The following is a 57,671-nucleotide window of genomic DNA, read 5'->3' on the forward strand; positions in this document are numbered from 1 at the left end:
GGGCCCCCCCGCGCCGGGGTGTGGGTGGGCGGGGGGGGGGGGGAGGGGGCGGGGGTTCAGGCCCGGTCGGCGAGGGGCTGCGGCTCTTCGGGTTGGGCGGGGTGTTCGCGGGCTTGGGACGCGTTGCGGACCAAGGCGATGGCCTCGGTCAGGCGGTGGGTTCCGGCGCCGAGTCCGGATTCGGTCAGGGCCTTGCGGGCGCTGTCGCGGGTGAGCGTGTCCGGGTCGCGGTGGGCTGCGGCGATGACCTCGGCCAGGCGTTGCAAGGAGGCCATCGGCGGGCGTCCGCCCTGGGCCTGGGTGCGCGGTACGGAACCCCCGTCCTGCCCCTGGCCTGCGCTGTCGGAGTCGTCCTGATGTTCGTCCTGATGGGAATCGGTCGGTGTGACGGCAGCCGTTGCGGTGTCCGGAAGGGGGGCTGCGGGTTCTTCGCCTCCGAAGGATTCGGTCGCAGCGGCGGGGGTGCTTTCGGTCGCCGAGGGCTGCTGTGTGCCGCGCTGGCTTGGCGCTTCGGTGCCGACGGGCTCCTCGTACGGAACTCCTGCGGCGGTTCGGTGCGGCGGGGTTTGGCTGGGGCCATTGCTGCCGTGGCGGGTGATCAGGATGTGCAGGTGGGTGGCGCCGGCCAGGGCGAGGGGGGCGATGGCGGACAGGATGGTGACTGTGGTGTCGTCGAGGTGGAGCTCGACTGTGCCGGGCTGGTTGAGGTCGAGGGCGTGCAGGCCGTTGGCCCAGATGCTGGCGGCGGTGGCGGCGATGAACAGGGTCCAGGCGTACAGCCGTGCGGGCAGTGGGGCATCGCGCAGGACCAGCAGGGCGCGTACGCCGTAGGCGATGAAGCCGTCGATCACGACCGGGAACAGGTAGGTGAGCTGGTGGCGGACGTGGACGGCGGTGGCCATCTGGCGCAGCGCGTCGAAGGACAGGGCGCAACCGGCGAGGCCGAGCAGGATGATGGCGGCCTGGTCCCACCAGGTGGCGCGGTGGCGACTGGTCGGCTCTGCGGGGCCGGCTGCGGGTATGGCGGTGTCGGGCATGCTGAAGGCTTCCTTGCTCTGGGTGTGTGCGAGGTGCCGTCTTTGCCGTCTTGCCGTTGCAACCGCAGGTCAGGGGCGGTACGGCAGGGCGCGCCTGTGGCGTCCGGGACGGCAGGGGCACGCGGCGGCGTGCACTGTCGGGCGCGGTTCGTCCGCTGGTGGTCCAAGCGGCGGGGACGGATCGTGATCCGTCTTGGGACGGCTTGCCGTCCCACTTTCAGGGCCGTTGACCTGCTGTTTTCCGTCTGGGACGGCAAGGACGGCAGAAGACGGGTGTGTGGCTCGGGCTGATCCCTGCCGATAGCGCGATGGTTGCGCGGTGGCAGGGACCAGCGGCCCGATCAGCCCGCGTCGGCCTGTGGGTTGCCGAGGGGGTGGACACCGGGGCAGTAGCGCTTCCAGGCGTCGGTGAACTTGGCGCGGGTGTAGCCCTTGCGCTGGATGTCGCCTGCACGCACGTTGCCGGAGTGGATGCCGTACTCGCGCAGCATCGCGCAGAGGCCGCGCGGGGTCAGGCCACCGCGCCCGTGTTCGGCCCAGGGGGCTTCGGGGTCGCCGTTGAGTGCGTAGAGGATCTCATCCGTGCAGAGTTGTGCCTGCTCGCCTTTGGCGTGGAAGATCCGCCGGATGTCGGCGAGGATGCGGGCGTTGCTGGGGCTGTCCTGCTCTGCCTCGGCTTCGGCGGTGACCATGGTCGTGCAGGCGTGCCGGGCGCGGTCGGGCCAGGGGCCGCCTGCGAGGTCGGCGATGATCACCAGGGGTTCCCAGGTGTCGGCGGCGCGGTCCTCGACCGGCATGGAGGGCTCCAGCAGCAGGGCCTGCTCGGCCAGGGGTGCTGTCCACTGGGCGAGGAGGGCGCGCAGTTCGTGTAGGTCGGGGCTGTCGCGCTTGGTGCGGTAGGGGCTGACGTGCTCGCCTGTGGCACGGCGGCGCATGCGGACCACGATGGAGCGGTCCATGATCGTGTCGGGGAGGTCGCCGATGCCTGCCAGCGCCGCCATGGCGAAGGTGTGGAAGCGGTGGGGGGTGTGGTCGTTGCCGACCACGCGAAGGACGTAGCGGTCGCGCTGGTGCCCGGCGTTGAGCAGGCCGCGCATCTCCTCGTTCTTCTCGGCCTGCTTGGGAGTGCCGAAGATGGTGTCGGCCTCGTCGACGAGCAGGGTGGGGGGTTCCTCGGTGATGGAGCGGAAGACGGCGGCCGCAGTCGAGTTGACCGTCATGACGGGGTGGTGGACGGTCTCGGTCAGGATGTCGAGGAGCCGGGACTTTCCGCAGCGTTTCGCTGGGCCGACCACGGCCAGCCGAGGGGCGTGCTGCCAGGAGGGCTGCAGGTGGGTGGCGGCGACCCAGAGCACGGTGGCGTCCAGCGCTTCCTCGCTCGGCAGGATCACGAAGCGGGCCACCGCCGCCTTGAGCCGGTCCAGGAGGGCCGCGCCGTGGCTGGCGGTGGCGTCGGGATCCGGTTGTGCTGCGTGGATGGGGTCGGGGCGGGTATCGTCACTCATGGAGATTCCTCACTCGACGGCTCCGGGGGGCAACCCGGTCCGTCGTTGGTTAGCTGTCCAGGGATGGGCGGTGTCGAGGTTTCCGTTCAACCCCCGGTGTTCGTAGCGCCGGGGGTTTTGTCGTTCTCTGGCGACGCGAGCGCCGTTCCTAACCTCCTCCAGGTTGGGATTTCCATGCCATGCCATCATTTGTACCCTGCTTGGCGTACGAAGTCAAACCGATGAGCGGTTTGAGTATCCATGCGATGGAAGAATAGCCCCAGGCGGGGCGCGCATGTGATCTGCGCCACTTTAGGGTTCATGCTCCTATGGGTTGGGAATCCAATGCTGGTATGGTTTAACGAAGGTCCGGTGCAATGTCGCATCGCCCAACAGGGAGGAGGTGAACATGGACGAGCCCAAGGAGCGCCATCTCGTCCCCAGCGAAGGGGAGGCCCTGGTGGCGCACAACCTGAAGATCATGAGGAAGACCGCTCGGCTGTCGCAGGATGATGTCGCCGAGCGCATGAGGCGCCTTGGCTTCAAGTTCCATCAGACCCAGATCGCCAAGATCGAGAACGGCACCCGTGCCATCCAGTTCGACGAGGTCATCGGCCTGGCGAAGGCGCTGAATCTGCCCGCCGAGTACTTCATGACCCAGGCAGTGGCCGACCCGCACGATTTCCACTTCGAGCTCCAGGAAGCGGGCTTCCGCCTCCAAGATCGGGAGAAGGAGTGGAGAACCGCCCAGGATCTCGCCGACGCGGCGAGGGGGCGCCTCGAAGAAGCCGAGCGCGAATACGACGAGATCGCAGAACGCCTCGGCGTGGATACCGCTCCCAGCGGTGACGGGCTGACGTTCTACCCGGCTCCCAACTCGCCCGAGGACCCACTCCGTAAGGACGAGGGCACGCCCGCCGCCGAGTAGTCGCACGGCCCTGCCCCGCGCGTCCCCCGGTGCTACGAACGCCGAGGGCCGCCTTGCGGACCCTTTTTTCACACCGCCCATCCCGCACAGCGATCACGTCGGCGCGTTGCCCTCGCGCCGCCGAGAGGTATCCCCATGTCTGAAACGACCATGCCCATCTCCCTGGTGGCGGACGCACTTGGCGTCAGCGCACAGGCCCTCCTGGACCTCGTACAGGCCAGCGCACCCACCGCGCCCGACCCCACCTTGGTCGCGCTGACCGTCGAGGAAGCCGCTCGCCGGCTCAGCGTCGGCCGGACAACGATGTACGCGCTCCTGGCCTCCGGTGAGATTCCGTCCGTGGCCGTAGGCCGCCTGCGCCGTATCCCGGCTGAGGCGCTGAACGACTACGTTGCCGCCCGCACCCGGTTCACCCGTTCGACCGTCGCTCTCGCGGCCTGAGGGGGACTGTCATGGCAAAGTCCCGGCAGCCCAACGGCGCCTCTACGATCTACCTCGGCAAGGACGGAAAGTGGCACGGCTACGTCACCGTCGGCGTCAAGGACGACGGTAAGACCGACCGCCGCCACATCAAGCGCAAGACCCGTGCCGAGACCACCAAGGCCGTTCGCGCGCTGGAGAAGGAGCGCGACGCGGGCCAAGTCCGGAAGGCCGGCCAGACCTGGACGGTCGAGTCCTGGCTGCTGCACTGGGTCGAGAACATCGCGGCCCTGCACGTCTCCGAGAACACCATCGACGGCTATCGCGTCGCCGTCTACCACCACCTCGTACCCGGCCTCGGCGCTCACCGCCTGGCGAAGCTGGAGCCCGAGCACCTGGAGCGCTTCTACAAGAAGATGCAGGACGAAGGCAGCTCGGCCGGTACGGCGCACCAGGTCCACCGCACCGTGCGCGCCGCCCTCAACGAGGCCAGGCGGCGGCGCCACCTCACCGAGAACCCCGCCAGCATCGCCAAGGCACCGCGCTTGGTGGAGGAAGAGGTGGTGCCGTACACGGTCGAGGAGGTCCAGCTCCTTCTGGAAGTGGCCAACCGTGAACGGAACGCCGCACGTTGGGTCATCGCTCTGGCGCTGGGCCTTCGTCAGGGCGAGGTTCTCGGACTCAAGTGGACGGACGTCGACTTCGACCTCGGGGTGCTGGTCGTCCACCGAGGGCGACTTCGGCCCCGGTACCAGCACGGCTGCGGCGACAGTTGCGGGCGCAAGCCCGGGTACTGCCCGCAGAAGGTCAACATCCGGCGCGAGGCCAAGGAGACCAAATCCCGTGCCGGACGGCGGCCCATCGGTGTCCCCGACGAGCTGATGAAGCTCCTCGCTCAGCATCGGGACGAGCAGGAACGTGAACGTTGCATTGCCCGTGACCTGTGGGTGGAGAAGGGATATGTCTTCACTTCGCCGACCGGCGAGCCGCTCAACCCGAACACGGACCACCACAAGTGGAAGGAGCTGCTGCGGTCGGCAGGACTACGGGACGGTCGACTGCATGATGCCCGTCACACCGCGGGCACCATCCTGCTGATCCTCGGCGTCTCCGACACGGTCGTGGACGCGATCATGGGCTGGGAGCCCGGCCAGTCGGCCCGCATGCGCCGGCGTTACCAGCACCTGACCGATCGGGTCCTCAAGGACACGGCCGCCAAGATCGGCGGACTCCTCTGGACCCGCCCGGACCAGCGGCCTCCCGCCGCCTGATCTGGGCAACTGCAACCCAAACTGCAACCCTCGAACGACGTAGGGCCCGACCGCGATGCGGTCGGGCCCTACGTCTGCCCTGGTGGGCGGGTGCGGAGGATACGAGATTCGAACTCGTGAGGGGTTGCCCCCAACACGCTTTCCAAGCGTGCGCCCTAGGCCACTAGGCGAATCCTCCGCGACGAACACTACAAGACGGGGAGGGGTGCTAGCGAACTCGTAAGCCGGTGATCCGATCGGGTACGCTGTGCGCAGCCCCTCACGTGGCGCTATCTCGCTGAACTCCCCCAGGGCCGGAAGGCAGCAAGGGTAGGTGGGCTCTGGCGGGTGCGTGGGGGGTCTTTGCTTGCCCTCGGGGGCGTCGGTTGTCAGTGGGCCCCGATATCGTCGTAGGCGTGTCCCTCGCTCTGTACCGCCGCTACCGTCCCGAGTCCTTCGCCGAGGTCATCGGGCAGGAGCACGTAACCGACCCGTTGCAGCAGGCGCTGCGCAACAACCGGGTCAATCACGCGTACCTGTTCAGTGGACCGCGAGGCTGCGGGAAGACGACGAGTGCGCGCATCCTGGCGCGGTGTCTGAACTGCGTTCAGGGGCCGACGCCGACGCCGTGCGGGGAGTGCCAGTCGTGCCAGGACCTGGCGCGGAACGGGCCGGGGTCGATCGATGTGATCGAGATCGACGCGGCGTCGCACGGTGGTGTGGACGATGCGCGTGACCTGCGGGAGAAGGCGTTCTTCGGGCCGGCGGGCAGCCGGTACAAGATCTACATCATCGACGAGGCGCACATGGTCACCCCGCAGGGCTTCAACGCCCTGCTGAAGGTGGTCGAGGAGCCCCCGGAGCATCTGAAGTTCATCTTCGCGACCACGGAGCCCGAGAAGGTCATCGGCACGATCCGGTCGCGTACCCACCACTACCCGTTCCGGCTGGTGCCGCCCGGCACGCTGCGGGACTACCTCGCGGAGGTCTGTGCCCGGGAGGACATTCCGGTCGCGGACGGGGTGTATCCGCTGGTGGTGCGGTCGGGCGCGGGGTCGGTGCGTGACTCGATGTCGGTGATGGACCAGCTGCTGGCGGGCGCGGGCGCCGAGGGTGTGACGTATGCCATGGCGACGGCGCTGCTCGGATATACGGACGCGGCGCTGCTCGACGAGGTGGTGGACGCGTTCGCGTCGGGCGACGGGGCCGCGGTCTTCGAGATCGTCGACCGGGTCATCGAGGGCGGGCACGATCCGCGGCGCTTCGTGGCGGACCTACTGGAGCGGCTGCGCGATCTGGTGATCATCGCGGCGGTTCCGGACGCGGTGGACAAGGGGCTCATCGATGCCCCGAGCGATGTCATCGAGCGGATGCGGGCCCAGACGTCCGTGTTCGGCGCCGCCGAGCTGAGCCGGGCGGCCGACCTGGTCAACACCGGTCTGACCGAGATGCGGGGAGCCACGTCCCCGCGGCTCCAGCTGGAGCTGATCTGCGCCCGGGTGCTGCTGCCCGCGGCGTACGATGACGAGCGGTCCGTCCAGGCCCGGCTGGACAAGCTGGAGCGGCGGGGCTTCGCCCCCGGTGCCGCCCCGGTCCCGGACTTCGCCTATCAGCCTGCCCGCGCCGATCACTCCGACCCCTCCGTCCACATTTCGGGCCCCGGGCCCGGCGGGTCCGATCCGGGTTCTGGCGGGTCCGGTCCTGGTGGGCCCGGCGGCCCGGCCTCGGTCCGTGCGGCCGTGGGCGGTGGGCGCCCGGGTCCGGCCGTGCAGCCGCCGGCCGCCGCGACGCCCGAACCGCGCGACGAGCCCGCGCCTGCCCCTGCCCCTGCCCCTAGTTCCGGCCCTGCGGACGGTGGCTCCCGGCAGCGGCCCGGCGCCTGGCCGACCACGGCCACTCCGGGCATTCCAGGTACACCGGCGGCCGCGTCCGCTCCGACGGCCCCATCCGCTGCCCCGGCCGAGGCCCCCCGCCCCGGCGCCTGGCCGACGGCGGCTCCGGGCCCGGCCGCCCCGCCGGCGCAATCCGCTCCCGCTCCCGCCGTCAGCCCCGCACCGGCCCCCGCCGCCCCGGCGTCGTCCGGGTTCGTGGGGGATCCCGCGCGGGTGCGGCAGATGTGGCCGGACATTCTGGAGGCGGTGAAGAACCGCCGCAGGCTCACGTGGATGCTCCTGCTGAACAACGCGCAGGTGGCCGGCTTCGATGGGCAGACGTTGCAGCTCGGATTCGACAATCCCGGCGCCCGCAACAGCTTCGCCAACAGCGGCAGCGAAGACGTACTGAAGCAGGCGATCAGCGACGCCCTCGGGGTGGAGTGGCGGATCGAGGCGATCGTCGACCCGTCGGGCGGGGGCGGAGGCGGAGGTGGCGCAGGAGGCGGCGGTGCCGGCTTCGGCGGCGGAAGCGGCGGCGGTGGCGGCGGTGGCGGGTCCAGGCCGCCCGGACCCTCCGCACCGTCCGCACCGGGCTCTCCCGTCTCCCTTGCCGCCCAGCAGGGCGGGCCCGTGCAGTCGGCCCCGTCCGCGCCGCAGGCGGCCGCCGCACGCCCGAGCGGTCCGCCTCCGCCGCGGATGACGGACGAGACGCCGCCGCCCCTGGAGGACGATATTCCGGAGGACGACGATGCGGACCTGGTTGAATCCCCCCTGTCCGGATACGAGCTCTTCGTGCGCGAAATGGGCGCTACGGTGATCGAGGAGATCCCGAACGACTGATGTCGCATGATGTTCCGCGTCGCGTCGTCCGTTCCTCCGTACGGCGTAGGGCGCAGGGCCGTCCGAGCACGTAGGCTCGCCCTACCGCGCAACGTCGTCGTAGGCAGGAGCGAATACGTGATCCCCGGTGGTCAGCCGAACATGCAGCAGCTGCTCCAGCAGGCCCAGAAAATGCAGCAGGACCTGGCCACGGCCCAGCAGGAGCTGGCCGAGACCGAGGTCGAGGGTTCCGCGGGCGGCGGTCTGGTGACGGCCACGGTGACCGGAGCAGGTGAGCTCCGCGGTCTGGTCATCGACCCGAAGGCGGTCGATCCTGAAGACACGGAGACGCTGGCCGATCTGGTCGTCGCCGCCGTGCACAACGCGAACGCGACCGCGGTGGAGCTCCAGCAGCAGAAGCTCGGTCCCCTCGCCCAAGGGCTGGGCGGCATGCCCGGTCTGCCGTTCTAGCAGCCATCCGGTCACCCGGGTAACGCCGGAAACGACCCCCGAGCCCAGCCCACACCGACCCCGGACCCTGACCCCGATCCCGAGCCGACTCCGAGCCGACTCCGACCTAAGGAAGGCACCCGTGTACGAAGGCGTGGTTCAGGACCTCATCGACGAACTGGGCAGGCTGCCCGGCGTGGGTCCCAAGAGCGCGCAGCGGATCGCCTTCCACATCCTGCAGGCGGACCCGGCCGATGTGCGGCGCCTCGCGCACGTCCTGGCGGAGGTCAAGGCCAAGGTGCGGTTCTGCAATATCTGCGGGAATGTCGCCCAGGACGACCTGTGCAGGGTCTGCCGTGACCCGCGCCGCGACCTCGCAGTGATCTGCGTGGTCGAGGAGCCCAAGGATGTGGTCGCGGTCGAGCGCACCCGTGAGTTCCGTGGCAGGTATCACGTACTGGGCGGGGCGATCAGCCCGATCGAGGGCGTCGGTCCCGACGATCTGCGGATCCGGGAGCTGCTGACGCGGCTCGCGGACGGCACCGTCACCGAGCTGATTCTGGCGACGGATCCCAATCTTGAAGGTGAAGCGACCGCTACGTACCTGGCCCGCATGGTGAAACCCATGGGGCTGAAGGTGACGCGACTGGCCAGTGGTCTGCCCGTGGGGGGAGACCTGGAGTATGCCGACGAGGTCACGCTGGGTCGTGCCTTCGAAGGGAGACGACTGCTCGATGTCTGACACCGCGGTAACCACACAGGACGCGCAGGGCGCGCCGCCGGAACGGGTACCGGAAGTCCAGGAGCCCGACGACTTCGCCGTCCAGATCTGCGACCAGATCGAGAGCTTCATCCTCTCGGTCCGCGAGGTCGCCAAGGGCGACGACCCGGACAGCGCGGTTCCGTACCTGCTGCTGGAGGTCTCCCAGCTGCTGCTGGCCGGCGGCCGGCTCGGCGCGCACGAGGACATCGTCCCGGACGAGCGCTACGAGCCCGATATCGGCCCCGAGCCGGACGCCGACGAGCTGCGCCAGCGCCTCGCCGCGCTGCTGGAGCCCATCGACGTGTACTCGGAGGTCTTCGACCCGTACGTGCCCCGCAGCACGCCCGTCGCCTGCCGGATTTCGGACGATATGGCCGACGTGGTGATGGATCTCACCCATGGCCTCGCGCACTTCCGCGCGGGCCGGATCAGCGAGGCGCTGTGGTGGTGGCAGTTCTCGTACCTGTCGAACTGGGGTCCGACGGCCAGCGCCTCGCTGCGCGCGCTGCAGTCCCTGGTCGCGCACGTCCGCCTGGACAGCCCGCTGGACGAGCTGGACGGCCTGGACACGGACGATTCGGCGGACGACGAGGAGGCGCTGGCCGAGGAGGCCGGCAAGGTCATGGCGGCCGAGCTCGGCACCCCCCTGGGCCTCCGCGCCCAGCCCGCCACCGGCTGACCACCCGGCCCTCCAGGACCGACGGCAAAGCTCTCCGTCGGCCCGCCACTGGCCGGCCCCCTGGCCGCCGCCGGCGGACCACCCACCCCCTGATCTGGGGTTATTTCGTTGAGTCCTGGGCAGGTGGCCCACCGAGTGGGCCACCTGTCTCAATATCCGGTACTGCGGAGGCCGCCCCGGCCCGCTCGTTAGACTGAGCCGACCGCAGTACCAAACCTCCCCGAGGAGCGCACGTGGGCCTTGTCGTGCAGAAGTACGGAGGCTCCTCCGTTGCGGATGCTGAAGGCATCAAGCGCGTCGCCCGGCGAATCGTCGACACCAAGAAGTCCGGCCATCAGGTCGTCGTCGTGGTGTCAGCGATGGGCGATACGACGGACGAGCTGATCGATCTCGCCGAGCAGGTGTCTCCGATTCCCGCCGGCCGGGAGTTCGACATGCTGCTGACCGCCGGAGAGCGGATCTCCATGGCGCTGCTGGCGATGGCGATCAAAAATCTCGGCCATGAGGCGCAGTCGTTCACCGGCAGCCAGGCGGGGGTCATCACCGACTCCGTCCACAACAAGGCGCGGATCATCGACGTGACGCCGGGCCGGATCCGGACCGCGCTCGACGAGGGCAACATCGCGATCGTGGCCGGCTTCCAGGGGGTGTCCCAGGACAAGAAGGACATCACCACGCTCGGCCGCGGCGGCTCCGACACGACCGCGGTGGCGCTGGCCGCCGCGCTCGCCGCCGAGGTGTGCGAGATCTACACGGATGTCGACGGTGTCTTCACCGCCGACCCGCGGGTCGTGAAAAGGGCCCAGAAGATGGACTGGATCTCGTTCGAGGACATGCTCGAGCTGGCCAGCTCCGGTTCGAAGGTGCTGCTGCACCGCTGTGTCGAGTACGCCCGCCGTTACAACATCCCGATCCACGTCCGCTCGTCGTTCTCCGGTCTGCCGGGCACCTGGGTCAGCAACGAACCACCACGAGGAGACAAGCCGATGGAGCAGGCGATCATCTCCGGGGTCTCGCACGACACGTCCGAGGCCAAGATCACGGTCGTCGGAGTGCCGGACAAGCCGGGCGAGGCCGCGATGATCTTCCGGGCCATCGCGGACGCCGAGGTCAACATCGACATGGTCGTGCAGAACGTGTCGGCCGCGGCCACCGGCCTGACCGACATCTCCTTCACCCTCCCCAAGACCGAGGGCCGCAAGGCGATGGACGCGCTCACCAGGGCGCAGGACCGGATCGCGTTCGACTCGCTGCGCTACGACGACCAGATCGGCAAGATCTCGCTGGTCGGCGCGGGAATGAAGACCAACCCGGGCGTCACGGCGACGTTCTTCGAAGCGCTGTCGAACTCGGGAGTCAACATCGAGCTGATCTCCACCTCGGAGATCCGGATCTCGGTCGTCACCCGCGCCGATGACGTGAAGCCGGCCGTTCAGGCGGTGCATACCGCGTTCGGGCTCGACAGTGACAGCGACGAAGCGGTCGTCTACGGCGGTACGGGCCGATGAGCCGCAAGCCGACTCTGGCCGTCGTCGGTGCGACGGGCGCGGTCGGCACGGTGATGCTGGAGCTGCTCTCCACCCGGCAGGACGTATGGGGGGAGATCCGGCTGATCGCCTCCGCGCGGTCGGCCGGGCGCAAGCTCGTGGTGCGCGGCACGGAGACCGAGGTCATCGCGCTGACCGAGGAGGCGTTCGAGGGCGTCGACGTCGCGATGTTCGACGTTCCGGACGAGGTGTCCGCGCAGTGGGCCCCGATCGCCGCCTCCAAGGGCGCGGTCGTGGTGGACAATTCCGGCGCCTTCCGGATGGATCCCGATGTCCCGCTGGTGGTGCCCGAGGTGAACGCCCACGCGGTGCGGATGCGCCCACGCGGCATCATTTCCAACCCCAACTGCACGACGCTGTCGATGATCGTGGCGATCGGCGCGCTGCACGCCGAGTTCGGGCTGAGCGAGCTGATCGTCTCCTCGTACCAGGCGGCGTCCGGCGCGGGGCAGTCCGGCGTGGACACCCTGCGCGACCAGCTGTCCAAGATCGCAGGCACGCAGCTGGGCACCCAGCCGGGCGACGTACGGCGCACGGTCGGCGACTTCGGACCCTTTCCGGCGCCGCTCGCGCTCAACGTGGTGCCGTGGGCGGGTTCGCTGCGGGAGGACGGCTGGTCCTCGGAGGAGCTCAAGGTCCGGGACGAGTCGCGGAAGATCCTGGCGCTCCCGGAACTGCGCGTCACCGCCACCTGCGTACGGGTGCCGGTCATCACCACCCACTCGCTGTCCGTGCACGCGCGGTTCGAGAACGAGGTGACGGTGGAGAAGGCGCACGAGATCCTGCGCAGCGCTCCCGGCGTCGTCGTGACGGACAATCCGGCGGAAGGCGAATTCCCGACCCCCGCCGACGTGGTGGGCACCGATCCGACCTGGGTCGGGCGGGTTCGCCGTTCGATGGACGACCCGAACGCGCTCGAACTCTTCGTCTGCGGGGACAATCTTCGCAAGGGCGCCGCGCTCAACACCGCACAGATCGCCGAGGTCGTGGCGGCCGAGTTCGTGGATTCGCACACATGATGTGATCAACTTTGTGGTCTGGACCACTTGAAGTGGCTCTCGGCCCGTTGGACAATTTCGCTCCCTGGCCTCTGCAACCGGCAGATGATGGGGAGCGTCTTTGTGTCAGCGCACTGCCCTACCGTGCTGCGTGCCGGGCGTGTTGGGCGGTCGCATCTCGTGCCTGATCAAAAGGGCGCATTGGGGAAGAGTTGGTACGCATGGGGATATCCGACGCCACATCAAAGGCGATGCCTTGCGCGTACAACCCTGACGGGGGGACGCGTGTCCAACAGTCGTGGCAGAGGCACTGGGTATCGAGACGGCTCTTGGTCGGAGCAGCGCTCCGGCGCGCGTGCCGCGCTCCCGTACGCCCGGTCGCACGCCAGGCCGGCCACGTACATCCGGCGGGATGCCGGTGATCGCGCCCTGGCCCATCGTGCGCGTGCCGTCCGAGCTGGGTGCTGACGCCACGATGGCCGTCGGCACCACGGTCGACCACCTCACCGAGACCTACCGTGCCCACTACCGGTCGCTGCTCGGCCTCGCCGCACTGCTGCTGGACGACACCGCCTCCTGTGAGGATGTCGTCCAGGAGGCGTTCATCCGCGTCCACTCCGCGCGCAGCCGGGTGCGTGACCCCGAGAAGACCCTCGCCTACCTCCGGCAGACGGTGGTCAATCTCTCCAGGTCAGCGCTCCGGCGGCGCATCCTGGGTCTCAAGCTCCTCTCCAAGCCCATGCCCCTGGTCGACATGCCGAGCGCGGAAGAGGGCGCCTACGAGATCCTGGAGCGTGACCAGCTCAAGACCGCCATGCGCTCCCTCCAGCGCCGTCAGCGCGAGGTTCTCGTGCTGCGCTATTTCGCGGACATGACCGAGGCGCAGGTCGCCGAGACGCTCGGAATTTCCCTGGGCTCGGTGAAGGCGTACGGTTCCCGTGGCCTCGCGGCGCTTCGCATCGCGATGGAGGCGACCGTATGACCACCCCCTACGACTCCCGTGGCATGGATCCAGATAACCGCGAATTCACCGAAGAGACCGAAGAATCCGCCCGCACACGCTCCACCCCCGAGGCAGGGAAGAGCCTCTGGCCAGGGAAGAGCATCGGGTCAGGGAAGAGCCTCGATGAGCTGGCCCTGCGCCGGCTGATGAAGGACGCGGTCCAGGGCATCGAGCCCGCGCCCGACGCGCTCGACCACCTGCGGCACGCGGTTCCGGCCCGCAGGACCCGCCGCCGCCAGGCCGCGGCCGGCGTGGCCGCCGCGGTCCTGCTCGTGTGCACCGCCGTACCGGCCCTGCTGCATGCCGCGAACACCGCGAACCAGGAGGACACCACCTCGGCCGCGGCCAGCTCCCATCAGCCGCAGCAGAGCTCCGGCCAGGGGCAGAGCGGCCAGGACGGCACGGGCTGGTCCACCGGCCCCGAGGGCGGGGAGAGCGCCGAGCCCACCCCGTCGACGGCAGTCCCGCCCTCGCCCACCACCAGGAACGAGCACGGCACCACGGTCGCCCCGACGGCCAGCGGCACCAGCGGCCGCGCCGCGCCGGCCTGTGTCCGCGCCCAGCTCGGCGACGGCGCGAGCAAGACCGGTGCTCCGGACGGCAAGGGCAACATCTACGGCTGGTTCCGGGTCGCCAACGTCTCGACGAAGATCTGCGTCGTCAAGAGCGGCGGCGCCGTCACCGCTACCGCCCAGGGCAGCGCCGACTCGACGAAGATCCAGGTCGTGGAGCACAGCACGGGCGACCCGGCCACCGGCCTGCCCGTCGTCGCGGCCGCCCCATTGCTCCTGCAGCCGGGCCAGACGTACGAGGTCCGGTTCGCCTGGGTGCCGGACGCCGCCGGTCCCAACGGCTGCCCGGTCCCGCCGACGCCGACACCCACCCAGACCACCGTCGGCGGCGCCACCGCCGGCTCGGCGGGCAGCGCCACCGCCGGCAGCACGGCGAACACCCCGGCCGCGGCCGATGTGCCGCCCACCCCGGCCCCGGCGAGCGTCGAGATCAGCCACACCCCGGAGGCGGGAGCACCGGCCGTCGCCGACACGACGATTCCCGGCGCGTGCGCCGGGACGATCTACAAGACGACGGCACTCACGGCGCCGTAGGGGGCCGGCGGGTGCCTGCGGGGGAGGAGCGACGTCCCGGCGAGGTCCCGCGGTGGCCCTCACGAAGTCCCGGCGAGGTCCCGGCGGCGGAGGAGCGCGGGGTGTGGGGCGCGGGTCCCGGTGGAGTCCACCGGCCGCGCTCCCCGTACCGTTGAGGCGTGTACCGGTTTCTGCTGACCCCGCGCTGGCTGGGAGTCCATCTCTTCGTCGTGCTCGCCGTGCCGTTCTGCATCTTCATGGGCAGCTGGCAACTGAGCCGCTTCGAGGCACGGATGAACAGCCACCACGCCGCCGAGCAGGCACCCAGGGCCGCCGCGTCCGCCGCCCCGGTCCCGCTCGCCGCCGTCCTCCCGGACACCAAGGCGCAGGTCACCCAGGACACCTCCGGCCGTACGGTCACCGCGACCGGCCGCTACGACACCGGCCACCAGTTCCTGGTCCCCGGCCGTGACCTCGGCGACCGCACCGGCTACTACGTCCTCACCCCGCTGCGCACGACCGGCGGCGCGGCCCTGCCTGTCGTCCGCGGCTGGCTGCCCGGTGCCGCCCCCTCCGCCGCCCCCTCCGCCGCCTCGTCCGCCACCGTCGTCGGCATTCCGGCGGCGCCCGGTGGTGACGTCACCGTCTCCGGCGCGCTGCAGTCCCCCGAGAACACCGGCACCCAAGGCGTCCAGTCCGGCGGCGGGCTTCCGCAGGGCCAGCTCGGCATGATCAGCGCTGCTTCCCTGGTCAACGTCCTGCCGTATGACGTCTACAGCGGCTGGATCACGCTCACCGAGACCACCGCGCCGCTCACACCGGTACCGCCGGCGGCCCCCGGGAACACCGGGCTCGACCTGAAGGCCTTCCAGAACCTCGGGTACACCGGCGAGTGGTTCGTCTTCGCCGGCTTCGTCGTCTTCATGTGGTTCCGGCTGGTCCGCCGCGAGGCCGAACTGCGCGCGGACACCGCGCTGGGCCTCATCCCGGACGAGGACGTGTCTCCGGTGGTGTCCCCGGGCAGGTTGGAGGATTCCAGCCTGCCCGGGGACTGAGGGCGAGGGACGGACCGGCTCGGACAGCCGACTAGCGCGCGTGCTTCATCGCGAAGGCCAGCTCCAGGCGCACCTGCTTGATCCGCTCCTCGACGACGAGCGAGCCGTGCCCCGCGTCGTACCGGTACACCTCGTGCACCTTGCCCAGACCCGCCAGCCGCTCGACGTAGTTGTCGATCTGGCGTATCGGGCAGCGCGGGTCGTTCATGCCCGCCGAGATGTACACCGGCGCCGTCACCTGCTCGACGTACGTGATCGGTGACGATGCCTCGTACCGGTCCGGGACCTCCTGGGGCGAACCGCCGAAGAGCGTGCGGTCCAGCGACTTGAGGGCCTCCATCTCGTCGGCGTACGAGGTGATGTAGTCGGCGACCGGTACGGCCGCGAGACCCGCCGTCCAGGCGGCGGGCTGCGTGCCGAGCCCCAGCAGCGTCAGATAGCCGCCCCACGAACCGCCGGAGAGCACCAGCCTCTCCGGATCGGCCAGCCCCGAGCCGACGGCCCAGTCGCGGACCGCCGCCACGTCCTCCAGCTCGATCAGCCCGACGCGGTGTTTCAGCGCGTCCGTCCACTCGCGCCCGTAGCCGGTGGAACCGCGGTAGTTGAGCCGTACGACGGCGAAGCCGTGGTCGACCCAGGCCGCGGGGCCGGCCGCGAAGGCGTCGGAGTCGTGCCAGGCGGGACCGCCGTGGACCTCGAAGATCGCCGGGAAGGGTCCCTCCCCCTCCGGCTTCTGGATGAGAGCGTGCACCGGTCCGCCGGGGCCGTCCACCCACACGTCCTCGACGGGTACGGAGGCCGGGGCCTTGAGACCCGGCGCCTCCAGCACCACCTCACCCGTCGTGGACCGCACCACGGGCGGCCGCTGCGCGGACGACCACAGGTACTCCACCGACCCGTCCGGGCGCGCCGTGGCGCTGCTCACCGTCCCCGGCGGGGTCTCCATACGGATGAGCGCGCCCTGGGCGGGATCGGCGCGCAGGTCGTAGCGGTACATCTCGCTCCGGGCCTGGAACGAGTGCACGACGAGCAGCGCGGAACCGTCGGGGAACCACTCGGCGGAGACATCGCCCGGCAGATCGATCGCCAGCGCGGTCTCCTCGCCGGTCGCCACGTCCCACACCATCGGCAGCCAGCGTCCGGCCCGCTGGTGCCCGACCAGCAGCCGGGTGTCCCCGGCCACCGGCGCGAAGCCCAGGCAGTCGAGACCGAGTTCCTCGGTGCCGCCCCGGGAGTCGTCCAGCTCGGCGACGGTCGAGCCGTCCAGGCGCACCACGCGCAGCGCACCGTGCATCGCGTCGCCGAACTCCGTGTGCTCGATGGCGATCAGCGTGCCGTCCTCCGACAGATCGCCGACCCCGGCGGACTCCGCGTGCCGGTAGATCTCGGCCGGCGCGGAACCGGGCCGCACCACGTGGATGGACGTGCCCTCCTCGTCCGTCGACCGGCCGATCGCCACGGTCCCGTCAGCGCCGAGTACCAGGCCGGCCGGGTACGAGGCGTCGAGGCCGGGCGTGGCCGGCTCGTCCTCACCGCCGCCGAACGGCTGGCGCATCCACACCCCGAACTCATCGCCGTCGGTGTCCGAGAACCACCACACCCACTCCCCGTCGCGGGACAGCGTGCCGTCCGTCGTGCCGTTCGGCCGGTCCGTCGCCTGGCGCTGCTCACCGGTGGTCCGGTCCCAGGCGTACAGCTCGTACGTGCCAGTCGCGTTCGATACGAAGAGGCAGCGCTCCGGCGCGTCCTCCGCCCATTCCGGCAACCCCACCCGAGGCGCACGGAACCGCTTTTCCCACTCCGGCATGGCAGCCGTGACATCGCTCATGGCTCCATCAAACCCGATGGCCGGGCGTCGTAACCCCGGCTAGGGTCACTCCCCATGTACACGAGGACCCCGGAGGACTGGCGCGAAGCGAATCGCGCCAGGTGGGACGAGCGCGTGCCGATCCATACCGCGAGCGAGTACTACGACCTCGACAGCTTCCGGGCCGGCCAGGACGTGATCCGCCCCTTCGAGGCGGCGGAAGTGGGCTCCGTCACCGGAAAGTCCCTGCTGCACCTGCAGTGCCACATCGGTCTGGACACCCTCTCCTGGTCCCGCTGCGGCGCCTCCCGGGTCGTCGGCCTGGACTTCTCAGAACCGGCCATCGAGGCCGCCCGCGATCTGGCCGCCGACCTGGGCCTCACGCCCGACCAGGCGTCCTTCGTCGCCGCCGATGTGTACGACGCGGCCGAGGCCGTCCCCGACTCCTCCTACGACATCGTCTACACCGGCACCGGCGCCCTGTGCTGGCTCCCCGACATGGGCCGCTGGGCCGAGACCGCCGCCTCGCTCGTCGCGCCCGGCGGCTTCCTCTACCTCGCCGAGTTCCATCCGCTCACCGACGCCCTCGACGACGCGACGGGCTCACGGATCGCCCACGACTACTTCGGCCGCGACGCGTGGGTCGACGAGGCCCCGGGCACGTACGCGGACTACGACGCCCCCACGGTCAACAACCGCAGCATCGAGTGGCAGCACACTCTCGGCGAGGTCGTCACCGCCATCGCCGCCACCGGCCTGCGCCTGGAATTCCTCCACGAGCACGACGCGACGCTCTTCCGCCGCTTCGAGACCCTCGAGCGGGGTGCGGGTGGCGAGGACCGCGGTGATGGCTTCTACCGGCTGCCGCCCGGCAGCCCGCGCGTGCCCCTGATGTACTCGCTGCGGGCGTCCCGCCCGGCCGACGGCTGATCGCGGGGGATCCGGCGGGGGAACCGGAGGACGGCCGTCCCGCCGTCCGGACCGATCCGCGACCCGGGAGGCGCGCCTCCCCAACCCGCCCTTGCCCAAGGCCTGTTCACGCTCTCACGCGCCGCAGGCACACAGAAAAGGCTGGAGGCCCTGATCCATAAGGATCTGGGCCTCCAGCCTTGTGTCACATGGTCGGGGTGGCGGGATTTGAACCCACGGCCTCTTCGTCCCGAATCACGGGCAAGGCGGTCGGTGGGGTTATCTACGCATGTCAGAGGTGGCGCAAGGGTCGTTCGTGATCACTGTTGGTCGGGCTGGTTGCTGTACTTCGCTGCTGTGCTTCTGCACTCACGCGGGCAGCCGGGGTGTGATGGCGGCCGGCGGGATGCCGTTTGTCGATCTTTCAGGTTACTTCTCGTCGCCTGCCATGCCTCACCCGCCGCAGAACCTTCCCGTCGGCACGCTGCCCGTCGGTGGCCGGCCGGTCGCGGACGTTGTTCGGGTGCTTGCCGAACCGCAGGACCTCACGTACAGTTTCTTGTACGTCGAAAGAAGGTTGACCATGAAGACCATGACGTATTCCGAGTCTCGCGCGCGTTACGCCGAGGTGCTCAACTCCGTAACCGACGACCGTGAAGAGGTCGTCATCACCCGGGCCGGACATGACCCGGTCGTCATCGTCTCCCTTGAGGACTACGAGTCCCTGAAGGAGACGGCGTACCTGTTGCGAAGCCCGGCGAATGCCCGGCGTCTGCTCGCGTCCATCGACGAGCTGGAAAACGGCGGCGGCACCGTACGCGAGCTGACGACCGACTGACGAGGGCCGCGAATGAAGATCACCTTCTCCTCCCGCGCCTGGGAGGACTATCTGTGGTGGCAGCTCCAGGACCGGAAGATCCTGAAGCGCATCAACACACTCATCGCGGACATCGCCCGGAACGGCAACGAGGGGATCGGCAAGCCCGAACCCCTCAAGCACGGATTCCAGGGTTACTGGTCTCGTCGCATCAACGACGAGCATCGGCTGATCTACAAGGCCACCGAGGCTGGTGTCCTGATCGCACAGTGCCGCTACCACTACGAGAACTGACGCGACCCGAGCGGGATCGAGCGCGGCCACGCGCGGTAGCGGTGGTCCATGGGAGGCGGCCGTGACGTCTTCCCGTACTGCGCCGGGTCTGCGAGGCCCGTTCCCGGCACATCCTGTCCGCCTGCGTGGATAGCCTGGGTCCGTCGGTGGCGTGCGGGGGACCCGCGCCGTCCCGAAGAGCTGTGGGAGTGGGTGCCAGGAGTGGGTACGGTAGCGAAGGCTGCCCCGTCGGCAGAGCCCGAGTCGGCGGTTCCGGACCGGGAGCGGCTGTTTGCGCGGGTGCCTGAACTCGCCGCAGGCGAGGCGGTGTTCCTTCCCGCTGATCCGCCTCGGATGGGGCGGGTGGCGTTCTGGAGTCCCGGTGGTGAGCCGCCGGACCTCGGGGTGGAACCCGAGGAGCTCACCGTTGTCCGCCCGCACGGCTCATCCGTGCGCCGTGCCCGTGTGATCGCCGTACCGCTTCCGGTGGAGCAGGCGCTGCCGTTGCTGACCCGCTGCCGGGCGCTCGGTGCGGACGGCAGTGAGCAGGCGTCGGCCGCCAACACTTCGGCCAACGCCTCGGGCAGCACGGCGTTCTGGGGTGCGGCTGCCCTGCTGGGCTTGCGTCTGATCGCCCGGGGCCGGTTGCTGCCCGGGGTTTCGCCGGAGGGTTTCGACGCGTGGCGGGTCGGCCCGCTGGACGCCGAGGACCACGAGCGGCTGGGTTCCCTGGCCGCAGCCATGCCTCCCGAGGCCCGCGCGGTCGCGGTCCCCGGAACCTCCCCGCTTACGCTTCCGGCGGGCGAGCCGCTGCTGCGGGCCTTCCTGGACGCCGTGGCCGACTCCCTCGCCCGCCCTCCCGCCGCCCGCCTGGTGACTGGCGGACCGGCATTCGCGGTCCGTGCACCGCAGCCCGTGCCCGAGCAGCGGGGCTGGGCGGCGGAGGTCGCCGCCGGCCGCGACGCCGGCCTGGCGGTGTCGCTGCGGCTGGAACTGGGCCGCGCGGAGTCCTTCCGGGCCGTGGTCCAGCTGCGCAGCCTGGCCGACCCCACGGTGCTCGCCGACGCCGCGGACCTGTGGTCGGGGCGGGCCACCGCTCCCGAACACTTCGGTCCACGGGCTCAGGTGGACACGCTGCTGACGTTGCGGCGGGCCGCCCGCGTCTGGCCCCCGGCCGGACGGCTGCTGGACGCGGCTGCCCCGACCGGCCTGGAACTGTCCGACGAGGAGGCCCAGGAACTGCTGGGCGACGCGGCGGAAAGCCTCGCTGCCGCCGGGGTCGCCGTGCACTGGCCCAAGGAGCTGGTACGCGAGCTGACGGCCTCCGGAGTCCTGGAACCCGTACGGCGAAAGGGGACTCAGTCCTCGGCCGAGTCCTTCCTGTCCTCCGGCGGGCTGCTGGACTTCCGCTGGCGGGTCGCACTCGGAGACCAGGAACTTGACCAGGAGGAGCTGGAACGGCTGGTCCAGGCGCACCGGCCGATCGTGCGGCTGCGCGACCAGTGGGTGGTCGTGGACCCGGAACTGGTCCGCCGACTGCGCCGGGCCGCGCAGTCCAGGAGGACGTCGCTGACCGCGATCGACGCCCTGGGAGCCGCGCTGACCGGCAGCGTCGAGGTGGACGGCGAACAGGTGGCGGTCACCGCGGGCGGCGTACTGGAGGAGCTGCGCTCCCGGATCGCCGACGACCCCGAGGCCCGTGCCGAGCGCGAGCCCCAGGGGCCGCCTCAAGCACTGGCCGCGACCCTGCGCGACTACCAGCTGCGCGGCCTGAACTGGCTGCACCGGATGACCTCGCTCGGCTTGGGGGGCTGCCTCGCCGACGACATGGGCCTGGGCAAGACCGTCACCCTGATCGCACTCCACCTGCGCCGCCAGGAAGGGAAAACCACCGCCGGCCCGACCCTGGTGGTCTGCCCCGCCTCACTGCTCGGCAACTGGGAGCGCGAGATCCAGCGCTTCGCACCCGCCACCCCCGTACGCCGCTTCCACGGCCCCGGCCGCGACCTGGCCGGTCTCGACGCCGGAGCGGACGGCGGCTTCGTCCTGACCACCTACGGGACCATGCGCCGCGACGCCGAACGTCTCGCGGAGCAGCCCTGGGGACTGCTCGTCGCCGACGAGGCCCAGCACGTCAAGAACCCGCACGCGCACACCGCCCAGGCACTGCGCAGGATCCCCTCGCGGGGTCGGGTCGCGCTCACAGGCACCCCGGTCGAGAACAACCTGTCCGAACTGTGGTCACTGCTCGACTGGACCACCCCCGGCCTCCTCGGCACGCTCACCTCCTTCCGCGACCGCTACGCCACTGCCGTCGAAGGCGACCGCGACGAACAGGCTGCTCGTCGGCTGGCCGCGCTGGTCCGCCCCTTCCTGCTGCGCCGGCGCAAGTCCGACCCCGGCATCGCACCCGAACTGCCGCCCAAGACCGAGACCGACCAGCCGGTGTCGCTGACGAAGGAACAGGTCTCGCTGTACGAGGCGCTGGTACGCGAACTCATGGCCGAGATCGAGGAGAAACAGGGCATCGCCCGGCGCGGCCTGGTGATGAAGCTCCTCACCGGCCTCAAGCAGGTCTGCAACCACCCCGCGCAGTTCCTGAAGGAAGCCGCGGGCGCCAAGCTTCCGGGCCGCTCGGGGAAGCTGGAACTCCTGGACGAACTCCTGGACACCGTCCTGGCCGAGGACGGGTCGGCCCTGGTCTTCACCCAGTACGTGGCCATGGGCGCGCTGATCGAACGTCACTTGGCCGACCGGGGCGTGGACACCCTGTTCCTGCACGGAGGCACCACGGTCAAACGCCGCGAGGAGATGGTCGACGCCTTCCAGCGCGGTGAGAAGAAGGTGTTCCTGCTCTCCCTCAAAGCCGCCGGGACCGGCCTGAACCTGACCCGGGCGGGACACGTCATCCACTACGACCGCTGGTGGAACCCGGCCGTGGAGGACCAGGCCACCGACCGGGCCTACCGGATCGGACAGACCCAGCCGGTCCAAGTGCACAAGCTGATCGCAGAGGGGACCGTGGAGGACCGGATCGCCGAGATGCTCCGCCAGAAGCGGGAACTGGCCGACTCGGTGCTCGGTTCGGGCGAGGCGGCGTTCAGCGAACTGAGCGACAGCGAACTGGCCGAACTGGTCACGCTGCGAAGGACAGAACGATGACCAGGCGTACCAAGCCGCAGAGAGAACTCACCCGCACATTCGAGGCGCTCCCTCCGGCCAAGGGAAGTCGCGCTCCTTTCGCCGAGTCCTGGTGGGGCCGCGAGTGGCTGTGTGCCCTGGAGGATTCCTCCCTCGACACCGGCCGCCTCCAACGCGGCCGGACCTATGCCCGCCGCGGCGCGGTCGGCCGGGTCGTCGTCGCCCCCGGCTCGGCCGCCGCCCCGGTCCAGGGCAGCCGCCCCACCCCGTACCGCTCCAAGATCCAGGTCGAGCAGCTGACCGACCAGCAGTGGGACCGACTGCTCGACATGATCGCCGAGCGGGCCGCCAACATCGCCGCACTGCTCGACGGCGACATGCCCGCCGGCCTCGCCGACGACGCCGCAGCCGCCGGCGTCCCGCTGCTGCCCGGCCCCCGGGACCTCGACCCCGCGTGCAACTGCCCCGACTGGGGCTACCCCTGCAAACACGCCGCCGCCCTCTGCTACCAGGTCGCCCGGCTCCTGGACCGCGACCCCTTCGTGCTGCTGCTCCTGCGGGGCCGCGGCGAGCGGGACCTGATGGACGAGCTCGGCCGCCGCAACACCGCCCGCGCCGCCGCCGAAGCCGCCTCCTACGCGTCGGCCCCGGACCCGGCCGTACCACCTCCGCCCCGGACCGGCGATCCCGCCGGGCCCGCCTTCGCCTCCCGTACCGCACTGCCGCCCGTGCCCGCCCCGCCGCCGCTCCCCGAGCGGCCCGGCCGCGGCCCCGCGCTGGTGGACGCGGCCACCCCGGCTCCCGGCCTGGACCCGGCCGCCCTGGAACTGCTCGCCGCCGACGCCGCGACGCGCGCCCACCACCTGCTTGCCGCAGCCCTGGGCGCCCGTCACGCCGACACCGCCCCACCCGCCTCCCTCACCGAATGGCAGGACGCCGTCCGCCTCGTCGTCGCCCACCCCACCATGGACGTCTTCGCCGGAATCGCCTCGAACTGCGGCCGCACCCCCGCCGAACTCGCTGCCGCCACCCGCGCCTGGCGACATGGCGGCGCGGCATCCCTCGACGTACTGGAAAACCCCTGGAACCCATCCACGGCCCGCCTGGAACGCGACCGCCAGGCGCTGCGAGCAGACTGGACCGACGGCAGACCACCCCGACTCCGCTCCTGGCGCAACCGTTGGACCGTCGAGGGCCGCGACGCCCAACTGCGCCTCGGCCGGGACGGACTCTGGTACCCCTACACCAAGGACCAAGACACCTGGTGGCCGGCCGGACCACCCGACGCCGACCCCGCCGTCGTCCTGACCGCCCTCCTCGAAACCTGACCGACGGGCCCCTGGGCTTTTCGCTCTCCGAGGTCCGCACCCTGCCCTCGGCATCCGAGGCGGGCCGCGCGTCCTGCGTTTCCGCATGGCGGATGAAGCGCCGGCCCCGGTCTCGTCGACCGCTGACGGTTGCGACCGGTCGGAAGTGCCGCAAAGGGTGATTACGGCGACCGCCCATAGGCGGTTGCTGTACTTTCGCGTCGGCAAAACGCCAGAGGCCCTATCGGATTTCTCCGATAGGGCCTCTGGCCTGCGTGTTACATGGTCGGGGTGGCGGGATTTGAACCCACGGCCTCTTCGTCCCGAACGAGGTCCGAGCGTGATCGACGCCTGACTGCTTGGGGTTTGTGCAGGTCACGGCGATGGACCCGGGTGGTTTCGCGCGGTGCCAGGAGGGCTTGGGGAGTGGGTTGGCTCCCAGATGGCTCCCAGGCGTCTTCTCTCTCGCGCTTACCGTTGGGCGGGTACAACACACCACGGAGATCGAGAAGTTGATTCTTGCAAAATACGCTCGACTTGACCTGGCGCCAGCCCTCGAGGACCGACAGTTTGGTCTTGTTGGGTTTCAGCCTCTGCTTCGTTGAGAGTCGCCTCGAACGACGCAGCCCGTACGGGACCTTCACCACCCCCTCGCACGCACTCATGGCCGTGACCCCGACTACATGAGCGTCCAGATACTGAGCCCTTTCCAACCTCAGGTTGAGGCGTGGTGAAGGACGACGACGGCCTTCGCGATGTCGGTGACCCGGTTGGTGCTGCAGCGGAGCTCCCGCAGAAGGCGCCAGCCTTTCAGGGTGGTCATGGCCTGTTCGCCGAGACAACGGATTTTGGCGTGGGTGGTGTTGTGTCGCCGCTTCCAGAGCTTGAGCCGGGGCCCCTGAACGGTACCCGGACGGGGCGCCCGGCACCCTGGTAAGCGTTGTCCGCCCAGCACTTTACGTCGACCTCGGCAAGCGCGTCGATGATGCCGTGGCGCCGGGTGGGGGGCAGGTCATGGGTCGATCCGGGCAATGCCGGCGAGGTCCACAGCAGGCGGCCGAACGGGTCGGTGAGGACCCGGATGTTCACGCCGTGGCCTTTGTGTTTCCCGGAGTAGTACGGGGTGTCGGCGGCGATCCGGTCGCTCGGCAGCAGGGTTCCGTCCAGGATGACGAAGGCTTTCGCCCGTACGGTCTTCATCGCCTCTTCCAGGGTGGGCCCCGGCGGCCAGGACATCGATGGCCTCGGGTATGTGTCGGTACACGGTCGCGACGCCGATGCCGAACCCTGTGGCGAGCTGCGCGTAGTTGTCCCCGCACCGAAGGTGGGTGAGGGCGAGCAGGGCCTGACGGCCGACAGGCAGCCGTCGCCACCGGGTCCCGATCTCTCGCTGCCGGGCGCGGAGCCGCGCTGTCAGGTAGCGCCGGGTGCCGCTGGACAGATCGATCGACGACGGGTAAACAAGCACGCGAAGCTCCTGGCGGACACGGGCGATCTTGGTCGAGGACCCGTCTACCGGGGGCTTCGCCGTTCGGTACAGCCGACAACCTCCAACACCGCAACGCCGCAGCAAGGTTGGAAAAGGCCCGCTGTCTCGCAGAGCACGAGTTTGCCAACGGTGGGTTGCCCGAAAGTGCGTTAGCTCCGTAGCTGGCGTGGTGGCCTCTCTGCAGGAAACTCCAGCGGGAAGCCGCCAGTTGTGAAAGGGCCATAGGGTGTCGAGACAGGGGCACGGGACATCGGGGAGGCGAGTATGTCGGGGCCGTTTCAGCCAGGCTGGCGGGTGCGGCTGCCACATGGCCCGAGCGGCTGGCTGACCGTCGACTTCGCCCGCCCCGACGCCGCTGGCGGCTGGATCGTCTATGTGGCGCCGGACGGACAGAACAGTTTTACGAAAGTCGTGCTCACGGCGGACGAAGCCGCCCGTGCCGAGGTTTTGGCCCGCGACGGTGGCGGTTCCTCCGCCGCCGCCCTGGCCGGTATGTGGACCTGTTGGATGACCGCCGCTGCAGCGGACACGTCGGCGAGCTTGTTGTCGTCCTCCCCGTTACGGCCATACACCCACCAGATCAACGCTGTGTACGGGGCGATGCTGCCTCAACCCTGGCTGCGCTTTCTGCTAGCAGACGAACCAGGGACAGGGAAGACGGTAATGGCCGGTCTGTACATGCGCGAGATGCAGCGCATCGGACTGATCCGGCGTGCGCTGGTTGTCGTACCTGCGGGTCTGGTCACCAAATGGCAGGCGGACTTCGAGCGGTTCTTTGGTGGTGGACTACGCCGGGTCACGGCTGCCACGGTACGGGAAGGTGCACTGGAGTTGGGGCACGACTTGTGGATCGTCTCCTTGGAACTAGCTGCGGTTAACGCCGCCGTACAGGATGCGATCCGCCCCGACCTTGCAGGATGGGATCTTGTCGTCTTCGATGAGGCCCATCGGCTGACGGCCACGGCACAGTCATTCCACCGGGTGGGACGACTACTGACGGGCACCAGCCCAAGGGCCCTCCTCATGACGGCCACCCCCCACCGTGGCTCGGAGTGGTTGTTCCGCCATCTGCTCCATCTGGTGGACCCCGAGGTCTATCCGGATCCGGGAGATGACTCCAAGCAGCCACTTACTCCCCTACGGCCTGGCAGCACTCACTTCCTGCGGCGTATGAAAGAGGACCTGGTCGACTACGACGGCGTCACGCGCCTGTTCAAGCGGCGTCACGCCACTAATCACAGGGTGCCGCTGGCCCCGGCTGAACTCGAGGCTTACACCCAGGCCCTGCAACTCGTCGACCAGTTCTTCCCAGCCACGGCCCGCCCGTTGGCACGGATGGTTTACGGCAAGCGGGCCGCGTCCAGCCTGTACGCACTGGCGGAGACACTGAAACGGCGATCGGCCAGTATGGGCGCCAAGTCGCAGGCCCAGGCGGCGGCGGACGCTGATCCCGAGGGGGATGACCAGGCCCTGCTTGAGGAGGCCCGCGTCGTCCACTCGGACTCCCGCTCCCCCCGGTCCGAGCGATCCGCGATCAGCCAACTGCTCGCTGGAATAACCGAGATGCTTAGGAATCCGGAGTATGTTCCTTCGAAATGGCATGTGCTGGTGAATCAGTGTTTGGCGGCGAATGGGATATTGCCCGGTGGACGCCAACAAGCGGTTGTGTTCACCGAATACGCTGACTCCGCCGAATGGATCGCCCAGCGGCTCACCGACGACGGTTACCCTGCCCGCACCTATAGTGGTCGCCAGGCACACGTGGAACGGGACAAGGTCCGCGCGGCGTTCATGGCAGGGGACTTTCAAGTCATCGTTGCCACTGACGCGGGCAACGAGGGAATCGACCTTCAAGTCGCCCATGTCCTAGTGAATTTCGATATTCCCTGGTCGCTGGTGCGACTGGAACAACGAATGGGTCGAATTCATCGGGTCGGCCAGGAACGTGATGTCGAGCTGTACAACTTGGTCGCTGTCGACACACGCGAGGGAGACACGCTGCACACGCTGCTGGAACGATTCGTCACGGCAGCGAATGAACTGGACGGGCAGATGTTCGACAGCCTGTCTCTTGTGGCCGAACTTTCAGCGGTCCCTTACGAAGACTGGCTGAGGACGCTGTATGGCGACGACGAACTAAAGCAGGACGAGGTCCTGGCCGCTGTGCGTCGGGTGAGCGCCGCAGAGCTGAAGCGCCGAGCTGAAGCCGTACGCGGTCAGGAGGCGGAACTCGCCTCCGCCGTCGATGTGGCGGCCGGACTGGCTCGCCTGCGGCAACAGTCGCTGGAGGGGATCCATCCGGTAGTCGTGGGAGCCTACATACGACGGCTGGCGCAAGCGGGGGTCCTGCGGGCCAGTCACACCGCCGCAGGAGAAGACGTCATGCTCATCGAGGCAGTTGACGCCCTGCCTCAGACCATGGGCGGGTCTCGGCAGGCTCTGGTGTCGATTGGCGGCGCGGCCCCGCACGAGATCTTGGACGCCGAGGGGCAAATACAGGGTCCACAACCTGTGTCGCTAGGCCACGGAACCCCAGCCCTCGCGGAACTGGTCGCCCACTGTGAACAGATACTGGTTCCGGATGTGTACCGTGGCGGGACCGTCGAGGACCCTGCGGCCACGAGTCCGTACGAGCTCATGGTCTTCGCGTCGGCTGTGTACTCGGCCGCCTCACCGGTCCGTACCCCTTGGTTCAGGCTGATACGTGCGGATCCCACCGGTGAGACCCGAGGGGTCCGCTGGGAGATCCTGGCCGGCCTGGCCGCCACCGATCACGCCGCTGGGCGTCCCGATCCTCTCGTTGCTGAGGTCGCGGAGAGCGAAGCACGACGCCTTCTCGCTCAAGTAATCGCTGAGCAGAAACGGACACGCAGAGATTGGTATGCCGCGGCCAAACGTGACCTCAGCAATCTGCCGGTCGATGTGACCCTCGACATCCCGGACCGTGGTGAACGACTTGCTTTGCGGGACCGGCTTACGGCCGCATCTGAGCGCAGGCTTGCGCAGCTGGAAGAGCTCTGCCAGGTGGAAGCGGAGCCGCCCCGACTCCTCGCCCGGCTTCAAGTGGTGCCAGGACAGGATGGAGCCTCACCTCATCGTCGTCAGGCGGAGGCTGTTGCAGCCGATCACGTGCGCAGGCTGCTGGAAGGCCGCGGTTGGACGGTGGATGACGTACGAGCCGAAAGCCGTGGCTTTCAGTTGTGTGCCCTGCGAGGGCAGGAGCGCCGGATGGCGCTGGTCAAGGGTGTCTGGCGAAGTATCGACGATGAGGACATACGGCTACACGAAAACGAGTTGCTGATGTCGGCCCAGCACCGCTCCGATTACGTGCTCTACGTGGTCGAGTCCTGCCACGACGGCGTCGGGCAACTGTTCGCATCTTTCCGGGATCCTTTTGACGTCTTGACCGCTGGTCTTCATCCTGAACCGGTCGTCCGGCTGTCTGGCGACATACTGCGATCCGCCCGCAAGGCAACGTCCGTCGTTGACGGTTCCTTTCCTGACCAGGAGACACTATGACCCGCATGATCGAACGCTGGTTTCCCTGTGCCGAGGTGAGCGACGCGTCGATGGTCGGGTGGGGAAGCGGGAACACGGAAGCGAGTCTCTGGGTGTGGTTCGCGAAGCGGCCGACCGCCCAGGCCAAGGCTGCCGTGTTGACCAGCCTGTTGCCGTGGCCGGAAGATAAGGCCGAGCAGCGAAAACTTCAGGATGCGGTCAGAGAGGTGCTCACCGCCAACACCCCCGCCAGGGTACGAACAGCAAACATGATGGGCGGTGCTGTATCCGTGATTCGAGCGCACCTTCAGGTAACCCATCCTGAAGGTGCCAGAGTGCTCGACCCGTTCTCCGGGCGAGCCGTAATCCCGTTGGAGGCGGGGAGGCTCGGGGTGCATGCGGAAGGCATCGACTACTCACCGTTCGCTGTTCTTGGCGGATCACTGTTGGCAGACCTCCCCTTCCAGGACTGGAACGACGAGCCGCCGCTCCCTTTCCATGGTGGCGGACAGGGCCAGGCCGAAGGTCGACTGGAACAGGATGTCGATGCGTTTTTGAACGAGGTCGGCCAGCGGTTCGTCGAGAGCATGGCCGATTTCTACCCGAAGCACTCGGGCGCCTACCCTTGGGGTTACTTGTGGGCATCGACCCTACCGTGCCAGGAATGTGGTCACCGCTTTCCGCTGGTCGGCGAACTGCGCTTGCGCCTTCCCCGGGAAGCGACCAGAACGCGCCCTGAGGACCTGGGTCAGAGTTTCTTCATCGACGCTGATCCACGTAACGGCGAATTTCGCGCAGTTGTGCACGAGGGCGAGCCCAAGGGCACACCGACCCGGGTCTTCACAGGCAGGAGTAAGTACGCCTCAGACGGGAGGGTCGCCGTCTGCCCGTTCTGCGAACACGTCCACTCGAAGGCGGTCCACACCCGGCTCAGCGCCGAGGGCTTGCGACGTGACGTCCTCCTGGTGGCGGCGGACATCGCGGAGGATGGCACCAAGGTCTTCCGTGAACCATTGGAGCAGGAGTACGAGGCTGCGGAGCGGGCCGAGCGGGCGTTGAGGGAAGAGCCGCCATTCGGGCCGCTGAGCGCTCGGCCGGATGAGCGGATACCCGCAGGGAACACGTGGACCATCAAGTCCGTCAACTATGGGGACAAGACTTACGGTGATCTCGTGCCGGCACGTCAGTCTCTGGGGCTGATCCGTCTCGCACGTGCGGTGAACGGGCTTGCCGAGAAATGTCTCCAGGCGGGTCTCTCACCTGCGTATGTACGAGCTCTCAGCGGTTACGCAACTGCCGCGATGATGCGCAAGATGCGTACGTCGTCCCGCGGCGCTCGCCTTCAAATTGGTAGCAGTGTCAAGGTCGGGGATGTCTTCGTCGCCCAGGCGGCGATCCTGCACTCCTACGACTGGTTCGAGAGCGGCCTCTCCGAGGGTCCGGGTTCCTGGGCATCCCTTGCCAAGAAGACAGTTTCTACGCTTCACCACGTAAGGAAGCGGGGGGTGGCTCGCCCGGCAGAGATCCACCGCGGGAGCGCGACGATGCTCCCTCACAGAGACGCATCGTTCAGCGCAGTCGTCACGGACCCCCCATACGACGACATGATCGACTACAGCGATTCCAGTGACCTTTTCTACGTCTGGGCCAAGCGGGCCATGTTCACCGCGGATTCCTCCCTCACCATGACGATGCATCCGGATGGCGTTCAGGAGAAGGACGAGGAGATCATTGTCAAGCGTGGTGGCAGTCAGGCAGGCGACCATCGGACCCTGCAGCACTACGACACCATGATCTGCCGTGCGTACCGGGAGATGCGCCGGGTGGTCGCCGCGGACGGCGTGGTCACCATCGTCTTCGGCCACGGCGACGTCGAGGTGTGGGAGCGCATGCTGCGCGCCCTCCACGAGGCCGGACTCGTCATCACCGCCTCCTGGCCAGCCAAGACCGAGGCGGGAGGCGCTGGCGCCGGTGCGTTGAATATTGTTACGACCGTCACAATGGCATGCAGACCAGCGAAACCCGATCGTGGCCGTGGAGACCTCATGGCCGTGGAGAGCAGGATCAAAGAGGCCATCAGGGAACGCATGCGCCTGTGGGAGAGTTCCGATCTTGCCCGCGACGACATGATGATGGCAGCGGTGGGGCCTGCGATGGAGATCGCCGGACAGTACGAGAGCATCAGCGACAACACGGGAAAACCGGTCGAGTTGCTCACTCTGCTCGCGACCGCGCAGAAAGCGGTCCAGGAAGTAACCCTGAACCGCATCGATTCCGTGCCGCTCGAACTTTTCGATGAGCGTACAAAGTTCGCGCTGTGGTGGATCGGCCTCCACCAACGGCGTCAGGTGGCCAAATCCGAACTGCGCTGGCAAGGACTGAGGTCCGGACTCGCCCTCGCCGAGTTGAAGACCTTGGTGAAGCAGGACAAAAAGGGCTGCTGCTTCGTTCTGTCCAGCCAGGTCAGTCCGGTCATCGATGACAAGTCCGCGGTGATCGACATTGCGTTGGCCATGGCGAAGGCATGGAAGGGAGGCGCCGACGACGTCGCGGAGGTGCTGGTGGCTGCGGGTCGTGAAGGTGACGACGAGCAACTCTGGGCGACCATCACGTTCCTGATCGAGAAGCTGCCCGAAGCAGACCCTGATGCCCTTGCCTGGACGGCTCTTGTCAGGGTGCGTCGTCCCATCGAGTCGGCCACGCACTCGGCGCATGAGACCAGGACGGCCGAATCTCGCCACATACAGCGGGAGGACATGCAAAGTCGCTTGTTCTAGACGGGAGTTCAGAGGCGGTCCGTGGTTGAATCTCGGTACCGATCAAGAAGAGTGCAACTGAACGGAACCGAGGGGGAACCGTGTCCGCGACCGCGCCGACACCGTGGTGGGAAACGCTGAGGCTGCGGGAAGAGATCACTGATGCCTCGGGGGTGGCCAGCGACATTCAGGTCTCGCTGTACCGAGTGGCGTACGGTCAGGGCGCGAGCAGACCGCACTATGCGAGCGCAGCCACCTACGGCCAAGTCACGCACCCCACCTCCCAACTGGTTGAGTTGCTCACCCAGATCGCCATTCGGTTGGCAGGGGCCACGAAGTACACGTCCGCGCCGGCGCTGACCCGACTCGACCAGGGAATGGGCGGCGGCAAGTCGCACGCCTGCATAGGCGCCTGGCATCTGGCGAAGGACCCCGAGGCACTGGCCCAGGAGGACATCGGGCGCGAAGTCTTCGAACAGGCCAAGGCCGCGCTAGGCCAGGAGCTGCCACGAGACCTCAACAAGCCGCACGTGGTCGTGCTGTCGTGCGACAACATGGTCCCCGGCGCGACGGACGCTGAGCAGGACGGGCCGTGGGCCCACAATCTCTATGAGCGGTTCCTTTGGAGGCTGTTCGACGGGCTAGACGATCGGGAGCCCCGTTACGACAGCTATCGGTCACATTTTTCCAGCAAGGCCAAGATCGGTGAGGCCATAGCATCGCTGGATCGCCCCGTGCTCATCATCATTGACGAAGTTCTCAACTACGTGGGCGACGGCTTGGAGGGCTGCGGGGACAAGCAGCTCATTGCGCAGGACATGGCCTTTCTCCGTGCGTTGACGGAAACGGTGAGCACTGCACCGCACGTGTCCATGCTGGTCGTGATGATCAATTCGGAGAAGGATCCGACCACGCTTCAAGGAGAAGGGGAGGCGCGACGTCAGGACCTGCAGGCGTATCTGCAGCGTAACGGCCAGACGAAGCCGGTGAGCGAGAATGCCGACTTCACGGCCATCCTGCGCCGTCGGCTCTTCGCCAATTCCGCGGACAGGGCCGTCGACCTGGCCGCTCAGCAAGCGGCTGAGGCGTTTCGGCCGATCATGGAACAGGGCAACTGGAAAACGAGGGTTTTCGGAGCCCTCAGCGGTCCGTGGACGAGCCGATTCCCGGACGCTGTCGTGCGTTCGTACCCCTTCCATCCCCAGTTGATGGATCTTGCTGAGCGGGAGTGGGCGAATCTCGCTGGCTTCCAACAGGTGAGATCAACAATCACGATCTTCGCCGCCACGGTGTACGCACTGACCGAACGCGCGAAGCGCGGCGAATGGGTACCGTCGCTCATTGGACCGGGAGACCTGCCGCTGTCGGACGGTATGGTACGCGATGCGGTCATCGGCTCCGGCCTGATATCCGATACCAAGACCCAGGGAAACTACCGCTCGATCGCGCAGAGCGACATCGTCGATCTGGAAGACAGCGGTGGTGCCGCGCGCCAGCTCGATGTAAGCCGCGTCGGTGCGCCGTGGGCGCAGAGCAACCCCCGCGCTGCCGAACGTGCCGCTACGTTCATCTACCTAGCGTCCATCGTCGGAACACGCGGTGGCTCGCGCCGAGGCGCGTCCGACCCCGAGGCCAAGGTGGCCACGGTCGTGCCCGACCCCGGCTATGACTACGCGGAGGCGGATGCCGTCGTACGGGCTCTCACCAACGTCGACGACGCTGGTCTTGCCACGGTCGAGATTTTCGAGGGCAGGGGCGGCCAGCCACGGCGCTACTACCTTTCGACACGGCAACGCCTCCCCATGTTGCTGCGGGCCATGCGTAACTCCGTGACCGATGAGGACCGAGATGAGGCCGTCGCCAAGTACGCCAAGGAGATGCTGACGCCGGGGCCGTTTGCCAAGACCCGTTTCATACACGCCGACACCAGTCATAGCCACCGTGCTCTCCTGGTTGAGGCCGAGATCGACGAGGCACGCACGACTCGGCTGATCGCGCTTGATCCGGCGATGTACACCGTTGGCAACGGCACACAGAAGGCCACCCTCGAAGCGGTACAAGCGGTGCTCGGACTCGGACCAGACCGGATTCCGGTGGCGTGGGCATCCTCTGCAATCTTCACCGTAGCTTCAGCCCGCGGCCGTACTCAGGCTCGCAGAGCAGCGGTCGAGTATCTGGCGATCGAGCGGGTGCTGGAGGGACCTGAAGCCGAAGCGGATGAGGACATCGCCCTGGAGGCCACGGCGAGGCGAGACGACGAGCTCCGTCGGCTCAAAGACAGTGTTCGTAGGGCCTTCCAGCACGTGATTTATCTGGCCCAGCCGGATCCCACCGTGGAGCGCGAGGTCATCCAGCGCAATCTGGAGCAGGGCACTCTTGACGGAGGCGTGGTATGGGAGGCACTGGCCGTCGCCCAGAAGGCTTTCCGGCCAGATGAGTTCACGGGCACCGCCCTCCGGCATAACCTGCGCGATAGCGATTACGACCGCCGTCCCCTGGCGGAGATACGGGATTCGTTCTGGGATACGCCGCGGCTGGGACTGCTCCCCGGTGACGGGACTGAAGCGTTGCGGCAGGCCATATACCGGGCGGTGAGCGACGGAGAACTCCGGATCGTACGGCAGGGCGGAGAGCCCGTCGTCGTTGATGCTCTCACCGGGATCAACTTTAACGCCCCGACCTATCGGCTCGCCAAACCCGTGCCCTCTCCCACCAAGGCACAGGAATCAGAGGACAAAGGCGAGCAGGGAGAAACCGGTGATTCTGAGCGCGTAGGGGGAACTAACGCGTCAGGTGACCCAGGTTCGCATTTTGCTACTGATTCTGTGGGCGGCGTGCGAGCTAGGCCCGGTGCCTCCGCTGATGGTCCCAGGGCTGTGGAGCAGCAGGTTGCCTTCACCGTGATGAAGAACCTCATCAGCGAGCCAGACTCTGCCGACAAGTTGGCCCAGCTCTTCAGAAAGCTCTTCGATCTCCTGGACCGCGGTGTGATCTCGTATCTGTCCTCCACGCTCCAGGTCACCATGCCGTCCGAACAGGCCAGTGAGGTCAGGGAACTGGCGCAGAGCCTTGGCATCGCTGTCTCTATCCGTGATCGCTGATGATAGGCATGGAGATCCGTTGACCCACGGGCCGGCGTTCCAGCCAGAGCCCTAGGATGCGACGCAGAAGACTCGCGATAGGCCAGTGCTCGAGTCCTAGAGCATCTACAACACCGATGAGCGTTTTCAGCACCTGTTGATCTTCAAAAGGCGCGTCTAGCAAAGAAAGATCCGGAAGGTGACGGTGGTCCACCTTGATGACGCGACCACCGTCTGTCTCTTGGCGCCAAATGCCTGCTTCTGCCAGCGCCTCGACTGCCTTACGGGTAAGCTGCCTCTCACGCTGATCGAGGTTTTTATTGTTTAGCAGCGGATTCAACACGGCACTCAGCGCCACCGGCTCGCTGCTCTGTCTCTGCGGCTCGTATTCCCGGAAGGCGGACAGCCGGAAGTTCACCGGCAGACAGGCAACGGCTTGCTGTCGTTCTCGACCGGCGGACCGCAGGGTCGCGACTCCTTGCCTCAGCCAGGACCTGGCTTTGCCAGCAAGAGTGCCGGTGCCGGTTGCCCACGTGGCACAGACGATGAGAACGCTGAGCGTGGCGGTTCCCGCTGATGCCAGTGCGTCGGATATCTCCGCTTCCACCAGCTCGGATGCCGTCGGATTCTGAGCCATGACGCCCGCCAGTACGTCAGCGAGCGGGACAAGGTGCCGCCCGGGCGTCTTCCGTAGCAACTCAACAGCATGCTGCACGAGGAGCGTCTGATATCGCGGGGAGGTCTCCGCGATCTGTTCCTGCAGCAGGTCAACGGCCAGATGCGCGGCAGGAGTGATAGCCCTGCTGAGGGCATCGCTCACGTCGGCGGAGCGCATCTGGGACAGCACATCCCCTCGCAGGTGGGCGCGTTCCGAGAAGATCCGGCCTGCGGCGAGCAGCCAGGTGTTCCTCCAGTGCGCTGACGGAACCACAGTCACCAGGTTTGCGATGACCTCTATGTCGGACGCGGATACCAGTGCCCTTGCTGCCATGAATTCCTGAAGACTGCGAATTTCAAAGCCGATGCCGCCCGCCGGCATTGGTGTCAGCAAAACCAGTCGCTGCGTAGCCAGGGACACAAGTCTTCCCGAGAGGATGTCCGCCTGGTCGGCGTCGTACTCTTCCTGCCGCAGGATGCGCGTTGCGAGCTGCCGCAGTTCTTTGTCGGACAGCGCAGCCTCGGCGTCACCTCTTTGCTCCGAACGCACCTGCAGCATGAGGCCGACTGCCTCCTGGAGGGAATCGACGTGAGTCTTGTGATGTTCGAGCAGTATTGCCGACCCGGTGGCCTTCGCCACTTCTCGGGCGAACAACGTCTCGTAGTAGCCCTTGAACAGGTCGTAGCGATGCTGCGGTGCCGTGGGCCGACGCTCAAGAAGCAGCGACATGATGGAGATCTGCAACGGCGAGCGCATCAGCCGTGACGTCCGCTGCTCTCTCGCCGCCTTCCGAACCCTGCCCAGGACCTGCTCCTGCTTGTCAGGATCGGAGGCGTGCCGTGCGCCAGCCAGCCGCTCGGCGTACTTGACCGCTTGATCTTCCTCAAGAGGGCACAGACTCAGGTATTCGTACTGGTCCGGATCGAATTCGTCCCCGTAGCCCTGAGGCCGTGTTGTTGCGATGGTCAGGAGATCGGCGTCGCGTCGAGCAGCGTCGACCTGGAATTCCTTGATATGCCGTAGCAATACTTCCCGGAGCTGCTGATCAGCCACCTCGTCCAGTCCGTCGAGTACCAGCAGCCAGGGCCATTTGCCCAGCCAGACGAGGAGTTGCTGCTCCGTTATAGTGGTCGGTGCCCGTTGGCTGACTTTCCTGGCGATGTAGCGAAGGATCGTCATATTGGGGTCGGCGGCGAATTTGTCCGCGTACTGATCCAATCGGATGTGGAAGGGCCAGCGGCGTGCGACAGGCAGCTCGAGACCTGCTGAACCGAGAAACGCACCGGTGAACTCGCTGCAGAGGGAGCGAACTTCGGCTGGGAGTGACCGATCGGGAAGGTCTGCCAGCAGTGCCACACGGTAAATCTGGCAGATTAGCTGAGCCAGGGTGGTTTTCCCTTGGCCTGGGCCTCCGAGGAGGACCAGGCGGTCGGATGTACTAGTGGCGTCTGGAGAGGCTGTTTCGTCTTCAGCGCGCAGACTTGGTCGCAGGATCCGGTTCCCGCGGGCGATGACGTACGCCGCGGTGTGGACTTCTGTCTCTTCACGGTCAAGACGGGCGGGGAGGTCGATGGCAACCCTATCAAGGCGCAGACGCTGGTCGTCGCTGTCGCCGGCCTGCCCGAGACGTACCCATCGTTCAGCCAGCAATTCCTTCGCGACATGCGACGACAGGGCGTCCTGGGCGCCGTCATCAACGCCACGTATGTAGTCGTGGAGGCGGGCTAGAACATCGCCCGGCGTAATCAAGCCGTAATATCTGCCGGCGACTTCGGGCTCACCGTCCAGCAACCGGCACAGCTGGTCGTAGTGCCATACGCGGTAGCCTTTCAGGCGGAGCCGAGGAGCGTATTCCTCAATCAGGGCGTTGACCGAGTCGATTCCACCGCTTCCCGGGTAGGGCGAGAGCACGACGTTGCTTACGGCTAGGAAGTAGTCGGGTCGGCGCCCACGTCCTGCGTTGGGATCGAGCCACTTCTCGAACTCACTTTTGAGGTGGCCCTTCAGCCACGTCGTGTTACTCCCAGTATCCATGGGGCGGTAGCGGAACTTGGCCTGGATGACGCCGTACCCTTCCCACGGCCCGTCCGGGTCAGGATCGGGGAAGTCGACTTTTCCCTCGAACGTGGCCTCCCGGCCGCCATCGGCGCCATCGCCAAAGGCTTCGACACCCGGACCAAGCGTCCTGATGGCCAACGCTTGGGTCAAGTGTTCGAATTCTCGCTCGCCTAGTCGGTTGAGGTCATAGTCCACGGGACCATCCTCACCCACTCAACGCCCGTTGGAGCATGGATTATTGAACTTTGATCGGCGGTCCTCCCAGTCGCCTGCCGTGCTTGCGGCCTGGGGGCTTGTGGGGCACGCACATTGGCAACGAGTTCCCGCGCGGGGTTCAGCCGGCGCACTCCTCGCTGTTCAGGTGCAGCATCGCGTATTCGTGTCCCTCTGGGTGCCGCGCCAGCCGCGCCATCGCCCGGGCGGTGCGGGCATTCATCCCCGGCCCGAACTCGGCCGCCAGGTGGCGGGCATGCCACGCCATCCGAGGCAGGAGCACCCAGCGCACAAGCGGGAACCGCACGTAGCCAGTGCTTACGGCTGGCCTGGGTCTTTCTCCAAGGAGGTGCCGGGTCCAACCGGTGCGTGCGTCGTCGTATCGGCCACCCCGCGAGTGGCGTGGCGCAGTCGGCCTTCACGGAGTCGTCTAGCCCGGGGACCACGGGAAGGAGCGGCGGGGACTGCCATCGTTGACGCGCGAGGCGCGGCGTTCACCGTCACCCGAGCCCAGGCTGCCCCTGCCTGTTGATCCGATCTAGGCATGGCCGACTCGCGCCCTTCTCACGCTGCTCGGACGGCCGTACACGGAAATGTGGGGGAGGTACTTCGATCGTGGCTGGGCGTGACCGGGTGTGGCTGCGCGCCGCGGGCGGGCGGCACTGATGAAGTCGGTGCTGGTCGGCGGTAACCTGATGCAGGTCCCTCTGATGGCATTCTGGCCGGTGGTGTGGCCGTATTCCCAGGGGCCTTGCTCATCGGCGCAGTGTCGCGTCGGCCGGGTGGTGGCTATGGCGTACGGACCGGTTCGTGGATTGTGGCATACGAGTCCCTTTGACGGAGCGGACGGCGGTTCCTGGTTACGACGCTGATTCCGGGGACGTTCCGTGTTCCAGGTAGGCGGTCAGGCCGTTCGCGCGGGCCTGGATGCCAGCGGTGATTCGGCGTACGAGGCGAGGGATGGTGAGTTCTGGCAGCTGTTCGGAGTCGTGGAAATCGTAGCTGCGGAGCTCGTCGGTTTGCAGGGCGATCTGGCGGCGGTGGTCCTCGTTGAGGCGGCCGCCGTCGAAGAGGTAGAGGACCTTGTCGCCCTCTCCCGGATTCGGCGCCCAGTCCACTACCAGCAGGCGGCCGATGCGGGGATTGATGCCCAGCTCCTCACGGACTTCGCGCACGCAGCATTGCAAGGGTGACTCGCCCAGTTCGACATAACCACCCGGAATATCACGGTAGTTCTTGTACGAGGGCTCGACGAGCAGGACTCGATCAGCGTCGTCGAAGAAGAGGGCGCCGGCTGCCATGCGCGGGTGGGCCATCTTCGCCTCGTGCTCGTTCTCGCTCACGGGACGGACTCTATCCGCCGGCGACGACGCGCAGCCTGCGAGCCAGGTCGGCCAAGGGCTGAGACGGTCTGCCTCGGGTGCCGCGCATCCAGCCGATGACCAGTTCCCGGCTCAGGTAGTGGTGGCGCACCTGTTCAGGGGCGGCCTGCTCGGCGTCCAGCAGCGTGGCCAGGGCATCGTCGGTTCTGTTCCAGGCGCTGAGCGCGCGGGCGACTTCCAAGCTGTGCCGGACACGCCGCTCTACCGGCATACCGCTTGTGTCGATTCGAGGTCCGAGGTCCGCGGCCACCTGTATGTCTCCGAGTTCTCCCGCAGTGGCCACGCAGTGAATGGCCACATTGGTTGGGCCGAAGGCTGTCCACATGTGATTGGCATCAGCACCGAGCCGCTGTGCGGTCTCGTCCGCTTCGCGAAGAAAAGTCTGCGTGGTTGCCCGGTCCTCTGCTCGTGCCGCAGCCATCGCCCCAGTGAGGAAGAGCGTTCCGTATACGGATAGATGCTCGTTGCTCGCGTTGTTCAACTCCGGCTGCATGACGGCCGCCGCGTCGTTCACCAGCTGAATCGCCGTGGTGAACCGCCCGGTGGACAGCACACAGTGTGTGACCGCTCGGAGCAGGGAGCCGGTCACTGCGCTTTGACCGCTGAGCTGTGCGGCTGCCAGACCGCGCTCGGCGGCGATCCACGCCAGCTCCGGCTCCCCCACCTTGCCCAGCACCATGGCGGCACCTTGGTAGATCAGGGCGAGCAGGGCATGAGCCTCCTCTCCCTTACGTCCCGAGTACGCGCGGGATGCGGCGAGGGCATCGGCCAGGACGAGGGGAAGGCGTCGTGTGGCGAAGCCGTAGCGGGACGCCTGGTAGGCGTCGAGGACCTCCTTCACGTTGGTCCGAAGGTCCTTCAGAGCCGGTGGTTCGTCATCGGACGGTCTCAACAGAGGCGTGAGCTGCCTGTAGTCCATGAGCGCTTCGCGCAGCGCGGGGACTGTGCGGTGGCCGCTGTCGCTCGACCATTCCATGAGGGCCGGCTCGGCGAGAAGGTCTCCGAGGGAGACGTCCAGGGCTTGGGCGAGTGAGGTGATGACCGATAAGCGGTCGAGCTCGATCCGGTTGTTCTCCGCCTTGCTCAGCCAGTCCGTGGTGCGTCCGACGAGACCGGCCAGGACCTCTTGGGAGAGACCGCGCCGGCGCCGGTACCAGGCGACGCGCTCGCCGATGGTCAGGTTCTCTGTCATTCCTTGCATGTCCTGAGCATCACCTCGTGGCCGGAATAGACCCCGGAAGGTTTTTCCGGGGTGCTGCGGGGTGCCGTGCCTACTGTCGCAGGAGACCGAGAAAGCCGCTGGGCTCCGAAGCAAATCGACAGAATGGAGGTGCAGAGGGTGCGAAGCACGAAGACGACGGAGTCGTGGATCGAGCAGGAGCTCGGTCCGTTCGGACCAGCAGCCATCAAGCCGTATTCCAGAACGCGGTTCGCCACGGACGGCAGTGCCTTGCTGAAGGTCTACGTGGGCATTGACCCCGAGGGTCGGCGCCTGCGTGAAGCTGCGACGGTCGCGCGTGCTGCCCTCCGCGGCATCTCGGTTCCGGCTGTCCTGGCCACGGGAAACGACGAGATCGGGTCCTGGACGGCGTTCCCGGTGGTGGATGGGACCCCATGCTCGGTAGGTACGCACAACGCGACGGAGGAGTACATCGGTTACGTCGTGGCTGTGAGTGACAGACTGCACCGACCTACTGCTGGCGCCAATCCCGGCTCCGGCTGGGCAGCGTGGCGAGCCGGTTCTGCCTCCTCGCGCCAGTTCCTGCTGGATCAGTTCTCTCCTCGCTGCCGGTGGCTTCCCTGGTGGGCGGTGCTGCGTGAGGCCCTCCAACCGATCGATTCCCATCTGGTGGTTCACCTGCATGGTGATCTCAAGCCAGAGCATTTCCTCGTGGATGGCGAGCTTCTGCACGTCGTCGATTGGGAGGCAAGCGCCCGCGGACCGGCCGTTCTCGACTACACCGACGTGGTCTTTCACCTCGTGCGCGACCTGTTGTACGAGGGCGTACCGCCCGGACGCATTCCAGTCGATCTCGTGACCCGGCTGCCGTTCAGCGGGCCGGTTCTCGCTTGGCGCCTGCTCCTGTGGCTCGATCGCCGCCGGCCCCAGGACATAGACCTCGTTACCACCCGCGCTGTCTACCGACTCGCTGCCGAAGAACAGGCCGCTTCCGCGTACATGTCGCTCGCCCAGACCGTCGCGCTCCTCCGCGCTGCCGGCGTTCCTCGCTGAATTCTCGCTTCAGCGCTCGTCCAGGCGTGCTGACGCCTGCGCCCATCCCCTTCTGTCCACCCTTGAAAGGGAGTTCGCGATGCCTCGTACCAGCACGATCCTCGGCAAAAGCCACCTCGTCATCGACACCGGCGTGGCCACACCGGGCGCGACGACCATCGTGGAACGCAAGGGCCTGGGACACCCGGACACCCTGGCCGACCATCTCGCGGAGCGGCTGTCGCGCGCTTACAGCCGTTACACGGTCGACCACTTCGGCGCCGTGCTCCACCACAACTTCGACAAGCTCGCCCTCCTCGGCGGAGCCAGCGAAGTCCGATACGGGGGAGGCCGGATGACTTCTCCCGTGCGGGTCCTGGTCAACGGACGAGCCGCACCGATGTGCGGAGGTGAGTCCATCCCGGTCACGGAGATCGTCGAGGCGGAAGTGAGGTCCTTCTTCGCCGAGCGGCTCCCCGAGGTCTCGGACAGCCTCGACATCGTCTTCAACATCACCAGCAATTCCAGCCCGGGTGCCGTGCTCACCGGTGACGAGATACCGGACCGGACCCGGTGGTTCAGCCCGCGCTCCATCGACGACCTGCGCGAGCGGCGCGTGAGGCTCTCGAACGACACGTCTCTTGGCACCGGCTGGGCACCGGAGAATTCCTTCGAGTCGTTCGTGAGGGAGCTGGTCGACCACTTCTCCGGGGATAGCGACTTCACCCGCGCCCACGCCTGGTGCGGTTCGGACGTGAAGCTCATGGGGTACTGGGATGGTGAATGCGCGGATGTCGTGCTGTGTGTCCCCCAGAAGTCCCGCCAGGTCGGCAGCCGAGGGCAGTACGTCCGCAACGCAGAGACCGTACTGGTCGAGTGCCATCGCCTGGCTGGCGTCCGCCTGCCTGGCGCCGAAGCTCGTTTCCGCCTGAACGCCCGTGACGTCCCGGACAAGGACGAGCTGTACCTCACCTATACGGGCAGCTCCATCGAGTCCGGTGACGAGGGCGTCGTCGGCCGGGGCAACCGCGTCAATGGGCTGATCACGCCGCTGCGGCCGATGAATCTGGAGGGGGCGAACGGTAAGAACCCCGTTTACCACGTCGGCAAGCTGTACAACATCGCCGCTCAACGGCTCGCTCTCCGGCTCCATGAGGCGACTGCGGGCTACGCGGAAGTGCACCTGGTCAGCACCACGGGCCAGCGCCTCGACGAGCCCTGGCGCATCCTCGTCCGCCTCTCCGCTGCCGACGCCGAGCTCGACAAGGTGCAGGCCCTGGTCGCCGAGATTCTCACCGAGTTCCCGGCCCTCACAGACGAGCTGGTCTCCGGCGGAATCGTGCTGAGTTGATGACGACGCGGACGCTCGGCGATATCCCCTCGGGCTGTCGGCAGCGCCTCCTCGCGCACTACGGCCCCGGAGCCCAGGGCTGGCTCGACACAGCCCCTGATCTCTTAGCCACTGCCGCGCAGCGCTGGAAGCTCTCGCTCAGAGGCTATGTCGACTCCGGACACGCATCGGTGATCGCGATGACGACCGACCTCGGCGGGCGTCCGCTTCTCCTCAAAGCTTGGGTCGACCCCGACCGATACCGCCACGAAGTGGACGCTCTGCGCTTGTGGGCCGGCGGACCCACAGCCGACGTCCTCGAAGCGGCGGACGATCTCGCCGTGGCCTCCCTCGAACTCGTTGGAGGCCGGCCTGGGGGCGCGGATCGACCACACCGTGAGACACAGATGGTCGCCGCCGCCCTTCAGGGACTGCACATCGTCGGGCGGCGCAGGAACCGGCCGAACCAATTTCCCCGGCTGGCCGACTACCTCCATGGGGAAGTCCTCCCCCGGATCCGTAGGCGGGAGCACACCCTAGACGTCGGCCGGTGGCGCCCTCCCATCGACGCCACGCTCCCGTCTCTCGCTGACCTTGATGAAGACCCGACCCGGACGACGGTCCTCCACGCGGACCTGTACCGGGAGAACGTGCCCTTCGATTCGCGGGCTCGGCCGCGCTTGATCGACCCGCTGCCCATGCTGGGCGACCCGGCGTTCGACTGGGCGTTCTGGACCGTCTACTACGACCTCGGCCAGGGGACCAGCGCACGGCTCACAGCTGCCTCGCGCGTGTCCCGGATCCCTGTGCCCGTACTCGCACCGTGGTGCCGCCTGCTCGCCCTCGACGGTCTCCTTTTCTACGTGGAGACCGGCGATCCGAGAGTGCCGCGGATAGCGGAAGTGCTCTCCGACCTCTCGGCATCGACTCGATGGAGCGGAACGTGATCTCCTACATCGTTCGCCATGGCCAGACGAACTACAGCAAGCGCTACCTCGTCAATGGCGACCCGGCCAAGCCCATCCAGCTCAACGACGAAGGCCGGCAGTCCTTGAGCCGTGCCTGGGCGACCCTGCCTCTGCATGCTGTGGCGACGTGGCTGGCCAGCGAATTCCCACGAGCCCAGCAGACGGCATTCCTGCTGATGGGCGTTCCGGCGGCCGAACTGGTCGTCGACGCTCGGTTGAATGAACTCGACTACGGGAAATTCGAGAGCAGCCCGTTTCTGGAATACGCGGTATGGCTCGACAGCCAGGGCGCGAGCCGACGTCCACCCGGTGCTACGGAATCGCAGAGCGAGGGCATCCGCAGGATGCTCTCAGGGGTCTTCGCCGCCTTGGAGCATCCCGGCCCTCGTGTACTCGTCGGCCACGGGCTGCTGGTATCTGTATTGCTATGGCACCAGGGCCGCTCTGCGAACGACCGCATGCCGTTGTTCTTCCCGGAGGCTCCATACGTCGAGCCGGTCGCCATACCCGACGACGAGCTCCCGATCCTGATCACGACGCTGCTGGACGATCTTGACGCGAGTGCTCACCAAGAACCTGCCGGCGACGGTGGCGGGACGATATTGCGGATCAGCGGAGGCTCGACGGTTGCTACCGTCGATTCTGCATCCCCATCCCGCTCGCTGGATAAAAAGGATCTTCCTCATGCATGATGCCCGCGCCCTCATTGAGATGGGTGCCGAAGCGGTTCGTCGGCTCGCTCGTCGCGGTTACTCCCTGGACCTGTCCCGGCTGGAAGACCTCCAGTCGCGGCGCAACCAGAGCATCCGCTCAGCCGACGAGCTGCGGGCGGAGGCCAAGCGGGTAGCAAGCGAAGTCCAGCAGACGGCCAAGCAGGGCGGCGACATCGCCAAGCTGAAGGAGCGCGCCCGCGAGCTGAAGGACCAGGTCCGCGAGATTGAGGCCGGCCAGGAGCAGAGCCAGGAAGAGCTCCGCGATCTGCTGCTCAGCATCCCGAACCTGCCCGACGACTCGGCCCCGGACGGCGACTCTGACGAGTTCGCGGTCGAGGTCCGGCGCGTCGGCACCCCGCCGTCCTTCCTCTTCGAGCCGAAGGACCACGTCGACCTCGGTGAGAGCACCGGCATCCTCGACTTCGGCCGGGCGACGAAGCTGTCGGGCCCTCGGTTCGTGGTCTCCCGCGGTGCGGGCGCCGCCCTTGAACGGGCACTGGCGACCCTCTTCCTCGACATCCACACCCGCCGCCACGGATACGTCGAGCACGCGGTCCCCTACCTGGTCACGCGTAAGACGATGACCGGCACCGGGCAGCTGCCGAAGTTCGAGGAGGACCTGTTCAAGACCGGCATGGCCGACCGCGAACTGTTCCTGATCCCGACGGCCGAAGTACCGCTGACCAATCTCTACGCCGACGAGATCATCCCCCCGGCCGAGCTGCCCATGGCCCTCACCGCGCACACGCCGTGCTTCCGCTCCGAGGCTGGCTCCTACGGCCGTGACACCCGGGGCCTCATCCGGCAGCACCAGTTCGCCAAGGTCGAGATCGTCCGGATGGTCGACCCCGCGGACGCCGACGCCACGCTGGACACGATGGTCGGCCACGCCGAGGCGTGCCTGAAGGAGCTCGGCCTCGCGTACCGCGTCGTCAAGCTGGCCGCAGGCGACATCGGCTTCTCCGCCCAGCTCACGTACGACATCGAGGTCTGGATTCCCAGCCAGAACACCTACCGGGAGATCTCCTCGATCTCGAACTTCGGCACCTTCCAGGCCCGCCGCGCGAACATCCGCACCCGAGGCGAGGACGGCAAGCCCAAGCTCGTCGCCACGCTCAATGGCTCCGGTCTCCCCATCGGCCGCACCGTGGCCGCGCTCCTCGAACAGTGCCAGCAGCAGGACGGCTCCCTCGTCCTTCCCGAATCGCTCTTCCCGTACCTCGGCTTCCGCCGTATCTCGGCGGACGGAACACCGGAGGCATAACGTGCTCGTCGGCGTCTGCGACTTCCCTGGTAGCTACGCCTTTCCACCCGCCGGGTACGGCGGGATCGAACGATGGCTGTGGGCGGTCGCCGTAGGCGCCCGTGCCGCAGGCGCCGACGTACACCTTCTGGGGCCGGGCTGGCTCGCGGACCTGGAGCCCGACTGGGTCCGTAAGCCGGATCGCCTGGAAGACATCACCGCCGGATCACTCGCCGAGCGCGCGCTGCGGAGTGCCGGATACGACCTCCTGGTCGTGGGGCACGAGTACCCCTCGCTGCCCGCCTGGACCCGCACTTGGAACGCGCTGGAATGCGACGTCGCCACGTTCCAGCACTCACCCGTCTTCCAGCACACCAGCACCGCCTTCGACGGAGCGCGGTCACGCCTCTACTGCTACTCGCCCGAGATGATCGAGCGGTACGCGGACCACCAGCCTGTGCCTGAACTCGCTGTCCACCTCGGCCTGGACGAGGACGAACCTCCGGCTGTTGCCGGCAGCGACCTCGTGTGGCTCGGCCGCATAGACGAGGAGAAGGCCCCGCACATCGCCGTCCGCGCCGCCCAGATGCTCGGCCGCCGAATACAGATCGTCGGACCCGTCTTCGATGAGGCGTACGTGCGACACCACGAGCGCCTCTTCAGCGCGAGCCACGTGAAATGGGTGGGCGAGCTCGGCGGCCCCGCCAAGACCGCCGCTATCCGCGATGCCTCCGCCTTCGTCTACACCTACGCCCGTACGTACGTGGAGGCTGGCGCCGCAGTCTTCGGCGAGTCCCTCCGCGCCGGCACTCCCATGGCCGCGCTCACGTGGCGCGGGGGAACATGCGCTGAGGCGGCCCTGTGCGATCAGACCGGGGCGATCACGGTGGGCGACCCCGACCTGGACGACGAGACGGCCGCAGGACTTCTGGCCCGGGCGATCGAAGAAGCCGAGGACCTTGACCACACGCAGGTCCAGGAGATTGGGATGCAACGCTTCGATCCAGCCCGCCACTTCACGGCGATGTCGACACGGCCATGCTGACGGACGGGGCTCGGGAACACGCGCTCGGGGAGTCATCCGCACGGGAGGACCGCTTACCTGCCGTGCTGCGACAAGTGTTCGGCCCGCAATGGGTGTTCACTTCTTCTGCCGGTCGGATCAGGATCGAGCACGCACACAGAGGCTCTCCGTACTGCCCGCCTCGCCGCACCCCGTCGTGGGAGGAGCTCCTGGCGGTGCTGAAGGCGGGCTTCGCGGCGCAGGGCGTCCCGCAGGCCGCCTGTCTGCCCCTTCGATGGGGCCGGGAGACCGAGCTGACGATCTCGGCTGTCCAAGCCCTTGACCCCCTCCTCAAGGACGGTCGCCCACTGACGTACCGCAGCGGCTTCCTGCCCCAGCCTGTCGTCCGCTTCACCGGGCGGCGTGACGCATCAGGTGACCTCCAGGACGGGTTTCTGACCTCGTTCGTCAACGTCTCCCGAGTCCAGCCGATCCAGTGCCTGGACGAGTTTGGGACGATCTTGGACGGCTGGCTCAGCGTGCTCTCCCGCTTGGGTTTCCACGCGCGCCACATCAGCGTTCACGGCAAGCTCTCGACCTGGCGGCGCCGCCAAGTCGTAGGCATCACTCTTCGCTTCGACCACCTCGACCTGCCTCTCGGCGACATCGTTCTCCTGTGGAACGCCGACAACCCCGAGCGAATGGCGGTAGACCTCGGCACCGGGCTGGAACGCCTGGCCTGGGCACGGACGCGGCTTGAGTGGTGGGATCTCGTCTTCGGTAGGTTCGCGTCCCTCGTGCCACGGGCGACACTCGATGCCGTCCGCACGGCCACCCTTCTCCTCGCGCACGGCGTCAGCCCTGCCGCGCGAGGGGCCGGCGGCATCACTCGCCGGGTCATCGGAGCGATCGACCCTGATGTGGCGAGGCTGGGCGTCAGCTCCCTGGTGCGTGCGTCCTACCGCTATTGGCGCCTTTTCGGCGAGCCGAATGTTCCCTGGCCGGCGGTGACCATGGCGATCGAGGAGGAGCTGGACAGCTGAAGAGAATTCCGAAATGAAGTGAGCCGCCTGCCAGGGCGGCCCTGTTGTAGCTCTCGTGTCTCATGCCGGGGTCTGTCTGCAGTTTCGTATATCCACGGCAGGTGCGTGAACGCGGCACGACTGCCGCTCTCGGAGCGGTATCGAACCACCTCTGAATAGCCATCGACTGCCGAGCTCTCCGGAAGCGATGAGTTCGCTGGAGGCAGACAAGGAAGAGCGCAGAAAGACTGGCCACATGGGGTAAGGGATGTCAAGGTAAACGACCTCCCAGAGATTTTCAGGCCGCCTTAGCTCGCTGCGTCGGTGGTCGATGGGCCCATTTCAATTCACATGGAGGCGTTCCTGAATCCGCATTTTCCGTTCGATCCTTCCCTCGCGACCGGCGTCCTTCCCACGTACTGGGTCGGCCCCCGACACCTGGCCGGTGACGACGGTCGTCTCTACGATGCCGTCGCGGACTACCTCGCCGGCTTCGGCTGGACGAGCCTGACAGCCGTTCGAGGGCGGCGTGAGCTCGATAAACCGCTGGAGGACCTTCAGGTGCTGCGCAGCACGGTCCTGCACATCAGTCCCGACGCTCTTCGGTGGGCGCAGTGGGTGTTGCCGGACGAGCCGTTCTACCTCGGTGGGCTGCCGATCGCGTGGCAGGTCTCTGCCCGCTCGGACGCGAGCAGTCCTCTCGCGGACTGGTCCGCCTACTTCACCCGTGAAGTCCCGGGTGAAGTCATCGCCGCCTTTCTCCAGGCACTTGACGCATGCGGCCAGCCTTCTGCTGCGTCCGCCGGACCCCGGGTGGTCCTCGATGCGGTCACCGCGCACGGTTGGTTCCGCGACGCAGAACAGCCCCAGACGGCGGCAATGCACCCCACCTTCACCGCTCGCATCAGTCTCGGCGAGGTGCCGCCCTTGATCCAGGACGCCGACCCCCGGGCTCTGATAGCCGAGGCGGAGGATGAGGGGGCGAGGGGCTGGCAGGCGTGGGCTGAGCCGGCCATGGGGGCCCCATGTCTGTGGGCTGCGTCGTTCAGTGCCAGCGTGCCCCACAGCCTGGTCGCCGCGTTCGCCTCCTCGCTCAGCTCCACCACACCGGTACTGCGCCGAGTGCTGCCGGAGAGCACGCGGGATCACCTACTACGGGCCCCTGCGAGCTGACCGTGCCCCACGCCGGGAAGCCGGGCCTCTCGCATGGGAGGCCCGGCTTCGTGCTGCTCGTGCAGCTCCGGTGTGTAGCGGACTTGTGGTTGCCCGAGCGGGAGCGGGCTAGTTGCTGTATCCAGCCTGTTGGCAGCGCTGGGAGATGGCGTCTATTTGATCTTTCCTGGCGCCGATCGCCGGGACCGGGAACGTCTCTGGCCCCGGTCACTCCATCGTTGGGTCAATATGTGACGCGGGCCTTCGCTAAAAGGTGTAGGGGGTGAAGGGACGCACCGGTTCCATCTGGAGGGCGAGCAAGCGATCGAACTCGACCCGTTCGTCCTGGCTCATCAGCTCGACGGCGTTGCCCAAGGTCTTCTTAGCGAGCTGGTTCATGAACGGAGCGAGGAACCGGTTCATGACTTCTGGGGCGTCGTACACTCCCCGCTTATACTCCATGTAGCGCTCGAACTGCGCATGGAACTCGAAGAATTCTTCGCGGTTTGCGTGGAGGGCGGTGGTCTGTTCCTCGTTGCTGAACGGTCGCCCGTCGCTGTGGGACCAGGTACGGGTGTCCTTTCGGTACGTGAAGTCCGAGTCGCAGAGAAGGGCGACGACGGAGGGGTTGACTTCCAGTTCGGTCATAGGGGTGTGCGGCTCCTTGTGGGATCGGTTGGGGTACATCAATCGTCTGGAGAATCGCCGGTTGGGCTAACCGGCGATCGTCGGCTATGTTGCGCCCGCCTCCCCGGGGTCAGTGCCGATGGCTGGAACGGCTCGACGCCCTGGCGACCGGTGATGCGACGGGTGCTGCGGCCAGGGTGCCCCGGCTGCCTCGGGTGGGTCTGACCTGCGGGTTTTCGGGTGCGGCGGGCAGGTGAGCGGTGGCGCGCAGGCGCCAGACGAGGACGTCGCTGATGGAGGTGGCGGTGCCGAGCTCGCGTCGTTGGGTGGCGTCGGCGAGCAGGGAGGCCGGGTCGTGTCCCGCTTGCCGGGCGTCGGCGAGGGTGGCGGCCAGAGCAGGCCAGCCGGGCTCGGCCTGGATGCGTTCGGCGAGCTCTGGCAGCACCTGACGCAGGAGGTCGGCTTGCCGTCTCCGGATACTCGCTGCCTGACGCTGGCCTCGCCGGCGGAGGGTGGCCATGGGGTGGGCTGCGGCCGCCTGGTAGGCGGCACGCAGGTGTTCGGCGGTTTGCTGGGCCGCGGCGGCCTGTTGGTGGTGGTGCCTCTTGGCGTGCCAGTTCGCCACGGTGATGGCGAGGAAGACGGCCATGTCGATGACCATGGCGGTGGTGGCGCCGTCCTCGCCGTGACCGAGGGCGGGGCCGCTGTGGACCAGATCGTGGGCGGCCTGGCGAAGGGCGCGGTCGTGCCCGCGTATGGCACGGATGTGGGAGCGGGCGGCCCGTTCGAACGCGGAGGCTGCTTGCCGTAGTTCGGTGCGGGTATGGGCGGCACAAGTCTGGGCGAGCGCGTCCAGGATCTCCCCTGTGGCGGCGATCTGCGCTGCTGCAATCCCGTCGTCACCGTGATCAATGATCAGCAGGGCGCGCCAGGTGGCGGCGGTGGCGCGACGTCGGGCGAACGCGGGATGGGTTACGGGCGGAAGGGCGGGCTGCGCGGTCTCGGAGCCGCCTTCGGGGACAGCCTGCGCCTGCTGGGTCCAGCGTTCTCGGATGCGGGGCAGGGACAGGTCGGGGGCGAGGGTGGAGCCGGCGTAGAAAACCGGTTCGTTGTCCTTGTTGCGGTCACCGGGCAGTGCGACCTTGTAGCCGAGGAGGTCACCCGACGGTGCGATCCGCTTGTGGATCAGGACACCGCCGGCGGCCAGCCGGTCGAAGAACTCATCCGTGGAGGCCGCGCCGGCTGCCGCGCCGCGCACGGTCTCGCGCAGCTCCTCCCGCACAGTGCGCTCCCGCCCAGCACGTTCGGCTTTGTGGCGTTCGGCGCTGGTGGGGCGTTTGGCTGCGGTGCCGTCGCCGGGCGTGACGCGGTGCAGGCCGTAGTCGGCTTCGATGAGGCGGGCTGCGGCCTGTGCGCGTTGGCCGGAGCGGTGGTGGTCGGGGCGGCGGCCGTCCTCGCGAACGAGGGTGGCGATGATGTGGATGTGGTCGTCGGCATGACGAACAGCGGCCCACCGGCACCCGGCACTGTCTGGGCTGACGGGGTCGATGCCGGTGGCGGCCACGATGCGGCGGGCGATGTCGGCCCACTCCTCGTCGCTGAGGATGCGGTCGGTGCCCGCGGCCCGCACGGAGCAGTGCCACACGTGCTGCTCGGGCCACTGGTCTTCCCCGAGCAGATGCAGGGGCTGGTCGAGGACCCGCTGGAGGTCTTCATTCGTGGCGGAGGGGTCCCGGCCGGGGTCGGGTGCCATGCCGTCGTAGGAGGCGAGCAGGTGCGGATCGACGTGCTCCTCGCGGGTGCCCTTGCCGTAGAGGTAGTTGAGTAGCCCCCGGGTGTTGCTGCCTTGCTTGTGGATGCGAGGGATCAAGCGGCCTCGCCTTTCGCGCGGGAGATGATCCGCTCAACGGCAGCCTTGGTGGCGGTGGCCGCACGGCGGACGTCAGCGAGGGTCTCCTCGACGTCGGTGGCGTCGCCGCCGGAGTTGAGGGTCTTGGCCATCTGGTTGAGGTTGCTGCCGGCCCAGCCGAGTTTGCGGCCGGTGGCGAACAGTTCGGTGAGGACGTCGTGGTCGGCTGCGATGGCGGCGGCGGTGCGGGTCTGGTCGCGGGCGGCGGCCAGGGCGGAGTGCGCGAGGAAACCGGCGATGCTCATGCCGACGGCGTCGGCGCCGGCCTGGATGAGGGCGTGTTCGCGTTCGCTGAGGCGGACGCTCTGGGCGGGACGCTGCTTCTTGTCACGCGGACGCGATTTCCCCCTGGCCCGGCGCTTGCGCCCGGCCGCGCCTGGCTGCGATCCGCCCTCGGTCGCAGCCTTCCCGTCCGGCGCCCCCTGGCGCTGGTCGGGCCCCGCCACCCCTGGGGCGGGGTCGAGTTCGGACGCTCCCCCGGCGGGGGAGTGTCCGAATCTCCAACTTGCTCCGTCTGAAGCTGGGGTGGGTTGTCTCTCGTTCTGGTGTTGGTCGGGGCTGGTGGTGCACGGATCCTGCATGGAAGGCTCCTGATGGGAGGGGGGAATGAGCGGATCAGGCCGGCGCTTGGGCAGTAACCCCGCGTCCTGCTGGTGCGAGAGGGGGGATCGCGGGGGAGTGCTGCGCCTGGTATGGCGGCGTGAACGTGGGGCTGCGGTCAGGCGGAGTCGATGGTCCGCGGATCCCCGTGCCGTCGTTTGTGGCTGACCGGATATCCGGTCAGGCCGTTGGGAGGCTGGTCTTGGCGCCCTGCTCCGCGGCTAGGAGCGCCTTGAGTTCGGTGAGCCGGTCCTCGGAGATGGTGAGTTCGGCCTTCCGGATGGCGTTGCGCAGCACGGCGCGGGTGGTTGTTCCGTGCACTGCGACGGCCTCGCGGCAGATGGCGAGTAGCTCGTCCATTTCGGCACCGGGAGGGCGGCCGTAGCGTTGCGCCGCGGGTACGTCTTCCTCGTGGGACGGCTCGGCGGGTGCTGGGGCGGGTGCCCAATCGTGCAGGGGGAGTTGTTTCTGCACGGATCGGTGAGCCACAGACTCGGGGGGAAGGTGGGCACCGAGGTGTTCCGTGGCTTCCTCGGTCTCGGAGGCGTAGTCGGCGGCCGGTGGGCTGTGTCGGGGCGCCGTCGGTTCGACATGACGCGTGGCGAGCCCGTCCGGTGTGGAAGCGGTCCAGGGCGATGGCAGCTCGATCGTGGCCAGCGCTGCCGCGTGACGGCGGACGGCGAGCTGCTGCAGCAGCACTTCGCGTTGGCGCTGGTCGATGCCCACCGAGGCTTCGGCGATGGCCTGCGACAGCCGCCGTGCAGTGCGCCGGCCTCGCCAGCTGGTGCGCTGCTTCTGGGTTCGCTCCGCAAGGTGGGCGGCCAGGGCGACGGCTTTGCGGGTGGCGCGGTCGCGGGTGATCTGCGCGGCATCACGATCGCGTTCGGCGATACCAAGGCGGGAGAGCAGGCGTTCGCGTACTTCGCGGCCGACCCGGGCGAGGACGCTGTGAGAGGCGGCCTCGGGCGTGCGGATGCGCAGTTCGATGCCCATGGCCTGATGCCAGAGCAGTGCGGCCATGACGGGTCCTACGAAGGCCCGCACCGTGCCGCCGACCGCGCCCGACTCGGCGTACGCGGGGATCACCTGAACAGCGGTGATGACCCAGGTGAGGATGCCGGGCAGGCCGGGGGTCTGTTTGGGGCCTTGGAGGTTCTGCCGCGCGAGCAGCGCCGTGGCGAAGAGGGCGAGTTCGGCGGCGGCGAACATCGCGGTGCGCTCGGTGGTTCCGTTCATGTCCAGGTAGTCGGCGGCGAACCGCCAGCTGGTGTCGGCGCTGTAGGTGGTACAGCCGACCGCGGCCAGTGCGGCGACCCTGACAGCGGGTGTTCCGGGCTGGCGCTTGCTGCGGTTTCGGTTGGTGAGGCGGTAGATCAGCAGGCCGATCAGGAGCATCGTGCATGCGGCCAGGAAGGCGGTAAACGCGAGCGACGTCGGGGTCCAGCGCCCCAGTGCGGGCAGGGGGAATGGCGTCATACAGGGGGTCTCCAGAGGCCCGCTGCGCCGGGTGGGCAGGCGGGAGCGCAGGCGGGCGGTGTGAGGAAGCGGTCAGGTGGGGCGGCGGCGTGCGGTCAGACGCCGGGCTGGCGTCTGCGGTCTGCGCCGGTGAGGACGACGGTCGTGGTCATCTCGGCGAGACGGGAGGCGACGCGGTCGCCGACGGCGTCGCGCAGCGCGGCGGTCGGCAGGTTGGTTGTGATGAGGGTGGGGAGCAGCTCGGTGTAGCGGCGGTTGATCAGCCGGTAGGTGATCTCCTCGGTCCACTCCGACTGTTTGGCTGCGCCGAGGTCGTCGAGGATCAGCAGTGGGCAGCTGCTGAGAGTGGCGAGGTCTCGCTCGGCGTCGTGGCCGGCGCGTGGGCGCAGGCGGGCGTACAGGTCAGCCGTGGTGGCTGCGTCCCACCGCAGTCGCACTCCGGCGGTCAATAGCGACCGCACCGCGCCGTATGCCTGGTGCGTCTTGCCGGTGCCGGTGGGTCCGGCGATCAGCAGGGATGGTCCGAGCGCGATGCCGCGGGTACCGCTCGGGCCGGGCCGCGCGGCGAGGGTTACCTCGTCGGCCCAGGCGGCGACCTGCTGGTGATCGGCGAGGGCGTGGCGGTAGCGGGGCGGGATGCGGGCTTCGGCCAGTTCCAGCGCGGTCACCCGCTCCGAGGGGGCCTCAGCGGGTGCGGCGGTTGCGTCGATGCCCCGGTCGGCGAGGATCGTGCTGAGGCGGGCGGCCAGGGTGCTGATGCGCTGCGGTTCGCGGCTGGTGGTGGCTGTGGTCACAGCTGGCCTCCGTAGGCCGCCTCGACGTCAGCTGGCACCGGGTTGGACCACGCCCGGTGTGGGGAGGCGGCTGCCTGCGGAGCGTTCATGGCCTCGTTAACCAGGCTCGGCAGCAGGTGCACGGACAGGCCCTTGGCACGCATCCGTCGCATCCCGGCGCGGATATGGTCGGGTGCGAGGCCCTCGCCGAGCAGTTTGCCGACCACCCGGCCGAGGTGGCCGAGCACGTCGCCGGGCGGCCGGTGTTCGCATGAGGCGACGTATTCGCCGACCAGGCTCTTGGCCGAGACCGAACCCGAGGCAGCCGGGGGCGCGGGGGCGCTTGCGCTCCCCACCGGAGGTGATCCTAGATCCAGGATCCTAGGTCCTAGATCCGGACCCTGAGTCCTCACCGCACCCTCCTGTCGTTGTGGTGAGGGCTCACTGAAATTGCTCTGAACTGCGGCTTCGTCGTTCACGGGTGACTCGCTACGTTCTCGGGAGCCCTCAGGCTCTCCTCCGTGAGGGCTCCCGACCGGTTCACGGAGGACACCGCGAACGGACGGGGCAGCCGCGGCCGATCGACCCTCCTGGTGGCGTGGGCAGGCCGGGCAACGGCTGCCACTGGGCCGGTTGATCTTCTGATGCCGAGCCCAGGCGACGATGTGCAGGTACCGCTTGCCGTCGGCGCCTTCGTATCGGCAGATCAGACCGGCACCGTCGAGCTGTGTGAGGTCGTCCTCGACTTCCAGCGGGCCGTGTTCGGGGCGCAGAGACCACAGGGCGCCGGCGATGACGGCGGCCTGGTCACGGAAGCGCCCGTGGTCATCTGCCTGGGTGAGCAGGCCGAAGAAGGTCCGCTCGGCAGGGACGCTCACTGCGGCGAGCGACTCGGAGATGAAGGCTTCCGGTTTGATGGTGCGTATCCGCGCCATGCCTATCGCCCCGCCTTCGTAGGCAGAGGACGGGAGTTCGGCGACGGGTACGCGACTACGGCCGCGAGGGCTGTAGCTTGTTGTGGCATAGACGGTTCCTCACCCGGTGGCGTTGTGGCCGCCACCGTCTTGATCGTCCCAATTCGGTTGATAGGGGACTTTGAACCCCCGGCGTTGGCCCGCCGGGGGTTTTTCATGTGTTCGACCCCAGGGGTTCCGGGCGTATGGCCAAGACAGCCACACCCTCTCCGCACAAGTCCAGCATTCTGCCGAGAATGCAAACAGCTCTCGGCGAACGCATCGTGCACGGCTTCCCTAAAACGATAGACCCGAATTGGCCGCTGACCTAGAAGCGGCACAAAAGGGACAATCGGTAAATCGCCCTCTGCAGAGCTTTGATGGGTGTGCGTTTTGGCCGGGCGATGCAGAGTCCCACGTGAGAGGCACCGCAGACGCCGCTCCATCAACGCCGTTCGAGGTATTTGGTCAACGGCGGATTCCAGGCTATGTTGCCTCGCTTGCGGGAGTCAGGGGACCAGACCTGACAAAAATGAAGCGCAACATAGCAGCACATCGCCGGTTACCCAAACCGGCAATGCAGAGCTACAACTGACCTATGCCTGAATGCCCTCTGGGAATTGGTCCGGCCGGCGTGCTGACCACCCGCGCTATTACCCGTGCCTGCACAGCGCGCGGATTCGCCCAGCGCCAGCTGGTCGAACGGGTGACCACGCTCGGCCGCCCCATGACCATCACGATGTTGTCCCGCATCGAACGCACACATGCCGCTGTGACGTCGACGACCTCGTCGCCATCGCAGCCGCCCTCGACGTCTCACCGCTCGCTCTGCTCGCCGAGACGAGTTGGCGGAACGAGCCCTCATAGCGCTCCCCGGGTGGGTCAACACCCGGCAGGCGCAACGTACTTCACACCGCCCCATACCCAAGTGATCAACCGGCGCGTCATAAGTCGCACCGGCGCGCCAGAGAAGGAACTTCCTTGCGCCGAGAGGCCATGCCCCCTGCCCTGTTGCCCTATCGCCTCCGTACCGCGAAGGAGGCGATCCAGCGTGGCTGAACAGCCAGCCACCGAGATTGCGCTGTCCCGCCTCTACCGCCCCGAGGAGGTGGCCGCCGTGCTCGGCTGCTCTGCCTGGTGGGTCAAGGACCGGGCCCGCCGTCACCAGATCCCCTTTGCTCGCGTGGGCCGTGCCTACCGCTTCACCGCCGGCCATCTCGCCGAGATCATCCGCCTCCATGAGGAGCGACCGACCACCGCTGCACGGCCGCCGGCAGTTGGTGCCCCACCTGCGGCAGCCGCTCGACGGTCCGGCGCACCCGAACCGGCTGCACCATCGCCTCGCCTGCGCGCCAGGCCGCCGCGCCGGTCCAACCGATCCGAATTCGACACCGCCGCATAGGACCCCGAACCGAAGAGGAAGGAAACGCACTTGGGTTTCGCGGAGAAGCGCGGAAGCTACTGGCGTGCCCGATACAAGACCGCTCCCGGCAAGCACCTCACCGTCGTCGACGAGCATGGCAAGGCGATCAAGTTCGCCACCAAGGGTGAGGCCCAACGCTCGGCGGGCGAGGCCGAGAACAAGTACCGGCGCGGCGACTGGCGCGACCCCGCACTGGGGCAGGAGACGTTCGGCGACTACGCGAGCCGCTGGTACGGGGCCCAGGATCTGGCGGCCTCGACCATGCAGAACTACAAGCGCCACATCGAAGAGCACCTCCTCCCCGACTTCGAGGACCACGCGCTCGCCGGCATCCTGCGTTCGGACGTCGACCGGTGGGAGAAGAAGGAAAGGGCCCTGTACGCGGCCTCCAGCGTCAAGACCTGGCGCTCCACGTTCCACCTGATCTTCGAGGACGCGATCGACGAAGGGCTGATCACGTCCAACCCGGCGACCAGGCGACGCGGGCGGGGCAAGCGCGCGGGCCGCTCCCGTGGCCGGGGCCCCGAGAAGGTCGTCACCGATCCGCTCGGCATCCTGCTCATCGCCGAACGGGCCGCCCTGCTGTCCGGCCGCGACGACGAGTTCGTTGCCGTGATCCTCAAGGCGTACACCGGGATGCGCTGGGGCGAGATCGTGGGGCTGGAGACCGAGTTCGCCCGCCCCGGCGCGGTCCGCGTGGAATGGCAGCTGTACGAGCTGGACACGGGCGAGATGGTGCGCTGCCCGCCCAAGGACGACAGCTACCGCACCATCGACGCCCCGCCCTGGTTGTCAGCGCTGGTCGCCAACCACATCGCCCGCGCCAAGCCGACCCCCTGCGCCTGCCACAGCAGGACGTACGTCTTCTGTGGCCACGGTGCAGCGCGCACCGGTGGACACCACGGTGCGAAGCTCGTGGACGTCGCCCGGCGCGCCGATGTCTCCACGGGGACGGTGTCCAACGTTCTCAACCACCCGGACCGGGTGACCCAAGCCACCCGCACCAAGGTGGAGGCGGCTATCGCGGATCTCGGGTTCATACGTGGGGGCGCGGTAGTCGGGCACACCGCGCACTGGCGCCGGAACGGCTTCGCTACCTGGCTCTTCACCCCGGCCGTCTCGGGCTGCTACCCGAAGAAGGCGCCCCAGGAGGCACGACCAGTGCCGTTGGTTGGCGAGCCATGGCCCGGCATCCCGGTCCGGGGGCGCAATGCCTCGGCACGGGCCGACGCGTGCTGGGTCCCGATCGCCAAGGGGCTCACCCCGCACGGTCTCCGCCACTCCCACCGGACCCACATGGAGGACATCGGCACGGAGAAGGTGCTCATGGACGAGCGCATGGGCCACATCGACGGCTCGGTCTCCGCCCGCTACGCCCACGTCACAGCGGGCATGCGCAAGCGGTTGCTGCTCGGCCTCACCGAGCAGTGGGAGGAGGCACTCGATACCCGGCTGGAGATGAGCCCCCGCTCACCGGTGCGGGTGCT

General features: G+C 67.9%; 43 protein-coding genes, 1 tRNA gene, 1 other RNA gene and 1 pseudogene (1 of these 46 running past the window's edge). 31 read left to right on the forward strand and 15 right to left on the reverse strand.

What is annotated here, in order from left to right; genetic code table 11:
* Window positions 1-56: 56 nt before the first annotated feature.
* Window positions 57-1,037 (reverse strand): DUF2637 domain-containing protein, encoded by a 981-nt coding sequence (locus QMK24_RS13890; RefSeq protein WP_283466062.1) that lies wholly within the window; start codon window positions 1,035-1,037, stop codon window positions 57-59.
* Window positions 1,038-1,378: 341 nt separating this feature from the next.
* Window positions 1,379-2,542: a DUF3631 domain-containing protein gene (locus tag QMK24_RS13895; RefSeq protein WP_283466063.1), complete on the reverse strand. Its 1,164-nt coding sequence runs from the start codon at window positions 2,540-2,542 to the stop codon at window positions 1,379-1,381.
* A gap of 388 nt (window positions 2,543-2,930) precedes the next feature.
* Here QMK24_RS13895 and QMK24_RS13900 point away from each other — a divergent pair, with 388 nt between their 5' ends.
* From QMK24_RS13900 to QMK24_RS13910, 3 genes are all read left to right on the forward strand, one after another.
* Entirely contained in the window at window positions 2,931-3,449 is a 519-nt protein-coding gene (locus QMK24_RS13900) for a helix-turn-helix domain-containing protein (protein WP_283466064.1), read from the forward strand.
* 135 nt (window positions 3,450-3,584) lie between these two features.
* Window positions 3,585-3,890 carry a helix-turn-helix domain-containing protein gene (locus QMK24_RS13905; RefSeq protein WP_283466065.1) on the forward strand — a complete coding sequence of 102 codons (306 nt, stop codon included), beginning with the start codon at window positions 3,585-3,587 and terminating at the stop codon, window positions 3,888-3,890.
* An 11-nt stretch (window positions 3,891-3,901) separates the two neighbouring features.
* Window positions 3,902-5,140 (forward strand): tyrosine-type recombinase/integrase, encoded by a 1,239-nt coding sequence (locus QMK24_RS13910; RefSeq protein WP_283466067.1) that lies wholly within the window; start codon window positions 3,902-3,904, stop codon window positions 5,138-5,140.
* Window positions 5,141-5,233: 93 nt separating this feature from the next.
* Here the strand turns inward: QMK24_RS13910 and QMK24_RS13915 are convergent.
* Window positions 5,234-5,318 (reverse strand) — tRNA-Ser (locus QMK24_RS13915).
* 72 nt (window positions 5,319-5,390) lie between these two features.
* On the opposite strand from QMK24_RS13915, the gene ffs reads away from it, so the two are divergent.
* The 10 genes from ffs to QMK24_RS13965 all read left to right on the forward strand — a co-directional run bounded on the left by ffs (window position 5,391) and on the right by QMK24_RS13965 (window position 15,392).
* An RNA gene (gene ffs, locus QMK24_RS13920) (signal recognition particle sRNA small type) lies at window positions 5,391-5,487 on the forward strand.
* 48 nt (window positions 5,488-5,535) lie between these two features.
* The gene (locus QMK24_RS13925; RefSeq protein ID WP_283466069.1) at window positions 5,536-7,833 is read left to right on the forward strand and encodes a DNA polymerase III subunit gamma and tau; all 2,298 of its coding nucleotides are present in this window, start codon (window positions 5,536-5,538) and stop codon (window positions 7,831-7,833) included.
* Window positions 7,834-7,950: 117 nt separating this feature from the next.
* Window positions 7,951-8,283, forward strand: a complete 333-nt coding sequence (locus QMK24_RS13930) for a YbaB/EbfC family nucleoid-associated protein (RefSeq protein WP_283466070.1) — start codon at window positions 7,951-7,953, stop codon at window positions 8,281-8,283.
* A 121-nt stretch (window positions 8,284-8,404) separates the two neighbouring features.
* Entirely contained in the window at window positions 8,405-9,004 is a 600-nt protein-coding gene (recR, locus tag QMK24_RS13935) for a recombination mediator RecR (RefSeq protein ID WP_250976573.1), read from the forward strand.
* Complete coding sequence (locus QMK24_RS13940) at window positions 8,997-9,704, forward strand: DUF5063 domain-containing protein (RefSeq protein ID WP_283466072.1); 708 nt, start codon at window positions 8,997-8,999, stop codon at window positions 9,702-9,704. Before recR ends, QMK24_RS13940 begins: the two co-directional genes overlap by 8 nt.
* A gap of 233 nt (window positions 9,705-9,937) precedes the next feature.
* Complete coding sequence (locus QMK24_RS13945) at window positions 9,938-11,212, forward strand: aspartate kinase (protein ID WP_283466073.1); 1,275 nt, start codon at window positions 9,938-9,940, stop codon at window positions 11,210-11,212.
* The gene (locus QMK24_RS13950; protein WP_283466075.1) at window positions 11,209-12,270 is read left to right on the forward strand and encodes an aspartate-semialdehyde dehydrogenase; all 1,062 of its coding nucleotides are present in this window, start codon (window positions 11,209-11,211) and stop codon (window positions 12,268-12,270) included. The genes QMK24_RS13945 and QMK24_RS13950 overlap by 4 nt, the downstream gene beginning before the upstream one ends.
* A 277-nt stretch (window positions 12,271-12,547) precedes the next feature.
* Window positions 12,548-13,231: a SigE family RNA polymerase sigma factor gene (locus tag QMK24_RS13955; RefSeq protein WP_502962437.1), complete on the forward strand. Its 684-nt coding sequence runs from the start codon at window positions 12,548-12,550 to the stop codon at window positions 13,229-13,231.
* On the forward strand, window positions 13,228-14,358 hold the full coding sequence (locus QMK24_RS13960; protein ID WP_283466079.1) for a hypothetical protein: 1,131 nt from the start codon (window positions 13,228-13,230) through the stop codon (window positions 14,356-14,358). Before QMK24_RS13955 ends, QMK24_RS13960 begins: the two co-directional genes overlap by 4 nt.
* A 158-nt stretch (window positions 14,359-14,516) precedes the next feature.
* Window positions 14,517-15,392: an SURF1 family protein gene (locus QMK24_RS13965; RefSeq protein WP_283466082.1), complete on the forward strand. Its 876-nt coding sequence runs from the start codon at window positions 14,517-14,519 to the stop codon at window positions 15,390-15,392.
* A gap of 31 nt (window positions 15,393-15,423) precedes the next feature.
* Here the strand turns inward: QMK24_RS13965 and QMK24_RS13970 are convergent, their stop codons facing one another.
* Window positions 15,424-17,220 carry a S9 family peptidase gene (locus QMK24_RS13970; RefSeq protein WP_283466084.1) on the reverse strand — a complete coding sequence of 599 codons (1,797 nt, stop codon included), beginning with the start codon at window positions 17,218-17,220 and terminating at the stop codon, window positions 15,424-15,426.
* Window positions 17,221-17,274: 54 nt separating this feature from the next.
* On the opposite strand from QMK24_RS13970, the gene QMK24_RS13975 reads away from it, so the two are divergent.
* The 5 genes from QMK24_RS13975 (at window position 17,275) to QMK24_RS13995 (ending at window position 23,667) form a co-directional block, all read left to right on the forward strand.
* Window positions 17,275-18,129 carry a class I SAM-dependent methyltransferase gene (locus QMK24_RS13975; protein ID WP_283466085.1) on the forward strand — a complete coding sequence of 285 codons (855 nt, stop codon included), beginning with the start codon at window positions 17,275-17,277 and terminating at the stop codon, window positions 18,127-18,129.
* Window positions 18,130-18,691: 562 nt separating this feature from the next.
* Window positions 18,692-18,946, forward strand: a complete 255-nt coding sequence (locus tag QMK24_RS13980; protein ID WP_283466151.1) for a type II toxin-antitoxin system Phd/YefM family antitoxin — start codon at window positions 18,692-18,694, stop codon at window positions 18,944-18,946.
* A 12-nt stretch (window positions 18,947-18,958) separates the two neighbouring features.
* Window positions 18,959-19,219: a Txe/YoeB family addiction module toxin gene (locus QMK24_RS13985; protein ID WP_283466086.1), complete on the forward strand. Its 261-nt coding sequence runs from the start codon at window positions 18,959-18,961 to the stop codon at window positions 19,217-19,219.
* 333 nt (window positions 19,220-19,552) lie between these two features.
* Window positions 19,553-22,360 (forward strand): SCO1167/SCO6262 family helicase, encoded by a 2,808-nt coding sequence (locus QMK24_RS13990; RefSeq protein WP_502962443.1) that lies wholly within the window; start codon window positions 19,553-19,555, stop codon window positions 22,358-22,360.
* Window positions 22,357-23,667 carry an SWIM zinc finger family protein gene (locus QMK24_RS13995; protein ID WP_283466087.1) on the forward strand — a complete coding sequence of 437 codons (1,311 nt, stop codon included), beginning with the start codon at window positions 22,357-22,359 and terminating at the stop codon, window positions 23,665-23,667. The genes QMK24_RS13990 and QMK24_RS13995 overlap by 4 nt, the downstream gene beginning before the upstream one ends.
* A 694-nt stretch (window positions 23,668-24,361) precedes the next feature.
* Here the strand turns inward: QMK24_RS13995 and QMK24_RS14000 are convergent.
* A pseudogene (locus QMK24_RS14000) lies at window positions 24,362-25,114 on the reverse strand (transposase family protein).
* Between the two features lie 285 nt (window positions 25,115-25,399).
* Between QMK24_RS14000 and QMK24_RS14005 the strand changes: the two are divergent.
* The 3 genes from QMK24_RS14005 to QMK24_RS14015 all read left to right on the forward strand — a co-directional run bounded on the left by QMK24_RS14005 (window position 25,400) and on the right by QMK24_RS14015 (window position 34,490).
* Complete coding sequence (locus tag QMK24_RS14005) at window positions 25,400-28,654, forward strand: helicase-related protein (RefSeq protein ID WP_283466088.1); 3,255 nt, start codon at window positions 25,400-25,402, stop codon at window positions 28,652-28,654.
* Window positions 28,651-31,410: a DUF1156 domain-containing protein gene (locus QMK24_RS14010; protein WP_283466089.1), complete on the forward strand. Its 2,760-nt coding sequence runs from the start codon at window positions 28,651-28,653 to the stop codon at window positions 31,408-31,410. Before QMK24_RS14005 ends, QMK24_RS14010 begins: the two co-directional genes overlap by 4 nt.
* Window positions 31,411-31,490: 80 nt before the next feature.
* Window positions 31,491-34,490, forward strand: a complete 3,000-nt coding sequence (locus tag QMK24_RS14015) for a DUF499 family protein (RefSeq protein ID WP_283466091.1) — start codon at window positions 31,491-31,493, stop codon at window positions 34,488-34,490.
* On the opposite strand, the gene QMK24_RS14020 is transcribed toward QMK24_RS14015, so the two are convergent.
* The 4 genes from QMK24_RS14020 to QMK24_RS14035 form a co-directional block, all read right to left on the reverse strand.
* Window positions 34,474-37,380, reverse strand: a complete 2,907-nt coding sequence (locus tag QMK24_RS14020) for an NACHT domain-containing protein (RefSeq protein WP_283466092.1) — start codon at window positions 37,378-37,380, stop codon at window positions 34,474-34,476. The genes QMK24_RS14015 and QMK24_RS14020 overlap by 17 nt on opposite strands.
* 139 nt (window positions 37,381-37,519) lie before the next feature.
* The gene (locus QMK24_RS14025; protein WP_283466093.1) at window positions 37,520-37,666 is read right to left on the reverse strand and encodes a hypothetical protein; all 147 of its coding nucleotides are present in this window, start codon (window positions 37,664-37,666) and stop codon (window positions 37,520-37,522) included.
* 592 nt (window positions 37,667-38,258) lie between these two features.
* Window positions 38,259-38,741 (reverse strand): NUDIX domain-containing protein, encoded by a 483-nt coding sequence (locus QMK24_RS14030; protein WP_283466095.1) that lies wholly within the window; start codon window positions 38,739-38,741, stop codon window positions 38,259-38,261.
* Window positions 38,742-38,751: 10 nt separating this feature from the next.
* Window positions 38,752-39,972 (reverse strand): helix-turn-helix domain-containing protein, encoded by a 1,221-nt coding sequence (locus QMK24_RS14035; RefSeq protein WP_283466096.1) that lies wholly within the window; start codon window positions 39,970-39,972, stop codon window positions 38,752-38,754.
* Window positions 39,973-40,119: 147 nt separating this feature from the next.
* Between QMK24_RS14035 and QMK24_RS14040 the strand changes: the two genes are divergently transcribed.
* From QMK24_RS14040 to QMK24_RS14075, 8 genes are all read left to right on the forward strand, one after another.
* The gene (locus QMK24_RS14040) at window positions 40,120-41,013 is read left to right on the forward strand and encodes an aminoglycoside phosphotransferase family protein (RefSeq protein WP_283466097.1); all 894 of its coding nucleotides are present in this window, start codon (window positions 40,120-40,122) and stop codon (window positions 41,011-41,013) included.
* Window positions 41,014-41,092: 79 nt separating this feature from the next.
* Window positions 41,093-42,343, forward strand: coding sequence for a methionine adenosyltransferase (locus tag QMK24_RS14045; protein WP_283466098.1), 1,251 nt, complete (start codon window positions 41,093-41,095; stop codon window positions 42,341-42,343).
* Window positions 42,343-43,269, forward strand: a complete 927-nt coding sequence (locus QMK24_RS14050) for an aminoglycoside phosphotransferase family protein (protein WP_283466099.1) — start codon at window positions 42,343-42,345, stop codon at window positions 43,267-43,269. Before QMK24_RS14045 ends, QMK24_RS14050 begins: the two co-directional genes overlap by 1 nt.
* The gene (locus QMK24_RS14055) at window positions 43,266-43,982 is read left to right on the forward strand and encodes a histidine phosphatase family protein (protein WP_283466100.1); all 717 of its coding nucleotides are present in this window, start codon (window positions 43,266-43,268) and stop codon (window positions 43,980-43,982) included. The genes QMK24_RS14050 and QMK24_RS14055 overlap by 4 nt, the downstream gene beginning before the upstream one ends.
* Complete coding sequence (serS, locus tag QMK24_RS14060; protein WP_164607265.1) at window positions 43,975-45,267, forward strand: serine--tRNA ligase; 1,293 nt, start codon at window positions 43,975-43,977, stop codon at window positions 45,265-45,267. Before QMK24_RS14055 ends, serS begins: the two co-directional genes overlap by 8 nt.
* A 1-nt stretch (window position 45,268) precedes the next feature.
* Window positions 45,269-46,291, forward strand: coding sequence for a glycosyltransferase family protein (locus QMK24_RS14065; RefSeq protein WP_283466103.1), 1,023 nt, complete (start codon window positions 45,269-45,271; stop codon window positions 46,289-46,291).
* Window positions 46,292-46,485: 194 nt separating this feature from the next.
* Window positions 46,486-47,292 carry a hypothetical protein gene (locus QMK24_RS14070; RefSeq protein WP_283466104.1) on the forward strand — a complete coding sequence of 269 codons (807 nt, stop codon included), beginning with the start codon at window positions 46,486-46,488 and terminating at the stop codon, window positions 47,290-47,292.
* Window positions 47,293-47,622: 330 nt separating this feature from the next.
* Window positions 47,623-48,444, forward strand: a complete 822-nt coding sequence (locus QMK24_RS14075) for an SPDY domain-containing protein (protein WP_283466105.1) — start codon at window positions 47,623-47,625, stop codon at window positions 48,442-48,444.
* Between the two features lie 246 nt (window positions 48,445-48,690).
* Here QMK24_RS14075 and QMK24_RS14080 read toward each other — a convergent pair whose 3' ends face one another.
* From QMK24_RS14080 to QMK24_RS14105, 6 genes are all read right to left on the reverse strand, one after another.
* Window positions 48,691-49,071, reverse strand: a complete 381-nt coding sequence (locus QMK24_RS14080) for a hypothetical protein (RefSeq protein ID WP_283466106.1) — start codon at window positions 49,069-49,071, stop codon at window positions 48,691-48,693.
* A 109-nt stretch (window positions 49,072-49,180) separates the two neighbouring features.
* The gene (locus tag QMK24_RS14085) at window positions 49,181-50,920 is read right to left on the reverse strand and encodes a relaxase/mobilization nuclease domain-containing protein (RefSeq protein WP_283466108.1); all 1,740 of its coding nucleotides are present in this window, start codon (window positions 50,918-50,920) and stop codon (window positions 49,181-49,183) included.
* Window positions 50,917-51,405 carry a plasmid mobilization protein gene (locus QMK24_RS14090; protein ID WP_283466109.1) on the reverse strand — a complete coding sequence of 163 codons (489 nt, stop codon included), beginning with the start codon at window positions 51,403-51,405 and terminating at the stop codon, window positions 50,917-50,919. Before QMK24_RS14090 ends, QMK24_RS14085 begins: the two co-directional genes overlap by 4 nt.
* Before the next feature lie 334 nt (window positions 51,406-51,739).
* Entirely contained in the window at window positions 51,740-53,035 is a 1,296-nt protein-coding gene (locus tag QMK24_RS14095) for a hypothetical protein (protein ID WP_283466110.1), read from the reverse strand.
* Window positions 53,036-53,130: 95 nt separating this feature from the next.
* Window positions 53,131-53,829 carry an ATP-binding protein gene (locus QMK24_RS14100; RefSeq protein WP_283466111.1) on the reverse strand — a complete coding sequence of 233 codons (699 nt, stop codon included), beginning with the start codon at window positions 53,827-53,829 and terminating at the stop codon, window positions 53,131-53,133.
* Window positions 53,826-54,743: a hypothetical protein gene (locus QMK24_RS14105; protein WP_283466112.1), complete on the reverse strand. Its 918-nt coding sequence runs from the start codon at window positions 54,741-54,743 to the stop codon at window positions 53,826-53,828. The genes QMK24_RS14100 and QMK24_RS14105 overlap by 4 nt, the downstream gene beginning before the upstream one ends.
* A gap of 1,069 nt (window positions 54,744-55,812) precedes the next feature.
* On the opposite strand from QMK24_RS14105, the gene QMK24_RS14115 reads away from it, so the two are divergent.
* Complete coding sequence (locus QMK24_RS14115; RefSeq protein ID WP_283466113.1) at window positions 55,813-56,163, forward strand: helix-turn-helix domain-containing protein; 351 nt, start codon at window positions 55,813-55,815, stop codon at window positions 56,161-56,163.
* Window positions 56,164-56,193: 30 nt separating this feature from the next.
* A protein-coding gene (locus tag QMK24_RS14120; protein ID WP_283466115.1) for a LacI family DNA-binding transcriptional regulator crosses the window boundary here: on the forward strand, window positions 56,194-57,671 show its 5' portion. Its footprint extends 37 nt past the window's final position; only the first 1,478 of its 1,515 coding nucleotides appear in the window; the start codon lies at window positions 56,194-56,196; its stop codon lies off the right edge, out of view.

This window comes from Streptomyces sp. PH10-H1, assembly GCF_030063355.1.
In the GTDB taxonomy this organism is placed as follows: domain Bacteria; phylum Actinomycetota; class Actinomycetes; order Streptomycetales; family Streptomycetaceae; genus Actinacidiphila.

Excerpts from the sequence above, each read along its gene's own strand:
- QMK24_RS13890 (WP_283466062.1), bottom strand. The coding sequence starts at position 1,037 with ATGCCCGACACCGCCATACCCGCAGCCGGCCCCGCAGAGCCGACCAGT.
- QMK24_RS13895 (WP_283466063.1), bottom strand. The coding sequence starts at position 2,542 with ATGAGTGACGATACCCGCCCCGACCCCATCCACGCAGCACAACCGGAT.
- QMK24_RS13900 (WP_283466064.1), top strand. The coding sequence starts at position 2,931 with ATGGACGAGCCCAAGGAGCGCCATCTCGTCCCCAGCGAAGGGGAGGCC.
- QMK24_RS13905 (WP_283466065.1), top strand. The coding sequence starts at position 3,585 with ATGTCTGAAACGACCATGCCCATCTCCCTGGTGGCGGACGCACTTGGC.
- QMK24_RS13910 (WP_283466067.1), top strand. The coding sequence starts at position 3,902 with ATGGCAAAGTCCCGGCAGCCCAACGGCGCCTCTACGATCTACCTCGGC.
- QMK24_RS13940 (WP_283466072.1), top strand. The coding sequence starts at position 8,997 with ATGTCTGACACCGCGGTAACCACACAGGACGCGCAGGGCGCGCCGCCG.
- QMK24_RS13950 (WP_283466075.1), top strand. The coding sequence starts at position 11,209 with ATGAGCCGCAAGCCGACTCTGGCCGTCGTCGGTGCGACGGGCGCGGTC.
- QMK24_RS13960 (WP_283466079.1), top strand. The coding sequence starts at position 13,228 with ATGACCACCCCCTACGACTCCCGTGGCATGGATCCAGATAACCGCGAA.
- QMK24_RS13970 (WP_283466084.1), bottom strand. The coding sequence starts at position 17,220 with ATGAGCGATGTCACGGCTGCCATGCCGGAGTGGGAAAAGCGGTTCCGT.
- QMK24_RS13975 (WP_283466085.1), top strand. The coding sequence starts at position 17,275 with ATGTACACGAGGACCCCGGAGGACTGGCGCGAAGCGAATCGCGCCAGG.
- QMK24_RS13980 (WP_283466151.1), top strand. The coding sequence starts at position 18,692 with ATGAAGACCATGACGTATTCCGAGTCTCGCGCGCGTTACGCCGAGGTG.
- QMK24_RS13985 (WP_283466086.1), top strand. The coding sequence starts at position 18,959 with ATGAAGATCACCTTCTCCTCCCGCGCCTGGGAGGACTATCTGTGGTGG.
- QMK24_RS13990 (WP_502962443.1), top strand. The coding sequence starts at position 19,553 with ATGGGGCGGGTGGCGTTCTGGAGTCCCGGTGGTGAGCCGCCGGACCTC.
- QMK24_RS13995 (WP_283466087.1), top strand. The coding sequence starts at position 22,357 with ATGACCAGGCGTACCAAGCCGCAGAGAGAACTCACCCGCACATTCGAG.
- QMK24_RS14005 (WP_283466088.1), top strand. The coding sequence starts at position 25,400 with ATGTCGGGGCCGTTTCAGCCAGGCTGGCGGGTGCGGCTGCCACATGGC.
- QMK24_RS14010 (WP_283466089.1), top strand. The coding sequence starts at position 28,651 with ATGACCCGCATGATCGAACGCTGGTTTCCCTGTGCCGAGGTGAGCGAC.
- QMK24_RS14025 (WP_283466093.1), bottom strand. The coding sequence starts at position 37,666 with ATGGCGTGGCATGCCCGCCACCTGGCGGCCGAGTTCGGGCCGGGGATG.
- QMK24_RS14035 (WP_283466096.1), bottom strand. The coding sequence starts at position 39,972 with ATGACAGAGAACCTGACCATCGGCGAGCGCGTCGCCTGGTACCGGCGC.
- QMK24_RS14045 (WP_283466098.1), top strand. The coding sequence starts at position 41,093 with ATGCCTCGTACCAGCACGATCCTCGGCAAAAGCCACCTCGTCATCGAC.
- QMK24_RS14050 (WP_283466099.1), top strand. The coding sequence starts at position 42,343 with ATGACGACGCGGACGCTCGGCGATATCCCCTCGGGCTGTCGGCAGCGC.
- serS (WP_164607265.1), top strand. The coding sequence starts at position 43,975 with ATGCATGATGCCCGCGCCCTCATTGAGATGGGTGCCGAAGCGGTTCGT.
- QMK24_RS14075 (WP_283466105.1), top strand. The coding sequence starts at position 47,623 with ATGGAGGCGTTCCTGAATCCGCATTTTCCGTTCGATCCTTCCCTCGCG.
- QMK24_RS14080 (WP_283466106.1), bottom strand. The coding sequence starts at position 49,071 with ATGACCGAACTGGAAGTCAACCCCTCCGTCGTCGCCCTTCTCTGCGAC.
- QMK24_RS14095 (WP_283466110.1), bottom strand. The coding sequence starts at position 53,035 with ATGACGCCATTCCCCCTGCCCGCACTGGGGCGCTGGACCCCGACGTCG.
- QMK24_RS14105 (WP_283466112.1), bottom strand. The coding sequence starts at position 54,743 with ATGGCGCGGATACGCACCATCAAACCGGAAGCCTTCATCTCCGAGTCG.